Source organism: Bacillus sp. GW821-FHT11D08 (assembly GCF_058808515.1).
Genome location: NZ_JBXARS010000009.1, coordinates 1 through 57,064, shown reverse-complemented (window position 1 = coordinate 57,064; position 57,064 = coordinate 1). Strand labels below are relative to the sequence as shown.

Sequence of the window (57,064 nt, the reverse complement as noted above, 5' to 3'; positions counted from 1 at the left end):
TACAGGGCCATCGCCGTTCCCGGAATGCCGAGTCCGCCCTGTCGTTCACGCTCAGCAAGGCGCTGTGCGGTTTTTTGGGCATTATGAACCAATCCTTCTTGCTCCAGCATGTCAAACATACGGTTCAAAAACAGTTCATACGCCGTGTTTGAATCAATGGATTTGACCGAAAAGTTCCGCAGCACGCTTTGGATAACCGCCGCGTAATGCGCCATACGGCCGGCCGCTTCCAGCATATCAGGCGTCTCCGGCTGCTTCTCTTCTCTTTTACCGTTTCTTTTTTTGTCAAGAATCAGCGGAATTTTTCTTTTGATGTACTGCTTGACCTGATCAGCGTCTTCTTCGTTTAAAAGCGGACTGACCATGACGTAATCAATGTTTTCATACGGGATCGGAACGGTGGATACGATCATGTCATACGCGGTGATGTCTCGATCCTTCAGTTCGATGAGGGAAGACATATCAAAGGAACGGATTTCCGGAAGCTCTTTTTTCAGCCTGGATGCGAGCATTTTGGACGACCCGATGCCGCTTGAACAGACGATCAGCGCTTTGATCTTCGCTTCTTCCCGTTTGATTTCCAAAGCGGAGCCGAAGTGAAGAACGATGAAAGCGATCTCATTATCAGAGAAAAGAAGCCCCGGAAAGAATTTTTCCATTCCTTCTTCTACGGCCATGTACAGCAGAAAGTAGTCGCGTTTAATTTGCTCGGTCATCGGGTTGTACATGTCGATATTTTCTTTTACCCGGTTGATCGCAGGCTCTAGATGGGCGATTAAACCGTCGTATAAAGAACCGTTTTCCGTCAGATCAATTTTAATTTTTTCAGAAATGAAGCCGATCAGCTGCTTCGTTTGCAAGGCCGTTTCAACCTCTATGTCTTCCGGTTTGAATTCCGTTTTGTATTTGCGGTTGGCGCTCCGCAAATGAATGGTGATATATCCGATCTCAGCTTCCGGAATTGAAACGCCGAACGCTTTTTCAAGCTCTTTTGCCATTTCCAGCGCAGAGCCGTACTCCTTCGTCTGCTGCAGCGCTTTTAGTTCCGAAGCCCCCATCGTGATGGTTTCTCCGAGCCTGATCCGGTCCATCGCAAAGGTTAAATGAACCGCAAGCGCCATGTATGAGCTGTCAGATAAGGCGATCGCGATTTTTTCCTTGAGCTGAATTAAGAGCCGGTCCATTTTCAAAAGTTCCGCTTTATTTACGACGCCGAACATTTTTTCAGCATCGTTCGGTTTTCCTTTAATATTCAATTCAACCGCTTCCAAAAAGCTTTGAATATCAAGGCGGTTGACGATGAGATTGCCGACGATTTTCCGTTTCGCATTTTCCGGCCCCGTCAGCTGAATGCCGAAGCCCCTTTTTCGGATCAGCGTCAAGCCGAAGGGCGCAATCCAAGTCTCCAGCTCATCCAGGTCATAGCTGATCGTCGCGTTTGTTACTTGCAGTTTGTTCGCCAGACTGTAGAGCTTGATCGGCTCTTGAGACTCTAATAGTGAACATAGAATTAAAAGTTTCCGCTCCTCAGCGCTGTATTCATGCTGTTCATAGGACAGGTCTGACAGGAGTTTTTGTTTGTCCTCCGGGTTTCCTACCGCTTTCAGTCCTTTGCCAGGCTGTTTATCAAGTGCCAGACCGAATGATTCCATCATCGGTTTGATTGTTTTCAACTCGCGGTGAACGGTTCTTGTGCTGACTTGTAAAGCTTCCGCCAGTTCATGCACTGTCTCGTACCGGTTCTGCAGTAATAGATGTTTCATTAATTTTTGTTCTCTCGCTGTCATATACATGAAACGCGCCTCCAGATTTTCTAGTTGTGAGAAGTATGGCATATGGGGAGTGCTGCCGGGGAAAGTGGTGTAAGTTATAATATAAAACGCTTTCAATGATTATTCAACCATTTTCAAATGGCAATTTGGCACTGGGCCGTGTGACAGTATTGAAAAAGAAAAATGTGTCAGATAATATGCCATGACGCTTGTTACTCTTGATCCGCACGGCTATACTTCAAAGTGACCTTACTTGTTTTTAGACATTGCACACCACATAAACAAACGCCCGGAAGATAGCTTCCGGGCGTTTGTTCTGTTTATGGAATATCGCAGCCTTGGACACCGGTATAAATCCGGAACCACTGATCATGGCTGAGTTTGTACGCGGATGCACGCACCGCGGCGGAAATGCGGTTCTCTTTTCCGCTGCCGACAATCGGCATGATGTCTGCCGGGTGGGTGAACAGCCATGCGTACATGACTTCGTCAATGGAAGCGGCGCCGATTTCTTCCTGTACGGAACGAAGCGCGGCACGGATACGGACGTCCTTATCTGATTGTCCGGTAAAGACGCTCCCGCCCGCAAGCGGTGACCACGCCATCGGCGGAATGCGTTTTTCCTGACAGAAATCCAGCGTGCCGTCATGAATATTTTCCAGCTCGTACGCCGAGATTTCAATTTGGTTTGTGATGAGCGGATCATCCAAATAGGATTCGAGCATTCTGTACTGGTGCGCTTTAAAGTTCGACACCCCGAAATATCTGACCTTTCCCGAGCTTTTCAGCGCATGAAACGCTTCAGCCACCGCCTCCGGGTCCATAAGCGGGTCCGGTCTGTGAATGAGCAGCACATCCAGATAATCCGTATTCAGATTCAAGAGCGACTCCTCCGCCGACGCTAAAATGTGAGACTTCGACGTATTATAATGATGCGACTTGTTTCCGGGCCGTTCCGGTGATTCAATGACAATCCCGCATTTTGTGACGATTTCGATTCGCTCCCTTATTGAAGGCGAAAGGGACAAAGCGCCGCCGAAGAGCTTTTCACACGTATAACCGCCGTATATATCGGCATGGTCGAAGGTGGTGATGCCTTGGCTGATACACCATTCAATCAAATTCAGCAGCTCTCCGTCTGAAACATTCCATTCGTTCAGACGCCAAAGCCCGTGTATCACTCTTGAAAATTCCAGGTCTTCAGCCAATTGAATGCGCTGCATGTGAGATCCCCCTTTTTCTTAGAGCCTCTTGTATCTCTGTTTTCAGGAATTGCCCATGCTGTTTCATTCTGCTTCGGCGGCCGATTTTCCTTTCAGCCCGCAAAAATCGTCATTTAATGATTCTGAAACTGCTTTTTCGCTTTTTCAACGACGTAATGGCTTCCGCCGCGTTTTTTGACGTCTTGAATCATCATCGCGATCAAGAGGTCTTTCTTTTTATAATCGTAACCGACAAACCAGCCGTTTTCTTTGCCGTCTTTATCTTCTTTAGACGTTTTCAGCTCGGCTGTACCGGTTTTCCCGGCTACGGTAATGCCGCTTACGGCCGGCTGATATGCAGAGCCGCGCGGATCTTCAACGACGCCTCTCAGCCCTTTTGTGATTTCTTCGGCATTGGCTTTCGATACCACTTGCTTATGCCAGATTTGCGGTGTTTTTTCTCCGTCTTTGATCAATGTCGGTTTGACGAGATTTCCGTCTGTTACAAATGCGGTATAGTCAGCCGCTAAGTGCAGCGGAGACATCAGCATCTGCCCCTGGCCGTAGCCCGTATCTCCGAGAAGGATCTCGGAATCAAGCTTGCCGTTAGCGATTGAAGACTTTTCAATCGGAAATTGGTACGGAATCTCTTCATCAAAGCCAAATGTTTTTAATCCTTTTGTAAACGCGTCCGCTCCGGCATCTATGGCATTTTGCGCAAAGTAGATGTTGTCTGATGTGATCAGCGCGTTTTCGAGATCCACTTCATTCAGGCGCTCTGATACGCGTGTGACATGGTAACCGCCCCAGCTCGAATCTTTCTGCCACTCTTTTCCGGTGATTTTTTTCTTTTCTGACGCTTTCAATGTGCCGTTTGTCAGGCCGACTGCCGCGGCAATCGGTTTAATCGTTGATCCCGGCGCATAAAGTTTGTTGAATTTCGCTGAAAACGGATTGTTTTTATCTTCATTCAGCTTTTTCCACTCTTTTCCGCTCCAGCCGAAAAGAAAGCCATTCGGGTCATAAGACGGTGCGCTGACGAGCGCGAGTGTCTCTCCCGTTTGCGGTTCGAGGGCGACTGCCGCTCCGCTGTCATCTTTCATAGAATCATACAGCTTCGTCTGCGTTTTCATGTCAATCGTTACATGAATATCCTGCCCGCTTTCGGCTTTCTTTTCAGCAATGACCTCACCTGTTTGCGGGACGTAAATTTTCCAGCCGGTCGTGCCGCGCAGCTTGTCTTCATATACATTCTCAAGGCCGGCGATGCCGATTTTGGAAGTATCGCTGTATTGGCCGTCTTTCGCTTTTTTCAGCTGCTCCGCTGTGATGGTTTTAATATAACCGGTCAGATGGGCCGCTTTTTCGCCGTACGGATAGTAGCGGGAGCTGACTTTCGTTTTCGTCACGCCGTCTAATGCGAGCAGGCTTTTGACCTTGCTTTCATCATCCGGTCTGATTTTTTGAAGCGGGACATAGGAGTCGTCTTTTACCCAGCCCTGGTTCAGTTTGCTTTTGATATCGTCTTCAGAAAGGTCCAGTTTTTCAGACAGTTTTTTGATCACGCTGTCTTTATCCTTGCCGAGTTTTCCAGGGATAATGCCGATTTCCGGCACCTCGGTATTCACGGCGAGACCTTTTCCGTCTTTGTCGTAAATTTGTCCGCGCTTCGGTTCTTCATTTGCGATCTGCACGGTTTTGTCATCGGAAAGCTGTTTGAAAATAAAAGAAGGATTCCAGTCGATGTTCCATGATTCTCCATCGTCTGTTTTTTCTTTTTTCAGGACGGCCGTGTTTTCAAAAGCGACCTTCCCTGCTTTTGTATCCATGCTGACTTTATAATCGATGTGCTGGAGGTCATCTTTTTTCTTGTCGTCTTCGTCCTGTTTTTCGGCAGTGACTTTCAGATTTTTGACCCCTGCTTGTTCATAAACGGTTTCATATCGCTTTACAAAATCCTTTTTGGATCGTTTTTTCTTTTCATCCTGGGTGAGGCTTTGGTACATCTTATCGTAATGACCGCCGTTCCAGTCTTTTACGAAATCTTTCATTCTGTCTTCGGCCGATTCCGTTTTCGAGCAGCCGATCAAACCTATGATTCCTGCGAGTAAAAGTAATAGGTATAACCCTTTTTTCACTGTCTATTCCCCTGCCTTCCAACTGTTATTTTCTCCTAAACCAAATCAGGCTGGCAAGGATTTTTTTCTCATATTGTTTAAAATTTTTTTGTTTTTCCTGCCGTCACGGGCCATATTCTTATACAATGTATCTATTAAAAAAAGGGGGAATTTCAGATGATCAGAGAAGCAGCCATGCTGTATGTAAAAGAAGGTCTTGAGGGGGAATTCGAAGAGGCATTCCGCCGGGCGGAGCCGATTATCGCGGGCATGAAAGGTTATCTGTCCCATTCCTTGTCCAAATGTATGGAAAAGACGCATAAATATTTGCTGCTTGTGGAATGGGAGACATTGGAAGATCATACAAAAGGCTTTCGCGGATCGCCGGAATATCAGGAATGGAAAGCCTTACTGCACCGTTTTTATTCACCATTTCCCGTTGTGGAGCATTTTCAGGATCTATCAGCCTCAGATCGCGTGAAGCGTAAAACCGATTAAGGAGATCGACCATACAAAAACGGCGGTATAGATATTGAATTTCCCGGAGCCGTCGTTTTCTTTCCGTTTTTCCTCCAGCCCCTGAATGAACATGACCGCACCGAGAAACACGAGCATAACCGGCTGTATGACAGAGGTATGTTCCGCATACGTAAATGCGGCGGCCGCAAGTATAATAATCAGCATCGCGAGTGACAGTTTTAAGGCGCGCAGCAAAGCAATCCATCCTTTCTGTTATCATTTTTTGAACACAATTCTATTTCTGTCTTTATCCCCCATTATTCTAGCGTATTTTTTGCGCGGATAGAACGAAAGTCGGACAATTTTAAGTTTGTTTTAAGGAGCACGAAAAGCGCGCTCCCGATAAAAAGGAGCGCGCGGTTATGAGCGGGCGAGGGTTCCGTATCCGAGCCCCCGCAGGACGCATGCCATGACTTCATACCCCTTGCTGTTGGGGTGTACGCGGTCATGAGAGAGATATTCATTCATTTTTCCTTTGAAAGCGCTGTGGACGTCCGCAATTTTGACGTGCGGCGCCGATGCGAGTGTGCTGAGGTGCGCATTATAAGAGGATATCCATTTTTCTGCAATGGAGATGCCCGGGAAAGGATTGTATAAATTGAAGACGCGGATCTCATAAGGAGACGGGTGCGGCCCTTTTAAGGCAGCGATCTTGGCAATCATCTTTTCAAAGTTCTCATGGCAGTGACTGGACACGCTGGTGAACACCGAAGCGTCCGATGTTTGCTGATATGCCTGAACCGAATCGATCAAATCGTTGCCGCAGCCTGTAATCGTAATCATATCAGCAGCCTGAATCCGCCTCTGAATGTACGGCAAGGACATAAGCCCGAGAATTTCTCCCGTCTCAAGGCCTGATTTGGCAAAGATGGATACGTCAGTTCTTGTCTGTAAATCTTCTGCCATCATACGCCCAAACCGCTGGACAAAACCGGCGGAAAACGGCCCGGATCCCCTCCCCGTCGTCAAAGAATCCCCCAGCGCCGTATAAACAAGTCCCATTTACTTTCCTCCACTCGTTACTATCGATATTGTAATGTACGCGAGTGAAGAAAAATTGGCTCGGTCAATAACCCAATTTCTCAGAAATATGCTGTGCGGCGGTTTTGACCTTTTCGGTTAAATACGGCAGCCTATCCTCTGAAAACCGGGCTTCGAAGCCGGCGATGCTGATTCCGGCAGCCACCTTACCTTCGTGATTGAAAATCGGCGCCCCGATCGCCGCCGTGTAATCTTCTAATTCCGAATAGCTGATCGTATAACCTGATTGTAAGGACCTTTCAATGGATTGAAGCAGTTCAGCCCGATCCGTCATCGTGCCTGAGGCGATTGCGGCAAGCTTTGTCTTCTGAATGTATGTGTCAATCTCCTCTTTTGGCAGAAACGATAGAATGCTTCTGGCGCACGCTCCCGCGTACAGCGGCGACCGGCGGCCGATTGCCGTATACAGGCGGACGGTTTGAGTGCCTTCAATTTTTTCGACGTAAATGGCTTCATCTCCGTCCCTCATGATCAGCTGAACGGCCTCATCCACTTCGCCGCACAGCTCTTCCATAATCGGTTTGGCTATTTTCCTGATGTCCAGACGTTCAGAGACGAGCTGGCCGAATTGTAAAAAGATCAGACCAAGCTGATAACGGCCGTCCGCTGCCCGGGTGAGAAATCCCGTTTCCTCCAGCGAGCTTGCCATCCGGTGAACCGAGGTCTTCGGCATTTCCGATAGAGAAACCAGCTCATTTAAGCTCAGGCTCGGTTCAGTCAGAAATAAATGAAGCAGTTCCATTGATTTGATGACGGTTTTGTTTTTGTTTTCCATGGTCTTTAGCCCCTTTGTCAGATCAGCCATTCCATTTTGAGCCTTGCTTTCAGCTCCTTCAGCTGCTGTTCCTTCTCTAAAAGCAGCATTTCCGCTTCCTCCAGCGAAACGGCCCGGAACGTGATATGTTCCCCCGGCATCGTTTGGGCGACGAGAGGAAGATCAGCGGATATGATATGCGCCATCCGCGGATAGCCCCCCGTCGTCTGTCTGTCAGCCAGCAGAATAATCGGATTGCCGTCCGGCGGCACCTGCACCGTTCCGAACGTCACGGCCTCAGATACCATCTCCAGCGGCTCCCGCAATTCAAGCGGAGCGCCCTTCAGCCGGTAGCCCATTCGGTCGGATTGAGGCGTGACCGTATATGACTCTTGATAAAAACGCAATTTTGCTTCTTCTGTAAAAGCGTGAAATTGAGCGCCTTCAAGCACTCGTATGACCGGATTTTTTTTCAGCGGCAGAAATCCTCTGCTGCTGACAGACCAATCAGGCGCTGAGAAACCATGCTGTCCGAAAGAATCGCTCAGACGGTACGCGATTGATTCCGAACATGGCGTCATACGGCCGAGCGGCAGCTCATCATCTTTTTGCAGCGCTCTTCCGCAAAAACCGCCGATCCCCGCTCTGACATATGTGCTTTTGCTTTCCATGACGGCGGGCACGTCAAATCCCCCCGCGACGGCGAGATAAGCGCGGCTCCCCATCTTGCACGGCCCGAATGAGACGACGCTGTTTTCCTTTATCAAAACCGGTTTCCACAGAGGGGCGGGCTCCCCATTAATATGAAGGGCGAAATCAGCTCCCGTGACGGCAATAACCGCAGGTTCTGAAAATTCAAAGGAAGGCCCGGGCCCCATGAGCGTAATTTCCAGTCCCGCCTCTTTTTCTTGATTTCCGGCAAGAAGATTGGCGATGCGCAGTGAGATCGTATCCATTGCGCCGCTTCCCAGCACACCGTATTTCTGATATCCCGTCCGCCCCTTGTCCTGAACCGTCGTCAAGAGACCGGGCTTTACCACTTTCATACTCATTCGGCTCCCTCCTTGATGCGGCTGTACTCCTCTGCCGTGATCCGGACGAATTTCACCGTATCGCCCGCTCTCAAAAGACTCGGCGGATGTTCTTCCGGCCTGAAAAGACGGAGCGGGGTGCTGCCGATCAGCTGCCAGCCGCCGGGAGTGGATATCGGATACACACCGGTCTGCATTCCCGCGATTCCTACTGAACCGGCCGGGATGGACGGCCTTGGCGACGCCTTTCTCGGCGCTCTGATCCGCTCAGACATTCCTCCTAAAAACGGAAATCCCGGCGCAAATCCGAGCATATAAACGAGATATTCGCCTTCAGTATGAATGCGGATGACGTCTTCCAGGGTCAGATCGTTCATCTCAGCGACCTCTTCTAAATCGGGACCGAAATCACCGCCGTAGCAAACGGGGATTTCCATCACCCGGCGCTCTTCTTTGCGGCCGGTCATTATATGGCTGAGACGTTCTGTCACTTCTTTCTTGACCAGGGCAAAAGGAGAGACGCCTTTTTTTATGTTTGAGACGGCATACACATCATAAAAGATCGTTAAGCTTGTGAATGCCGGAATACATTCAACGAAGCCCGGAAACGGCCGTTCTTCCATACAGGCTGCCGCCGCATGCACCCGGCTGTTGACCTCTTCGCTGATGTGCCCGCCAAAGCGGATGATAACGGCGGAATCACCGTACGGCTGTATATCAAGCGCTGTATTTCCGCTATACTGCATCATTGTCATCACCTCGTTGTATTCTTTCTCACTTACAGGACAGCAAGCGATTCATTTCGTATATCGGTGATCAGCATGTGCCCCGGTGAATGTGTTATTACGATGTCAGGCTTTGCTTCCATGATCACCGCCTGGGGCGTAACGCCGCAAGCCCAGAATACGGGAACTTCACCTTCCCGCACCGTTACGGCATCTCCGAAATCCGGCTGATGCAAATCGCTGATACCGATGCTTTGCGGATTTCCGATGCGGACGGGGGCGCCGTGCACGGCGGGAAAACGTGACGTGACCTGCGCCGCGCGGACTGCAAGCCTTTCCGGAATCGGTCTCATGCTGACGACCATCTTTCCAGAAAACGGGCCGGCGGGAACACAGTCAATGTCTGTTTTATACATGGGGACATTCACACCCTCATCGATGTGCCTGATTGGAATGTGCTGATTAATAAGGGCTTGCTCGAATGAAAAACTGCAGCCGATTAAAAACCCGACATAATCATCCTTCCAATACGGCGTAATATCCGTTACCTCTTCAGTAAGCACGCCATGCCGATAAATCCTGTATTTCGGAAAGTCCGTCCGGATATCAGCTCCCGGCGCAGCTATTGCCGGAACGGGTGAACCCGCATCCGTCACATCAAGCACCGGACAAGGCTTTTGATTGCGCTGGCAGAATAAGAGAAAATCAAAGGCAAGATCCTTTTGCAAAACGACGAGATTGGCTTGAGCGTAAGAAGCGGCCATCCCCGCCGTCGGCCCGGTCATCTGCCCCTTCCTGATCAGCTGTCTGACTTCTTCGGGGCTCATGTCACTCATATGGTTTTTCATATCATCAGCTCCATAGCTGCGGCATCTGCGTGAATAATGTATAGATGCCCATAACCGCCATGACAACCACTACGATCGCCCCTGCAATCGTGAGCCAGATCGGATGCTTGTAATCGCCGACGATTTTTTTCTTATAAGCGCCCAACAGTATCATCGCTAATGCAAGCGGCAGAATTAAGCCGTTAAGCGAACCGACCGCGACCAGAATTTTGGCAGGCTGGCCGATCGTAACAAAAATAAGAGTGGATACGATGATAAAACCGATAATGACGCCATGTGAGTGCTTTTCGATTTTTGTTGAAAATGATTTGAAAAATGATACCGATGTATAGGCGGCGCCGATGACAGACGTGATAGCGGCAGACCACATGATGACGCCGAAAATTTTATAGCCTACATTTCCCGCCGCAAGCCGGAATACAGAAGCCGCCGGATTATCAGGATCAATGCTCAGGCCCTTTGAGACGACGCCGAGCACGGCGAGAAACAGGGCAATCCGCATAATCGATGTAATCAGAACGCCTGTGATGGAGCTTTTCGTAACCTGAGGGAGGACTTCCTTCCCTTGGATGCCTGAATCAAGCAAACGGTGGCCGCCGGCAAATGTAATGTATCCGCCGACCGTGCCGCCGACAAGCGTCACGATCGCCAGCACACTGATATGATCAGGCATAAAAGTTTTCACAACGGCGTGTCCGACCGGCGGAGCCGTCGTTACGGCAACATACACAGTCAATACGATCATGACGATGCCGGCGATCTGCATAAAACGGTCCATGACTTTTCCGGCTTCCTTTATGACAAAAATCAGCACCGCGACCGCTGCGCTGATTAAAGCGCCGATCTCCGGTTTGATCCCGAATAATACTTGAAGACCGAGACCCGCGCCGCCGATGTTTCCGATATTAAACGCAAGTCCGCCGAGCACGACCAGAAAAGCAATGGCATAACCGGCGCCCGGAAGCACCATATTGGCAATCTCTTGGCCGCGCTTTCCGGAAACCGCGATAATCCGCCATACATTGGTTTGCGCGAAAATGTCCAAAATAATAGAAATTAAAATGATAAAGCCGAAGCTTGCCGCCAATGTATTGGTAAACGTGGCCGTTTGCGTCAGAAAGCCGGGCCCGATTGATGATGTCGCCATCAAAAATGTCGCGCCTAAAAGAAGCGACCATTTGCCGGAAGCCTTTCCGGCTGTTTTTTTCTTTTGCTCCATGCTGTCTTCCTCCCTCTGCTGCTCAGTCTTTTGAAAGTGCGCTGATTTGAATGTTTGCCGCTTTTAATTCTTTTTTGATTGTTTTTGCGAATGTGAGGGCGTGGGCTCCGTCTCCGTGAATGCAGACCGTGTCCGCTTTCAGGCTTACAGCTTGTCCCTTACGTGATGTCACCGTGCTGTCTTTCACCATTTGAATCACTTGACCGACCGCTTTTTTGTCATCCTGAATCAGCGCATCCGGCTCTGAACGCGGCGTCAGCGTGCCGTCTTCCTGATAGGTGCGGTCCGCAAACACTTCGCTTGCCGTCCTCAGTCCGATTCGATCTCCCGCTTTAATCAGCTCGCTTCCGGAAAGCCCGAAAAGAATAAGCCCGGGATCAAAATGACAGACCGCCTGAGCGATGGCTTCTGACAGGCCGGGATTGACGGCGGCCATATTATATAAAGCGCCGTGCGGCTTCACATGCTGCATCTCGACACCTTCTGCTTTTAAAAACCCTGACAGCGCGCCGATTTGGTACAGCGTCAGATCATACGCTTCCTCGGGTGTAATCGCGATCTGCCGCCGCCCGAATCCCTGCAGATCGAACAGCCCGGGATGAGCGCCGATTTTCACGCCTTTTTCCGCCGCAAGCGCAACCGTTTTGCGCATCACGCTGGGATCACCCGCATGAAAGCCGCAGGCGATGTTTGCAGATGTCACATAATCCAAAATCTCTTCATCCAGCCCGATTTTATAAGCACCGAAACTCTCTCCTAAATCACAATTGATGTCAATCTGAAACATAAGATCCCTCCTGTATTGTAAACGTTTTATATGATTATCATTCCGCTATTCGGAATGACTATTCCGAATTGTTGGATTTCTCTTCATTATATTTATTTCTGACAGGTTTGAACATCCTTTTGTCAGAAAACCTACCATGGACCTAGTCACAAATCTGACAAAACAAAAAAAGAGAGCCTCATACTGAGACTCTCTCTTTTTTCTATTATAACACCCAGTGGCGGATCGCTTTGGCGACCCCGTTTTCCGTGTTGACATCAGTCACCCAGTCAGCTGTTTCTTTCACAATGTCCTGCGCATTCCCCATGGCGACGCCGACACCCGCTTTTTCAATCATGGCAATGTCATTCAGACTGTCACCCATGGCCATCACATTTTCCATCGTGAAGCCGAGTTTTTCCGATACCTTCGCCAGCGCAGCCGCTTTGTTGATACCGAGGGCATTGACTTCGATGTTGATCGGACTGGAGTTTGTGATCTCGAGCTCCTTGTATTCCTTGAGCTCTTTCAGCACCTCATTCCGCACTTCGTCATCCTCGATTTCGAATCCGAACTTGAGCCACTGATGATCCGTAATCGTTTCCGGGAATTCCCCTCTCCACACTCTATCGACGGTAGAGGCCCAGAAATTCGTGTTGTGCTTATTCCTCAGATCCCATAATTTTTGAATATGATCGGTATGAAGAAGCTTGCGCTCAACCAGCTCAAAGTCGGAATCCCAGATTTCGCTGCCGTTTGCCGTGATTAAAAAGGATGACAGCTCGAGAGACTCAGCCAGTTCGCGGCAGGTCATCAGCGTGCGTCCTGTGCTGATGACGACGTGAATTCCTTTCGCCTCCGCCTCCTTGATCGCCCGCCGGTTTTCTTCCGGGATGAGCTGCTCGTCATTGAGCAGGGTTCCGTCCATATCAATCGCGATCAGTTTAATATCTGCGTCTTCTCTTTGTATCGGCATATATGTACCTCACTTTTTATAATGTAGTCGTCTCTATTTTAATACATATGACCCACAGGAACAAAAAACCGCTTTCTGCGTTTGGCGGGGGGAACGTTGAGGAAAAGAAATATTGAGGTGATGGAGGATGAAAGAAAGAAAACAAAAGAACAAACCGAATGAAAATCCTGAACATCATGATTTAACCGATCCGATTCCGCTGGAAGAGCTGAAGGAAAACGCCAATGACGAAAAACACAAACATGACCAAAGGGACAATTCACAAAGTGAAAGAGATTATGATACAAAATAACAGACTTGTACGAAAGCCGCCGCTGGAGGCGGCTTTTTTTACGATGGCTGGATAAATATGCTGAGCTCAGCTTCCGCCACAGGCTTCCCGGCAACGGACGCTTTCGCCCGGCCGAACACAAAACCGCGTCTGATTCGCGTGACCTCAAAAAAAAGATCCAGACGGTCTCCCGGCAAAGCGGCACCTAACCTTTCCGCTTTCTTCACCGCGGATAAGAGACCGAGGCCGTCACCGCCGGTAATTCCCGCGCAAGCCGCCGTTTGGGCCATTGCTTCAACGACGAGCGAAAATGGCATCTCTCTTTGGGATTCAGTTATAAACCAGTCATTTTCACTGATGTTTTTGTAAGCAGCCGCCCATTTTCCGGCTTCACTGTTCGTCGTGCCGTCCATCAAAAGAAACGGAAAACGATGGGGCAATAGCTTCTGATTCATCACGCAGCCTCCCTTCTCTCTCATTATAACGCAAGAAAAAACCCGCGTCCCCCGACGCGGGTTCATTTTTATTGATTGAGCTTTTTGAGCACGATGCCGTGCAGCGGCTCATGCGGCTGAATACCGCAAATGTCTTGAAGAACGCCGCTCGTGCCTTTTTCCGCGATAAGCTTTTGCAGCTCAACCGCTTCCGGATCATCCTGATAGTCAAAACGCAAGGCGGCGGCGATGCCTTCTGCCAGCGCGTTCGGTTCTTTTATTTTTTTGGCCGGCCCTACTAATCTGTCATTCGCTCCGAGTTTTCTGAGCGGTGATCTGGCGACCCTCGTCACATCATCCGTGATGTATTCATTTTCAAAGCGGCCGATGATTTTCTTCATGTACTGCTCGTGTTCGGCTTGCTTAAAGCCGTACGCTTTCACTAAGTACTCGCCCGTTTCTGAAAGTGCATCGTACACGACACGCCGGATTTCCGGATGGCCGATGGCCTCTTTGACGGTTTTTAATCCGCGCTGATAGCCGACGTACGCCGTAACGGCATGACCGGTATTGACGGTAAACAGCTTTCTCTCGATGAAAGGTGTAAGATCATCCGTAAACAACGCGCCTTCCAGTACCGGCTGGCCGCCGGCAAAGCCGGTTCTGTCTATGACCCATTCAAAAAACGGTTCTACAGATACTTTCAGCGGATCTTCATGGTGCTGAATCGGCACGATCCGATCCACCGCAGAATCCGGGAAGCCGACCGTCCGGTTCACGAGTTCCCGCTCCGCTTCCGTCAAATGTCCGAAAACTGCTTTTTTCAGAAAACTGCTGCCGCCGATCATATTTTCACAGGCAATGATATTGAGAGGCTCAGAGGACGTTCTGCGCTTCAGCCCTTCCGCGATGGACGGGGCGATGAGTCTGAGAACGTTCGGGCCCACCGCCGTCGTAATGATCGCCGCTTCATTGATCAGCCTGTACAGCTCTTGTTCTTGCACCGCGCTGTTGATGGCTGAAACGGGGCCGATGATTTCTGTCTGCCGGCCGCCGTCGGCAAGCTCCACGGTATATTCCTTCTTTTCATTGAGAAGGCTGACCATCGTTTCATTCACATCAGCGAAAACTACGTCATAGCCGGAATGATGGAGCAGGGCGCCGATAAAGCCCCGCCCGATGTTTCCCGCTCCGAAATGAAGGGCAATCATGTCAGTTCACCTCGCTGAAAATAGCGGCCAGTTCTTCTTCCGTCTTTGCACTGATCAGCCGTTCGATGTTTTCTTCCTCTGAGCAGATGATGGCGATGTTTGACAGGATGTCTAAGTGTTCATTGTTTTTTCCGGCGATACCGAAAACGACCTTTGCCGTATTGCCTTCACCGTATTCCACACCGTCCGGAATCTGGATGACGGAAATGCCTGAATGAAGCACCTCATCCTTCGCATCTTCCGTGCCGTGCGGGATCGCGATGAAATTCCCCATAAACGTGGATGATGTTTCTTCACGTTCGAACATTTTTTCCACATAGCCGTTCTTCACGTAGCCGTTATCAATCAATGTCTGTCCCGCGAGGCGGATGGCATCCTCCTTTGAGTTCACTGTCTGGTTCAGTTTGATGTTCGCTTTAGCCAATACTTCCATGATGAAAATCCCTCTTTCTGTTTGATTAGTTTTTAAGCTTTTCAATCAGTTCATCGTATTTCGGGCTGTTCAAGAAATTATCAACCGAAATGTGCACCGCCTGCGGCAGCTTCGCTTTCGCGCGGTCAGTCAGGTCCTTATGCGTAATGACGATATCCGCGTCATTCGGCAGATTATTGATCGACGTATTTGTCACATCAATATCCAGGTCTGCTTTTTTCACTTTATTTCTTAAAATGGAGGCGCCCATTGCGCTCGATCCCATACCCGCGTCACACGCGAAGATAATGCGGCTGACTTGGTCGGCGGAAATATCAGCGGCGCTGTTTTCCGGCTCTTCCTCTTTGTCCGCCAACGCGGCCGCCGCTTCACTTTTCCTGCCTTTCATTTCCTGCATTTTTTCCGCCGCGGCTGTCAAATCTTCTTCGCCCGCTTTAGACGATTTCAGAATAAGCGCCGAAACGATAAACGATACGGCCGCGGCAACGATGACGCCCGCCAGCACGCCGAGGTAGCTTCCTTTCGGCGTCAGCGCTAAAATGGCGATGATGCTTCCCGGAGATGATGCGGCGACAAGACCCGCGTTAAAGATCGAGAATGTAAGCAGTCCGCTCGCTCCCCCGGCGATCGCCGCGAGGATCAGCATCGGTTTCATTAAAATGTAAGGGAAATAGATTTCATGAATCCCCCCGAAGAAATGAATGATCGCCGCTCCCGGGGCCGTCGATCTTGAAGAGCCTTTCCCAAAGAACATATATGCCAGTAAAATACCGAGTCCCGGCCCGGGGTTCGCTTCCACTAAGAACAGAATGGATTTACCCGCTTTGGCGGCCTGCTCGATTCCGATCGGACTTAAAATGCCGTGGTTGATCGCGTTATTCAGGAACAGGACTTTCGCCGGTTCTACGAAAACGCTTGCAATCGGCAGCAAATTCGCGTGGACAATGACTTCCACACCCGCCGCCAGCAATTTGTTAAGAGACAGGACGACCGGGCCGATCGCATAAAACGCGATAATCGTGAGCACAGCTCCGATAATTCCCGCCGTGAAGTTGTTGATCAGCATTTCAAACCCCTGTCTGACTTTATCTTTAAACACACGGTCTAATTGTTTAATGAGATAACCGCCCAAAGGCCCCATAATCATTGCCCCTAAGAACATCGGAATGTCCGCTCCGACAATGACTCCGATGGCCGCCGTCGCTCCGACGACTCCCCCGCGGTGATCGTAAATCATTTTTCCGCCCGTATATGCGATTAAAAGCGGCAGAAGATACGTAATCATCGGGGTTACCAATGTATTCAGCTGCGGATTCGGAAACCATCCCGCTGGAATAAACAGCGCGGTGATAATTCCCCATGCGATAAATGCGCCGATATTCGGCATGATCATACCGCTTAAATAACTGCCGAACCGCTGTATCTTCACTTTCATGCCAGCTTGCTGTTCTTGCTGCATGTTCATTCCCTCCCTGTTTGCTTGCCTTCAGATGAAAATAAATAAGACACGGGGTTTCTCTCTCCCCTGTGTCTTCATCATAAAACGCTTACAATCCCCATTCAATGAAAAGTAAAGAGGAGTTTGGCACAGAGACTGTGACAACTCCTTAACAAAAAAAAGACACCTCATCAAAGGTGTCTTACCGCTTTCTGTATATAATGTGTCCTTTTGTGACGACGAGTTTGGCAATGAGCCGCTCACTGACAATAAACACCGGATACGCACATACGAGCGCGAAAATGGCGGCCGGCACATACCGCGCTGCCGGAAACATCGGCATGACGGCGGTTCTGGCCATCTGCACAAGATAAATCAAAAGCACCGTGATCGCAATGGCCGCAGCCATAATCGGAGCTGATACTTTATATTCACGCAATTTCACATGGCAATGCCCGCACTGAAACTGGCACGGGATCATGGATGATCTGACCATGTCGCCTGTAATCGGCTTGCCGCAGTTCGGGCAGGTCGTTTCTTTCATGTTTATTCCTCCATTCAACTCTTCTATTATAACAGAGTCTGACTACGTCTTTTACATTTGTGATTGTTCAACATTTTTTCACATATTTTATCATCAGGCTCTTGTGTGCATTTGTGAAAACATCTACTCTTAGAGGGAGGTTCATCACTCATTCACATCATAAAAAGGAGGATGCAGAATTGCTTCCGATTCACAGACAGCAAACCTTGCTTGAATGGCTGAAAGAAGAGGGCGCGCTGAAAATCTCTGACATAAGCGAGAGATTCGGCGTCTCCGAGATGACCGTGTACAGAGACGTCAATCAGCTGGCGGATGCAAACCGGATTATCCGGACACCCGGCGGCATTACGCTCCCTCCCGTTTCAGAACGAAGCGCCAATCAATGCGGCTATTGCCTGCGGCCGATTCAGCATTCGTATTCTGTTCAGCTTATTACCGTTTCAAAAGCCGTTGAGCAGATGTGCTGCATTCATTGCGCGATTTTGCGGTATGAGGATAAAAAGGAAGAAGTGTCCCACGTCATTTGTAAAGATTTTCTTCTCCAGACGACGCTGACGGCCGCTTCCGCATACTTTTTAGTCCATGCCGATATTGACCTTCACTGCTGCCGACCTCAGGCGATTCCCTTCTCAACGCTTGATTACGCAGAACGGTTTCAAAAAGGATTCGGCGGGATCATTTGCACCTTTGACGAGGCGGCGGACATCATCTTACACGACAGGCAGAAGGGATGCACCTGCAGCAAGACATAACAACAACCAACCGGAAGGCGGTGTCATCATCCATGAGACAGAACAAACGCTGGCTCATCTTTTTGCTGTTCCTTGTTTTGATTCCGAAAACAAGCTTCGCCCACGCCTACATCACAAACTCAAATCCGGGTGAGAACAGTGAATTAAAACAAGCGCCGAAGCAGATTGAAATTGAGTTTAATGAACAGATTGAAGAAGGCTTCCACTCCATTAAGGTCTATAATTCATCCGGCGAACGGGTCGACGCGGGCAAAACAGTGATTCAAAAAAAGGATGCCCGCATCATGACCGCGGCATTGAAAAAAAATCTGCCGCATGATATTTACAGAGCGGAATGGAACGCGGTATCGGCCGACGGACATCCGGTATCCGGCGTCATCCCTTTCAGTATCGGAAAAGCCGGCGGAGAACTTCAGGAGCAGACATCATCGCAAGCGGCGCTTCATCCCGAAGCGGCCATCGACCGCGGTATTTTGTACACCGCTCTCTCCCTGTTTATCGGCACGGCTTTTTTCCATCTGTTTTGGTACAGAAATAATAAAGATTCATCAAAAGCAAAACGAACTGTAAAGCTGCTCGTGATTTCTTTATGTGTAACGGGGCTCGCGCTTATCTGCCAGCTCCCGATCCAGACGAAAGAAAACGCGGGCGGCGCTTGGAGCGCCGCGTTCCAGCCGGACTATGTAAAAGAAACGCTTCTGAAAACGGCAGGCGGGTACGTCTGGATGATCCAGATCAGCTTATTTATCCTGCTCGCCCTGTCCATGATCCCGCTGTTGAAGAAGAAAGCATTCCGGTCATTTGCGTACTGGACGGCGCCGCTGTTGTTCTTCTTCGCTTCGCTTTTGGCAAAAGCATTCGCAGGGCATGCGGCGGTTATCGACGAAAAAGCGGTCGGCATCGCGATGGACTTTCTCCATTTATCGGCCGCGTCTGTATGGATGGGCGGTATCGCCGCGCTTGTGCTGTTTCTTTCATCAGAGTGGAGAAAACCCGATAAAACCATCGCTTGGGAAACGGTCAGACGGTTTTCTCCTTGGGCGTTCGCCTCTGTCGGTGTGCTGTTATTTTCAGGTGTGCTGAACGGATTTTTCATTATCCGCACGTTTGATTCACTCTTTCACACCGCTTACGGTAAGACGCTCCTTTTGAAAATCGGACTGTTTGTTATCATGCTTGTGCTCGGCGCCGTTCACGTATGGATGACGAAGTTCAGCAGAAAAAGGAGCATCAGCGCAACGATAAAGGCCGAATGGGCACTAGGCATCGCGGTATTATTTACAACCGCCGTCTTCACAAGCCTGCCCAGCCCGCCGCCGCCTGCGCCATTGCCTTTTAACGGCTCAGAAACGATCGGAAACGGGGAAACCCTGTCCTTGCACATTACGCCGAACCAGCCGGGTAAAAATGAATTTCAAGTCATTGTCACCGATCACAACGGCAGCTTGGTAAAAGACATTCAGCAATTTACGGTCACTGTTTACCAGACGGGCTTCAGCGGCAAACAGCATGAAAGCACCTTTGATTTGAAGAAGACGAAGGAAGGCACATTCGAAGCCGCCAACCTGTCCATCACCGAAAAGGGAAACTGGAAGATCAAAGTCCACGGGCTGACAAACGATTTTAATGAAATCAACCAAATATTCTCAACGACAAACTAAGGAGTGTATCTCATGTTGAAAAAAAAGGCTTTATTATTCATATCCGCCGTGACCCTGTCACTCGTCGGTTTTACGGCGACAGCAAGCGCCCACGTCTCAGTCAAACCCGCGGAATCCGCGGCCGGTTCCTGGGAAACCTACACGATGAAAGTGCCTGTGGAAAAGAATGAGCCGACAACGAAAGTCGTGCTGAAAATGCCCGCCGGCGTTGAATTTCAGCAGTATCAGCCGATTCCGGGCTGGAAAACATCCGTATCCAAACATGATGACAAAGCGGTCTCCGTCACTTGGGAAGCAAAGGACGGCGGCATTCAGCCCAGCCAATTCCAGCAGTTCACGTTCGTTGCGAAAAATCCTGAAAAGAGCGGAGATGCCGCTTGGGACGCTTACCAATATTACAAAGACGGCAGCATTGTAGAATGGACGGGTGATGAGAAAGCCGACACGCCTCACTCGATTACGAAAATCACGAAATCGGCCAGCGTGACGGATGCGCACGGAGCTGAACAGTCAAACGAAGAAAGCAAATCCGGCGTATCAGCGCTTGATATTGCAGCCATCGTTCTGTCAGCTGCGGCGATTATCCTTTCCATCGCGGCGCTTGTAAAGAAAAAACGCGCGTAAGCAAAAAGCGATCCGGCTCTAAAGAGCCTGCGATCGCTTTTTTTCTTATCCGCGGCCTGCCTGGAATGACGGATATTTGGTCATTCCCCCGTCAGCAAACAGCGTAATGCCGGTTACGTAGCTTGATTCCTTTGAAGCAAGCCAGACGGCGACAGCCGCGATTTCTTCCGGCTCACCGATATATCCCATCGGAATCATGCTTTCCACATCTTTTTTCTGAACGGGATCCGCAAATTTTTCCGCGTTGATCGGCGTATTGATGGCTCCCGGCCCGATGTTGTTGACACGGATGCGCTTCGGCGCGTACTCCAGCGCCAGCGTTTCCGTCATCAATTTGATGCCGCCTTTACTCGCCGCGTAGTGAACAAACAGAGGCCATGGAATCATTTCATGTACGCTTGACATGTTAATGACGTTTCCTTGAATATCATTCTCTACGTAATATTTAATGGCTTCGCGGCTTCCTAAGAAAGCGCCGGTCAGATTGGTATTAATGACTTTGTTCCAGTCTTTGAGCGGCATTTCATGCGACTGAACCGGATTTTCCATACCGGCGTTATTGATCATGACATCCAATGTGCCGAATTCCTTCACCGCGGTCTGCACGATGTTTTTGACATCTTCTTCTTTTGTGACGTCGCCTTGAATGATGACCGCTTCGCCTCCCGCTTTTTGAATCTCTTCTTTAACGGTTTGGGCGTCTTTTTCATTACTATAGTAGTTAACCACGACTTTCGCCTGCTCCTGTCCGAAGCGGATCGCCATCGCTTTTCCTAATCCTGATGAAGCTCCCGTAATGGCAACGACTTTTCCTTTTAAATCCGTGTACATGTTCAAACCTCCTGCATTTGTTATGAATTTGATTTCGCAACGCCTAAGAATACCGCGGCCACAATGATCAGGATAATCCCGATGGCAATGGCGACCAGCTGACGCTTCGTTTTGCTCTCACGGAGAATGAAGATTCCGCCGAGCGTGCTGATGACGATCCCCATTTGAGAGAGGGAAAAACTTGTCGCAACTCCGACGCGCGGCTGTGAGATGAACAGAAACATATTCCCGAGCGCCCAGATGATTCCCGGCAGAATGTTCTTGAGGGCGTACTTATTAAACGGTTTATGCTTGTACGTCAGGAGCAGTCCGCCGATGACCATCCCGATCGCCTGCGGCAGGAGCGCTGACCATCCGGATACGCCGAACAGCCGGGCCACAACGACATAGACCAAATAACCGAGCGTGGAGATCAGCAGGATGACAATGCCTTTTTTTAAGTTTCCCGGTTCTCCGTCCGCCCGCCCCTTTTTATCTTCTAAAGATGTGAGCACAATCCCGATGATGATAAAAATAAGGGCGAGAATACCCAGCGTAATCGCGATCGGGGTTGACCATTCTTTGAATACGATCACACCGAACAAAGAAGTCGAGACGAGCTGCATTCCCGTTGATATCGGCATCGTTTTTGAAACGCCCATCAGCTGTATGCTTTTAAGCTGATTGCTTTGGCCGAGCGACCAAAACAGCCCCGAGATGATGCCGACAATAAAAATGCGCCCGGACAGCACCGGGTGGACAAACAGATACAGCACAAACGAAACGATGAGCGCCCCGATTGTCGTTCCCAGCGTCTGGCTGTAAGGCCCGCCGCCTAATTTGACGTTAAATAACACGATGCTCCCCCAAAATAAAGCCGGGAGAAGAGCCAATAATATATCCATGATGGCGACCTTCTTTCAATCGTATTTGCTGTTATTTTGTCTGGAATCGAACCGATTATTCCCGCAAGATCAAAAAAGCCTGCCGGCGATATTCACCGGCAGACTGCTCAATAAAAACAGCCCCGCTTAGAAGCGGGGCTTTCTTTTCGGCTCATTAAAGTCCGATAGACATGTATTTGGTTTCCAGGTACGGCTCAATGCCTTCCGTACCGCCTTCACGGCCGATGCCGCTTTCTTTCATTCCTCCGAACGGCGCTTGAACCGCGGACGGACCGCCGTCATTCCAGCCGATGATGCCGTATTCAAGCTGTTCAGAAATATAGATGCCGCGGCGGTAGTTTTCTGTGAAGAAATAAGCCGCAAGCCCGAACGGCGTATCGTTCGCAAGCTTGATCGCTTCATCAATATCTGAGAACGTAACGATCGGCGCAACCGGGCCGAATGTTTCTTCATGCATGATGTTCATGGATGTATCTACATTTGACAGCACGGTCGGTGTCACGAAATAGCAGCCTTTTTCATCGTTTTGGTCATACGTTCCGCCCGTCAGCACTTTTGCGCCTTTTTCCACGGCGTCATTAATTTGGCCGACGATTTTATCGAAGCCTTTTTTGTTGATGACAGGGCCGACGTTTACGCCTTTTTCAAGACCGTTTCCGACTTTGAGTTTCGCAGCTTCTTCACTCAGTTTTTTCGCAAACTCGTCTTTTACGGATTCGTGTACGATCAGCCGGTTCGCACAGACGCAGGTTTGGCCGGCATTTCTGAATTTAGAGGCCATTGTTTGGGCTACCGCCAGATCAAGATCAGCGTCTTCATCCACGATCAGCGGCGCATGTCCGCCAAGCTCCATTGACATATGTTTTACGGTGTCGGCGCTGTTTTTCATCAGGATTTTGCCGACAGGCGTTGAGCCGGTAAAGGTAATTTTGCGGATTTTCGGGCTGCTGGTAAAGACGTTTCCGATTTCGGCTCCGTCACCGATCACCACTTGCAGCACGTCCTTCGGAATTCCCGCTTTATATGCGAGACGCGCAAGGGCGTAAGCGGAAAGCGGCGTATCCTCCGCCGGTTTGATGATGAACGTACAGCCTGCCGCCAAAGCGGGCGCGGCTTTTCTTGTAATCATCGCATTCGGGAAATTCCACGGCGTGATCGCGGCTACCGGGCCGACCGCCTGACGGGTGACGACAATCCGTTTGCCCGTTGTCGGCGCAGGTACTGTTCTGCCGTAAATCCGTTTTGCTTCTTCGGCGAACCATTCAATATAACCGGCGCCGTATAAAACTTCTCCGACCGCTTCTTCGTACGGTTTGCCGTTTTCTTTCGTAATTAATTCCGCAAGTTCTTCTTTATTTTCAACAATCAGCTCATACCATTTTCTCAAAAGTGAGGCACGTTCTCCCGCTGATGTTTTGGACCATGATTGAAACGCTTGATGTGAACGTTCAATCGCTTTTTCAACATCTTCGGCCGTCTGCTGGGGGATGCTTTCGATCGCCTCTCCCGTTGCCGGGTTGTACACTGTTAATTGTTCTGGCATATTGAACATTCCTTTCTCTGCTATAGTAAAGCCATTGAATGCTAGTTGATGTATCTCACACTTTCATGATAGCAGACACATCCGCCGGCATTCCAATAATTGAACTCACAGAGCTGCTTCGATAATGGAAAGGCCTTCTTTGAGCTGCTCATCCGTCACGACAAGCGGCGTCAGGAATCTGATAATGTTGCCGTTAATGCCGGCCGTCAGCAGCAGCAGTCCGTTCTCGTTCGCCGTTTTGGCGATCGCCGCGGCTTTTGCTTTGTCCGGTTCCCGCGTGTCCGGATCTTTGACAATTTCGATGGCCGCCATCGCGCCGAGTCTGCGCACTTCTCCGATGCAGGCATGCTCTTTTTTCCACTCGAGCGCTTGATGCTCGATGATCCGGCCGATCTCCTCGGAACGCTGATTCAGCCCTTCTTCTTCAATAATATCCAAGACCGCGAGCGCAGCCGCACAGCCGAGCGGGCTTCCCGCATATGTGCCCCCGAGTTCACCCGGCGCGGCGGCATCAAGCATTTCCGCCCGGCCGATGACGCCGCTCAGAGGCAATCCGGCCGCAAGTGATTTGGAAACGGTGATCAAATCAGGAACGGCCCCGAAATGTTCAATCGCAAAATACGTTCCCGTTCTGGCAAAACCGGTCTGAATCTCATCCGCCACAAAAACGATGCCGTGTTTTTTACAAAAAGCGGCGACGTGCTGGACGAAACGTTTTGACGGAATGATGAAGCCGCCTTCTCCCTGAACCGGCTCCATGACGACACAGGCGACGGTTTCCGGTGCAACTGCGGCGATAAAGAAATCCTCAAAAGCGCTGATGATAAAGTCGTCATACTGCTCGTCGCTCATGCCGGCCGGCTTTTGATAATAGTAAGGAAACGGCGCCTGATACACCTCTGAGGCAAACGGGCCGAAACCAAATTTATAAGGCTTCACCTTGCTCGTCATGCTCATCGTCATGTTCGTGCGGCCGTGGAACCCTCTTGTAAATGACACGACAGCCTGGCGCTTCGTATATTTTCTGGCGATTTTCACGGCGTTTTCCACCGCTTCCGCCCCCGAATTGAGAAAAATCGCTTTTTTCGCATGATCTCCCGGCGCAAGGGCGCAAAGTTTTTCGGCCAGCTCAATATAAGACGGATACATCATGACGTTAAATCCCGGGTGAATCAGATCCTCCGCCTGTTTCTTCACGGCCTCCACCACTTTCGGATGGGAATGGCCGACATTCAGCGTTCCGATCGCTCCGGCAAAATCAATGAATCGACTGCCGTCCAAATCGTACAAAAGCGCCCCTTCCCCTTTTACCGCCATGCTGCGGTTTCCGTTGCCGACCCCCTTGGAAACGAATTGATCCCGTTTTTGCTGCCACTGGGCAGTTGTCACTTCCGATGATGCTGTTCGACTCATAGATTCCATCCCCCTGCATTGTTTTCTTATCATTCTGACTTCTTTTTGGTATGATGAAAAGTACCAAAATCAATTTATCCATGGTATCAGAAAGGGGCAGGGTCTGGATGCTGACGATTTCCATTGATCATTCGGAAACGGCGGATTATATCTATCAGCAGATCTATCAGCACATAAAAGCGGCCGTTTTAAAGCGCAGCCTGATGCCTCATACAAAGGTGCCGTCTAAACGGGAGCTTGCCGAGACGCTGAAGGTCAGCGTAAATTCAGTGAATTCAGCTTATCAGCAGCTGCTTTCGGAAGGTTATTTATATGCAGTCGAAAGAAAAGGTTTTTTCGTGGAGGAAATTGATACGGTTTATCATGAAGAAGCGCCTTCGCTCCTATTGCCTGATGATTTGAAAGAGCGGGAGACGGATAAGAGCGGCTTGATTTCATTTTCACATATGAGCGTGGATACGGCGCATTTCCCCCTGAAAAGCTGGTTCCGCTGTGAGCAGAAAGCAGCCGCCCATTCATTTCATACGCTCGGTGAACTCGTCCATCCGCAAGGCTTATATGAAGTGAGGGCAACAATTTCGCGGCTTATTTCTCTGACAAGGGGCGTTACATGCCGCCCGGAACAAATCGTGCTCGGGGCGGGCACGCAAATGCTAGTGCAGCTGCTGACGGAACTGATGCCAAAAGACGCGCTGTACGCCATGGAGAATCCGGGATATATGAGAATGTACCGGCTGCTGCAAAACCTCGGGAAAAAGGTTGCGACGATCAGCCTTGATGAAAAAGGCATGTCCATGAACGAAATCGAAAAACGCCGGCCCTCTGTATTGATCACCACGCCTTCCCATCAATTCCCCTCAGGCGTGATCATGCCGGCTTCCCGGCGGATTCAGCTTTTAAACTGGGCCGCCGAACAGAACGGCCGCTTCATCATTGAAGATGATTATGACAGTGAATTTAAATATGACGCCGATACGATACCGGCGCTTCAAAGCCTTGACCGGTTTCAAAATGTCATCTACATGGGGACCTTTTCAAAATCCCTTTTCCCAGGTCTGCGCATCAGCTATATGGTTCTGCCGCCCGGGCTTTTGCGGACGTTCAAAGAGAGAGCGTATGACCTGCATACGTGCAGCACGCTTGCCCAGCTCGCGCTGAAAGAATTTATCGAATCAGGTGAATATCAGAAACATATTAAAAAGATGAAGCAGCATTATAAGAACATGCGGGAACGCCTCATTTCGGCTTTGGAAGAAACATTCGGAGAAAGAATCAGTGTAAAGGGCGCCAATGCGGGGCTTCATTTTGTCACTGAGTTTGACTGCGCCCGTTCAGAAAAAGAGATATTGGCACGGGCGGATGCAGAACAGCTCGACCTGTTTGCGATGAGCCGGTTCCGTCTGAAAGCAGGAGGCGATTCAAACAAACCGCAGCTTATCCTGGGGTTCGCCCGCCTGAAGGAGAGCGATATTCAAGAAGGCGTCCACAGGCTTTACCGGGCAGTTTTCGGTGCATAAAAAAACCCCCGGAATTCGGGGACTTATTTACCAGCGGTCCGGCTCTGTCTGCAAAATCGCCTCCAGCAGGCCGGGAAACGCCGCTTGTAAATCATCTTTGCGCAGGGAATAATAACGGTGCTTCCCGTCTATACGTACTTGGGCGACCCCCGCTTCCCGCAGCACTTTGAAGTGATGGGACAGCGTTGATTTAGCGACCCGGACATCAGCGCAGGTTCCGCACGTTTTTTCTGTTGTTTCCGCCAATTGTTTGACCAGCTCTAAGCGGAGCGGATCACTCAGAGCATGAAGAACCTTTGTCAGCTGTAAGCGTTCGGTTTCAGGATGGTTTGGAATGTTCATGAGTCAAATGTAACACAGATCATCGGCGGGTGACAATTTAGGCGGTGAGGGTTTTTCCTTTACCATTCGCAGCGAAACATGTTACAGTTAGTTCGATAATATTCGAACTATAACAAATTAACCCAATCAGGAGGAATAACCATGATCGTCTTACAGGCTTACATGAAAGTAAAAGCGGATAAACGCGAGGAATTTTTAGGAGAAGCACAATCACTTGTTCAGCATTCACGCGCGGAAGAAGGAAATGTGCAATACGATCTTTTCGAAAAAGTCGGTGAGGAAAATACATTCGTTATGCTTGAGCAATGGAAAGATGAAGAAGCGATGAAATTCCACAACGCAACTGACCATTTCCAAGGATTCGTGGCAAAAGCAAAAGAAGTGCTGAGTGCGCCGCTTGACGTCGTCCGCACAGAACTGTCAGAGTAACGAAAGGATGAATAACATGAACGAAGTCCTTCAAATATTAACAGACCACCGTTCCATCCGCAGCTACACAGATGAACCCGTATCGGATGAGCAGCTGGACCTTATCATCCAAGCAACTCAGGCAGCGCCGACTTCCATTAACGGCCAGCAATTTACCGTTATTGCGGTGAAAGATAAGGAACGGAAGAAAAAAATATCCGAATTGGCGGGTGGCCAGCCGTGGATTGACCAAGCGCCGGTTTTCCTTTTATTCTGCGCTGATTTTAACCGCGCCAAAATTGCGCTTGAAGAATATAATGATACACCGCTTGAGATCACGAACGGTTTAGAGTCCGTTCTAGTCGGAGCCGTAGATGTCGGGATTGCGCTGGGTACGGCAACGGCTGCGGCTGAATCAATGGGACTCGGCACTGTGCCGATCGGCGCCGTGCGCGGCAAGCCGGACGAACTCATTGAATTGCTGAAACTTCCGAAATACGTTTTCCCGGTTTCCGGTCTCGTCATCGGCCATCCGGCAGACCGCTCCGCGAAAAAACCGCGTCTGCCGCAAGCAGCCGTTCTGCATCATGAAACGTATCAAGAAGAAGATTTAAGAACCCATATCGAGGCCTATGACAAGCAGATGTCCGAATACATGAAAAAACGCACCGACGGACAGGAAACAAGAAACTGGTCACAAGGCATCACTTCCTACTATAAGCAGGTTTATTATCCTCACATTCGTGAAATGCTTGAAAAACAAGGATTTAAGACGGATAAATAAACGTATCAGCCTGCCGGAACACTCCGGCAGGTTTTTTCTATTTCTCAAACAAAAGCGTTGACACTATGTAAAAATTTTTGTTAATATTTTCATCATATACTCATTGGTTTTCTGTGAACCGATGGGTTTTCTATTGTGACGAAAGAAGGAATCTGGGCTTATGAATGATAAGAAAACGGATATTCTGCTGGCGGCAAGAAAGCTTTTTTCCGGGAAAAGCTTTTCGTCCGTTTCGATGCAGGCGATCGCAGAGGAGTGCAAAGTCTCCAAAGCGTCTTTATATAAGCTGTTTGAATCAAAGGAAGACCTGCTCCTGGAGCTGCTCGATTTTAACCAGAAACAGATGGTAGCCGCGGCTTCATTATTGAATGAAGAAACAAGCCTCTCCCCTGAGGAACGGTTTGCCAAAAAACTGATGGCTGAGCTTGAAGGCTTCAGGCGCAATCAGCAATTTTTTAATATGCTGATGTACGGAAGCCCCTCTTCCATTAATGAGCGGGTAAAACGGCATATTCACAGGGCCCGCTCCACCTTTATCTGCTGGCATCGCGATTCACTGATTCAGACGTACGGCGAAGACATTATTCCTTATGTATGGGAGCTGGTGATCGTCCTGCAGGGGCTCCTGAGAGAATGCATCACGCTGATTAAGCTGGAAAAAGAACCGCTCGCCCTGGAGCCGCTCACGGAGTTTATCATCCGCCATCTCAATCTCATCGTCGAAAACAGGACAACCGAAACCGCTTTGCCTCAGGAGATGATTGACCTTTATATCGTCTCCGCTTCCTCATTTGAGCCGAAAGACAAAACCGTATTGCTGGCTGAAAGCCTGAAGGAACTGAAAGAAGCCGTCTCATCCCTTCCGGAGGAAAAATATGACGCCGCAGGACTCGCTTCCGCTGCGGCTATGCTGGAGAAAGAATCAGTGGACAAACAGCCGCGGGATTTTCTCATCAAAGCGCTCATCGGTTATTTGGAGCAGGCCGGACCGCTGCACCAGCCGCTTGCAGCCGTTAAAACATTGCTCAAACTATAAAGAAAGAAGGAATCAGCTTGAATAAGAGTATTAAAACTGCACCATACAACCGCTCTGTCATTGTCGGGATTCTTTTGGCGGGTGCGTTCGTCGCCATTTTGAACCAGACACTGCTTATTACGGCGCTGCCGCACATTATGAATGACTTCAATATAGACGCCAACAAAGCGCAATGGCTGACAACATCGTTTATGCTGACGAACGGGATTTTGATTCCGATTACCGCGTTTTTAATAGAGAAATTCACAAGCCGCACCCTCTTGATTTCCGCCATGAGTATTTTCACGGCGGGCACCATTGTCGGCGCATTCGCCCCGAACTTTCCGGTGCTCTTAACGGCCCGGATTATTCAGGCGGCCGGCGCCGGAATTATGCTGCCGCTCATGCAGACGGTATTTCTCACGATTTTCCCGATGGAAAAGCGCGGCCGCGCCATGGGTATGGTCGGCTTGGTTATTTCGTTCGCGCCGGCGATCGGCCCGACGCTTTCCGGATGGGCGGTCGAAGCATTCTCTTGGCGGTCTTTGTTTTATATTATCTTCCCGATCGCAGTCATCGATTTGCTTTTAGCGATTATTCTGATGAAAAACGTCACGACATTACGAGAAACACAGATTGATATTTTATCTGTGATCTTATCGACCCTCGGATTCGGCGGTCTGCTTTACGGCTTCTCAAGCGCCGGTTCATCAGGGTGGACCAGTGCTGAAGTGCTGACTTCGCTGCTTGTCGGAGCGGTCGCGCTGATTTTCTTTATCGCAAGACAGATGAAGCTCAAAAAACCGATGCTGGAATTCCGTGTGTTTTCTTTCGGGATTTTCAGCCTGACCACCCTGCTCGGAACGCTTGTTTTCGCGCTGCTGATCGGAACGGAAACCATTCTCCCGCTTTACACACAAAAAGTCCGGGGCGTATCCGCGTTTGATACCGGATTAATGCTTTTGCCGGGCGCGATTGTGATGGGGATGATGTCTCCGTTTATCGGCCGGGTGTTTGACAAAATCGGCGGAAAGGGCCTTGCGATGACCGGATTCTTCATCATCCTGCTCACGTCCCTGCCGTTTATGAATCTGACGGACTCGACGTCTCTCATTTGGATTGTCGTCGTTTATACCGCGCGGCTTTTGGGAACAGCCATGATTATGATGCCGGTGACGACAGCGGGTATCAACGCCCTGCCGCGCCACTTAATTCCGCACGGCACAGCCATGAACAATACCGTCCGACAAGTCGGCGGTTCTATCGGTACGGCGCTGCTAGTTTCCGTGATGAGCAGCCAGGCCGCGCACGCAAATGCGACAACTCCGGCAAACGCCGCCCTGCACGGCATGAATGCGGCATTTGTCGTAGCCGCCTGCATCGCGCTGGCCGGCTTCCTCCTATCTTTTATATTGAAGAAAAAACCGCGTCAGCCCGAGCAGCAGCAGGCCGTTACGCGGTAAACCAAAAAGAACCCGATCACGTATGTGACCGGGTTCTTTTTTTACTTCTCGATTCCGTCTTTAACTTCTTTCACCATTTGCGCCATGGATTCCAGGCCGCCTCCTGATAAATACCATGTAGCTGAATCAAGGTAGACAACATGGTTGTTTTTCACCGCTTTCACCGATTTTACATAATCATTTTCAACCACTTGTTTTGTTGAAGATTTTGTGCCGATCGCTGTTCCGCGGTCAACGACAAACATATAATCAGGGTTTGTTTTGGCGATATATTCATAAGAAATGCTTTGTCCGTGCAATGAGGCTTCGATGTTTTTGTCAGCCGGTTTGACGCCGAACACATCATGAATGAAGCCGTATCTTGATTTAGATCCGAACGCGCTGATTTTGCCGTCGTTCGCCATCACCACTAACCCGTTTTTATCCGTGCTGCTTGTCTTTTTCTTCAGATCCGCAATGGATTTGTCAATTTTCGCAAGCTTATCTTTCACTTCATTTTCTTTGTTAAAGATTTTGCCGATCACTTCGGTGTTGTGCTTGAATCTGTCAACGTAGTTTGTATAGTCATCATCAAGGTAAATCGTCGGCGCGATTTTTGAGAACTCTTTATAAGAATCAGATTGTCTGTGAGCGATAATGATTAAATCCGGGTCAATATCCGCGACTTTTTCAAAATCCGGTTCTTTTAAACCGCCTGTATTGGTGTATTTATCACTTTTATATGAAGATAAGTATTTTGGAATGTTTTGTTTCGGAAGCCCCGCCACATGATCCTGTAAACCCAGTTCATCCATCGTGTCCAGCATTCCGAAGTTGAATACGACGACTTTTTTCGGATTCTTCGGCACTTTGACGCCTTCTTTGTTCAGGTCATCTTTGATTGTGATTGTTTCTTTTGATTTGCCTGATGTTTTGTCCCCGTTTCCGCATGCAGAAACAACAAAAATCGTAACGAGCGCAATGAATAGCAATGCGAATTTTTTCATGATTTTCACCTCATCTGGTTTTTAAGAAAAGTACACACCGATCCGCTGACTGTCAATCTCTTGAATCGGGATGGTCATATCATAAATATCTTCAAGCACGGAGGTTTCAATGATCTCCTCCGCCGGCCCTTCTTTGACGATCCGGCCGTTTTTCAGTGCAACGATATGGTCTGAATATACGGATGCGAAGTTGATATCGTGAATCACTACGACGACCGTTTTTCCGAAGTCTTCCACAAGCCGCTTCAACAGCTTCATCATTTCAACGGAATGCTTCATATCTAAATTGTTCAGCGGCTCATCGAGAAAAATATAGTCCGTATCCTGAGCGATGATCATCGCGATAAACGCCCTCTGGCACTGGCCCCCGCTGAGCTGATCGAGATATTTATCCTTTAAGTCATCCAGCTTCATATAACTGAGTGCCTGGTTGATATGCACCCAATCTTCATCCGTCAGTTTCCCCTGGGAATACGGAAATCTGCCGAAGCTGACCAGGTCTTTAATCGTCAGCCTGATATTGATTTGGTTCGTCTGCTTCAGGATGCTGATTTTTTTTGCCAGATCGTTGCTTTTACAGGCCCCGATCTCTTGCCCGTCGACCGTGATTTCCCCGGAATCCGTCTTAATCAGCCGGCTCATGATAGACAGCAGCGTGCTTTTTCCCGCGCCGTTCGGACCGATAAATGAGGTGAGCCTGCCCTTTTGAATGGATAGAGACGTTTTCTCAAGGACGGTTTTCCCTCCGTATTGTTTGCTTACATTTTTGACCTCTACCATGATTTATTCTCCTTTAACAGCAGATAGATAAAATAAATCCCGCCGGCAAAATTAATGATGACGCTCAGCGTCGTGGAAAACGTGAACACTTTCTCCACGACGAACTGGCCCCCGACGAGCGCGACGATGCTGATCAGGACAGAACCCGCGATTAAATACGTGTGCCTGTAGGTTTTTAAAAACTCTCTCGCCAGATTGACGACAAGCAGTCCTAAAAACATAATCGGCCCGACAAGAGCCGTAGAGACAGACACAAGAATGGCGACGACAATGAGCATCTGTTTCACAAGCTTATCGTAATCAATCCCCAGGTTGACGGCGTGCTCCCTGCCGAGCGACAGCACGTCAAAAAACCGCGTGAACCGCCAGACATAAATGCCCGTCAGAAGAAAGACAGCACCGGCAAACCATAAAAGATCGGTGTTGATATTGTTAAAGCTGGCAAACATTTTGTCCTGAACAACCTGGAACTCATTCGGATCAATCAGCATCTGCATAAAGGATGACAGACTGTTGAACAGCGTGCCGAACACGACGCCGACAAGCAGAAGGAAAAACACGTTCCGCCCCTCGCCTTTAAACATGAGCTGATACAAAACGAGGGACAAGAGCACCATCAGCCCGACGGAGATGACGAAATTAAGATTTTTGTTCATCATGACGATATTCATTGAACCGAACAGGAACACGATGACGGTCTGAATGAGCATATACAGGGAATCGAGGCCTAAAATGCCCGGTGTCAGTATGCGGTTATTTGTAATCGTCTGGAAGATGACCGTTGAAAACGCGATCGCTCCTCCGGTGAGCATCATGGCAAGCACTTTGAAGCATCGTCTCGGCAGGGAGTATTCCCAATTGCCCAGTCCGTAGAACAGGAAGAATCCGATACATATCATGGCGAGCGCCGCCAGCAGCGTAATTTTTTTATTATGACTCATATGCTTTTCTCCTTAACAGCATATACAGGAAGATGCCGCTGCCGATAACACCGACCATCAGGCCGATGGAAATTTCGTACGGGAAGATGATCACCCTTCCCAAAATGTCGCAAAACAGCACAAAAACAGCGCCCAGCAGAGCGGTGTGAGGCAGGCTGCTCCTCAGGTTGTCCCCTTTGTAAATCGACACCATATTGGGAATGATCAAACCGAGAAACGGCAGCATCCCGACGGTCAGGATCACCAGTGAAGCGATGAGCGACACGATAATCAGACCGATATTAACGACGCGTTTGTATTTCAGGCCGAGATTGACGGAAAAGCTCTCTCCCATTCCCGCCACCGTAAATTTATCTGCATACACATAAGCGATGATCACCAGCGGGATACTCAGATATAAAAGCTCATACCGGCCTTTGACGACCAGTGAGAAATCTCCCTGCAGCCATGATGACAGGTTTTGGATCAGATCGTATTTATATGCGATAAACGTGGCGATTGAGCTGACAATATTCCCAAGCATTAAACCGACGAGAGGAATAAAAATCGCATCATTGAACTTGATTCTCTCGAGGATTTTCATGAAAAGGAAATTCCCCGCCAACGCGAAAACGAAAGCGATAGACATTTTCACAAGCGGACTCGCTGACGTAAAAAGCATTAATGAAATCAAGATTCCGAGCCTTGCCCAGTCCATCGTCCCCGCAGTCGTCGGCGATACAAATTTATTCCGGCTGATCTGCTGCATGATTAATCCGCAGATGCTCAGGCTCATGCCGGCGATGATAATGCTCACCAAACGCGGCAGCCGGCTGTCAAACAATGTACCTGCCTGTTCTTTATTTAAATGAAAAATATCCAGCGGCGACAAATCTTCTACACCGATAAATATAGAAGTACACGCCAAAACCGCCAGTAGCAAAAGTAAGTAACGTAGCTTCATGCTGCCTCCCTGCACCCATCACAAACGGTATGACTGATTGCCAAACAACTCCCATATATCCCACTCGTAATGATTATCATTATCAACGACAATTATAATCTTATCATCTTTCCAAGCGCAGTCAATACAGTTTTGCTTTCAAAAGCGGTCATCCGCGGGCCGTACACTAAATTATCTTACAATCAGTCTATCAAGAATTTGCAGGATTTTCTATAACCTTCATTTGGCTGCTTATCATTTTTTGCACATGATGACACGCTTGAGGGAAACAAATCTGACAAACAGCGGCAAAATTCCTCCATGAAAATACAAATGTTCTCCCCACGTAGAAAAAATCCTTGATTTACATGTTTGAAAGAGAGATAATAAAAATTAAATTTGTGAGAAAATTTAAATATTAGGGGATGTAAATCATGAAAGTTGTAAAATTCGGAGGCAGCTCTCTTGCGTCAGGAGCCCAGCTTGAGAAAGTGTTTCAAATCGTGACGGCTGATCCCGCGCGGAAAGCCGTCGTCGTATCGGCACCGGGAAAACGCTTCTCGGACGATACAAAGGTGACGGATCTGTTAATCCGCTGTGCGGAGCATTATTTGCAAAAAGGTGCAGCGCCCGAGCTTGCCGAAACGGTCATTGAACGGTACGCCGCCATCGCGCGTGAGCTGAACCTGGATTTCTCTATTATAGAAAGAATCCGCAGTGACCTATTCGCTCTTTTAAACAGCTGTAAAACCAATCCCGAACAATATATGGATGCGGTGAAGGCGAGCGGCGAGGACAACAACGCGAAGCTGATCGCAGCCTACTTCCGACGGCAGGGCGTGAAAGCGGAATACGTAAGTCCGAAAGAAGCGGGGCTGTTTGTGACGAATGAACCCGGAAGCGCGCAGGTGCTCCCTGAGTCTTATGATCATTTGTACCGTCTGAGAAACCGTGAAGGCTTGATCATTTTTCCGGGATTCTTCGGTTACACGAAGGAGCATGAGATTGTGACGTTTTCCAGGAGCGGTTCTGATATTACCGGCTCCATTCTCGCCAGCGGCTTAAAAGCCGACCTGTACGAAAACTTTACTGATGTGGACGCCGTCTATTCCGTCAACCCGTCAATCGTGCGGCATCCGAAAGAAATTAACGAACTGACGTATCGGGAAATGCGTGAGCTCTCCTATGCCGGATTTTCCGTTTTTCATGATGAAGCGCTGATTCCCGCATTTCGGGCCGGCATCCCCGTTCAGATTAAAAATACGAATAATCCGGATGCGAAAGGAACGCGGGTCGTCAGCAGCCGTGACAATACGAACGGGCCAGTCATCGGCATCGCAAGCGACACGGGCTTTTGCAGCATTTACATAAGCAAATATTTAATGAACCGGGAAATCGGTTTCGGCCGCAAAGCCCTTCACATTTTGGAGGAAGAAGGATTGACGTATGAACACGTTCCATCCGGCATTGACGACATCACGATCATCCTTCGGCACAATCAGATGGACTCAGAACTGGAACACAGGCTCGTCACCCGCCTGAAGCAGGAACTTCAAGCAGATGAAGTCACAGTCAGGCACAATCTGGCGCTGATTATGGTCGTCGGGGAAGCGATGCGCCATAATGTCGGCACAACCGCCAGGGCATCCAAAGCCCTGTCGGAAGCCGGTGTCAACATCGAGATGATCAATCAAGGGTCATCGGAAGTCAGCATGATGTTCGGAGTGAAAGAAGAACAGGAAAAACACGCGGTGCGTGCGCTGTATGACGAATTTTTCGCCGGAGTCTTACTCTCATAGGACACCGCCTCTTTTTTCTCTTGTCCACTAATATCCCTTACAAAGCAGCTTCTTTTACATATTGTATGGTATAGACAATATGGAGGTGAAGCTCATGTCAGGATATTCTGGAGTCAGCTCTTTCGCTTTGATCGTTGTTTTATTTATCCTGTTGATTATTGTAGGTACTGCCTTCGTTGGCGGTTTCTAAACATCACTCCGTCTATATGAGGACGCTGCGGGTTTTGACCTGCGGCGTTTTCTTTTGTTTTCCGCCGCTGTCCAAGTCCGGCCGCGCAAAAAAGACTGCCGAGAACATTCTCGGGCAGTCTTTTCCTTTGTTCAGGTTATTTTCTTCTCACGTCATTCCTCTTTCAGCTACATGGAATTCAGCCTGATCTGTCTGGCCTGCACCTGTCACTGTAAAAATCGCGGCGGCTGCTAAACAAATAACAAACCATTTAGATTTCAATTTCATACAAACCCTCACTCCTTTGTATTTGTTTCCTTGCCTCTTCGACTTTCAGAAAATAGTCAGAAGAAATTTTAAAGCAATTTTGTTCATAGTAATATTTAGCTGCTTCTAGTGCTAAATCCTCTATATCGGCGTATAAATTTTTATCTTCCAGGTAACGGAAACACGCGCTGATTGTTTCCTCATCCGGTTTCGCCTGATACAGAGCCTGCAGCCATTCGAATTTTACCGTATAAACGGGATCGTCTGTTTCTTTAGCATATTCATATCCCCGCTTGTGATATTCCGACGCTTTTTCTTTTTTTCCGAGTTTAAAGTAAATGAGTGTGATTAGAAAATATGCTTGAGGAAGAGAATTGACGATTCTTTGTGATTCAAATGTATCGACCGCCCGTTCAAAGTACGGAATCGCTTCGCCGATGCGGTCCTGATTGTAGTAGCACAGTCCGAGGTTATACAGCGCCCTCCCGACAAGCTGCGCTTTTTGTTCTTTTTCGGCCATTTGCAGAGCGTGCTGAAAATGTTTGGCCGCCTGTTCAAAGCGCCTTTCATCCATTAAATTGACGCCGAATACAAAATGGCATTGAATGATCCGGACGTTATATGTGTCCTGCTCTACGTAAATTTCATAAGCGTTTTTTATATGTATCAAAGAAAAATACGTTTGTTTCATATGATAATAAGCTTCGGCCACTTTAAAATAAAACTCCGCCCGTTCCACGTGGTCCGATACGAAGGCCAGTTTTTTCTCAGCTTGTTTATAATATGTAATCGCTGAGATAAATTCTCTTTTATCAAATTCAAACATGCCTTTGAAAAAGTTGACGTAATAATCGAGAAGTCCTTTGAGGCCGGCCTGGCTGTTATCAATGTTATCAAGAATTTCCGACAGGGTCGGCTGGTCTTCTATCTTCAGTTTTTCCAACGGCTCCAAGTAGTCCAGCATCAGCTGATGGCGAAATTCCATGAGGGAATAATAAAGCACTAAGTTCGAATCAGGCTCCATATGGTCAAGCTCTTGTTTGATCTCGGCCTTCAAGATCTCCGCATCCGGCACGCTGAATGTTCTGATGTATCGATACCACTCGTTAATTTTCTGCCCGACTGCTGAAGAAGGAATTAACCCGCTCTTCATTCCTTCACCCTCCCCATCCAAGACCTGTTTACCAGTTATTTTATCACGTTTCCGTCTCTTTCCATCCCGAAAAACACGCAAACTTTGTTTCGGCAGAGCGCAATTTTCCGAGTGGAGATAAAACAGACGGCGGCCAGACGGGGCCGCCGGTTTCAAGATGATTCATTTTTCGTATTCAGCGGAAGGCGGATTGTAAAGGTCGTGCCTTTTCCTTTTTCGCTGTCAATATCTATCGTGCCCTTGTGCATTTCGACGAGCTGCCTGACGATGGAAAGGCCGAGTCCGTATTCGCCGTATGCCGTATTCGTCCGGGACACATCCGCCTTATAAAACCGCTCCCATATATGCTCAATTTCCTCTTTGGAGATGCCGATCCCGGTGTCTTCGATTTCAATCACCGTTTCTTTATAGCCTTCATACCCGCGCAGCGTGATGTCTCCCTTTTGCGTAAATTGAATGCTGTTTTTCGTGATGTTGACGAGAATCTGGATCAGCCTGTCATAATCGGCGAATACTTTGACGCCGTCCTCCACTTGAATCCGCAGCTGATTTTGCTTTTCCTCCGCCTGCTGATTGAGATGCTCTTTAATAATTTCAAACACCTCGATGAGCGGCAGACTGAGCTTGTCCAGTTTGATTTGCTGGGATCTGATTTTTTCATAATCCAGGTTTTCTTTCACGAGCCTGAGCATCCGCTTCGTTTCTTCGCTGATCAGCGAGAAGCATTTCTCTTTATCTTTTTCCGGGATGGTGTTGCTGTTAAGCCCCTCCACAAGTCCGTTAATGGTCGTCAAAGGCGTTCTCAGCTCATGGGAGACATCGGCGATAAATTGGCGCCTCCGTTTTTCAAGGCGGTCAATCTGCTCTCTCGATTGCTTCAGATTTTTGGCCATGATGTTGAAATCGGACGCCAGCATGCCGATTTCATCGCCGCCGCTGTTTTTAAGAGAAATATCATAATCACCGGATGCCACTTTTCCGGTCGCATCCCGCAATGTCTGAATCCGCTTGACGTGAAATTTAGATAAAAGCCAGCTCAGCAGAATCGTGATGATAAGGGTGCTGATGATCGCGTAAAACATATAGCGGTTGACCTGGCTGATCATCTGCTCGACCCCTCTGACGGGAGACACGAGCAGCACCGCGCCTTTAAATTGATCGTTGATAAAAAGCGGCTTTGCGACAAGCGATACTTCTAAACCTTCTGTATTAAAACGGTTCATCTCCGCTCTGATCTGAACGGTTTTCCCTTGCTTCAGCATGTGCCACTCTTTACTTTTCAGCTTCTCGCGCGGCGGCATATCGTCAGGAAAAAAGTAAGGCCGCTGATGTTCATCGAAAATAATAAACCTGGTCTCGCGCGTTTTTAACATGTCCTGATACGGATACAGGCGGCGCAGATCAAGATCGCGGCCGTTCAGCTCACTTGTGATCTGCTGGGCGTAAGATGACAGCTCATCCACTTTATTTTGATACGCAAAATCTTTCACAAAGTGCGAAAACAGGGAAATGATGATGAAAAAGGCCAAAATCAAAATGCTGACATGACTTAACAGCAGCTGATATAAGTATTTAATCCTCATCAAATTTGTATCCTACCCCCCACACCGTGTATAAAAACGGTTTTTCCTCACTGGACAGTTTTTTGCGCAGCCGTTTAATATGAACATCAACCGTACGTTCATCGCCGTAAAATTGATAGCCCCACACCTGCTCAAGCAGCTGCTCTCTCGAAAAGACCTGGCGCGGGTTTTGTGCGAGATAAAAGAGCAGATCGAATTCCTTCGGCGTCAGATTCTCGACAGGTTTTCCGTGCAGAAACACTTCCCGCGTCTTCTTATTGATTGAAAAACACGCCGTTTCGATCAAGTCGTCGCTTTTTACGGCCTGCCCCGTCGCCCGGTATCTTCTGATCACCGCTTTAATCCGCGCTACTAGCGTCAGCGGGCTGAACGGCTTGGTGACATAGTCGTCCGCCCCCATTTCAAACCCGATCACCTGATCAGACTCCGTGTCCTTTGCGGTCAGCATAATAATCGGCACACTGCTCGTCTCTCTTATTTTCCGGCAGATCGTCACTCCGTCCATTGATGGAAGCATAATGTCCAGAATGACCAAATCCCAGTCCTCTTCCGTGAAACGCTGATAGCCTTCCACTCCGTCATGGACAAATTCGGCTTCAAATCCTTCTTTAAAAAAGAACATTTCCGTCATGGTGCATACGCTTATATTGTCTTCTATCATTAATATCTTCATTGGTTCCTCCGCTTATCTTCACGCTTTTTCTTATAATAGCACCATTTTACCCGGGTGTTTTCGGGTTTCACAATTGTTAGTTTTTATTTCATCACCCGGAAATAGTTTGTTCATATTTTTTTCATACATTTCTCCTACTATATACATATCGGATGGCCGGTGCTAAAGAAGGCCGGTTTTACAAGATCTGACACCCACACGGAGGAACAGACATGAACTTTATAAAAAGAGCCTTTTGGAGCATGAAGGCAAAAAAGGGAAAAACATTTTTGCAGCTGGTTGTGTTTTCAGTGATTTGCATTTTTGTCCTGTCCGGTCTTACGATCCAGTCAGCGGCAAAGAAATCAAGCGAACTGGCAAGGCAGCAGCTCGGCGGGAGCGTCACACTCCAGGCTGACCGCCAAAAGCAAATGGCGCAGCAGCAAAAAGACGGTGAAAAGAGGACGTTTGAATCAACGCCGATTTCCGTCTCAGATGCCAAGAAGCTTACATCTTTACAGCATGTTAAAAATTACAACTTCCTCACGACAGCGTCAGCAAATGCAGAAAGCTTTGATGCGATAAAAAGCTCAGGCGAATCAGCCGATAACAGTTCCGGCGACGGCCGTTTTCAAGGCGGCGGAAGACAGATAATTTCAGCGGATATTTCGATCGAAGGCGTGCTCTCTACGGCATTGCTTGATGATTTCACAGGCGGGAGCTCAAAAATCACTGACGGACGCGCCATCACAAAAACAGATGCGGACGCAAAAGTCGCCGTGATTAATGAAACGCTGGCAGATCAAAACAAGCTGAAGGTCGGCGGCTCCATTACCGTTTCCTCAGCAGCGGATGATTCTGTGAAAACGAAGCTTAAAATTGTGGGAATCTATAAAACAACATCATCAGGAGACGATCAGGCACAGCATTTTTCATTCTTAAATCCTGACAATAAAATCTATACGCCTTACACCGCCGCGGCGGCGTTAAAAGGGTCTGATAACAAAAACAAAATCAGCTCAGCTGTTTATTATATGGATGATGCCAAATATATTGACTCATTCGTTGCGGCTGCGAAAAAAACATCTATAGATGATAAAACCTACGCGCTGACGACAAATGATCAGGTGTATCAGCAAATGGCCGGCCCGATTGAAAATGTCGCGTCATTTTCTAAAAACGTGGTATACCTTGTATCCATCGCGGGCGCGGTCATTCTCGGGTTGATCGTGATGATGTCGATCAGGGAACGCAAGTATGAAATGGGTGTCTTGATGGCGATCGGCGAAAAGCGCTGGAAGCTCATCGGACAATTCTTAACGGAAATTCTGGTTGTCGCCGTTATTGCCATCGGGATCGCATCCGTCACGGGCAGCCTTGTGGCGAATCAGCTCGGAAATCAGCTTCTTTCCCAGCAGGTCAGCTCAGCCGATGATTCACAGCAGCAAACAAGCGGCTGGGGCGGCATGTTCGGTCAGCATTCATCCGGCGCGGATGTCATCAGTACAATGCAGGTAAACGTCTCGCTGAATGACCTTCTGATTCTTGGCGGGATCGGCGTCGCAATTGCCGTCATCGCCACATTACTGCCGTCTGTATCAGTCATGCGGCTTCACCCTAAAACGATCCTGACCAAGCAGGAATAAGAGGAGGCAGCATAATGAGCCTATTAACCTTTCAACAGACCGGCTACTGGTACCAAGATAAATCACAGCCGCTGTTTCAGGATATAACGATCAGCTTTGAAAAAGGGAAGTTTTATACAATTGTCGGCGCCTCCGGAACGGGAAAAACAACGTTTCTGTCTCTGGCGGGCGGCCTTGACACACCTAAAGAGGGAAGCATCCTTTATAACGGAGAAGACATCTCCAAAATCGGATTAACCAAATTCAGAAATCAATATGTCTCTATCGTCTTTCAATCTTATCATCTGATCCCGTATATGACGGCGCTCCAGAATGCCACAACGGCGATGGAGATTACCGGCTCTAAGGAGAACAACAAAGATGCGTTCGCGCTCAGCATGCTGAAAAAAGTCGGCATCACCGAACAGCAGGCCCGTCAGCGGGTGCTGACATTAAGCGGCGGACAGCAGCAGCGCGTTTCAATTGCGCGGGCTTTCAGCTGTGACACGGATTTGATTTGCGCGGACGAGCCGACGGGAAATCTCGACGAGGATACGTCAAAGGAAATCGTCCGGCTCTTTCAGGATCTGGCGCATAAAGACGGCAAATGCGTCATCATGGTTACGCACGACGAACAAATTGCCAAAGTGTCTGATATCAACATCCGCTTATCAAGAGGAAGTTTCACGGTTAAAGAAAACGGCACGGCCGTTTCCTGATACCGCGCCCCTGCCAGCGCAGACAGGGGCGCACCCTATATCCGCCTATTCAATAGAAGTGAACGTAAAAAGAGCGAGGGCTGCATCCCCTCGCTCTTTTTATTTATATCAGCTGTAAATAACGGCCAATATTTGATTGTCCGGCGGCTTTGATCAATTCTTCCGCCTTTTCCTCTTCCCCAGGCAAAGCGAGCCGGAGTTTGTCTTCAATGTCTTTTTCAGAAAGACCGTTTCCCGGCGCTCCCTTCGGACAGTCGATACGTGTTTCATAGACATGACCGCCGGAAGCCGTGACCCGTACAATTGTAAAACGGCCCTTCGGAACGGCGTTGTCAGCCGGCTGAATTTGGTCATCGCAGCTGCGGTGAATCCGCTCAAATCCTTTTTGAAGGGATTCCGGAATCGGCTCGGATGTGAAATGTTCAACTGAAAAATCCTTACCGTGCAAAGCTAAGGTGATCACATATTCCACGCTGAACCGCCCCGCTTCGCCTGTTTTCGGACGCCGTTCTGTCAATGCGGCGTCCCCGCCCGGCGGATAAATCACGTCGATCCGTTCCGTTTGGCCGAAAGTGAGACCATGTTCGGCCTTCAGCTTGAGAATGGCGTCCGCCGCATGATGAGCCGCCGAGCAAAACGGATAAACCTTAAACCAAAGTCCCGGGCTCACAATCCGCCAAGGTTTTCCCCACCCGTTTACAAGCAGGGTTTCTGCCCGTTCAAGATCGCCGTACAGTCCGAAAAAACCTTTCTCCCCGTCAAGCGCATGAGCTGAGCCGCCGAAACCGGCCTTTGCAAGCTTTACGGCGAACAACCCGGCTTGAGCGGCCAGTCCGGCGTGGAGCGGCTTCATTTCTGTCCCGAATTGCACTCTCATGCCTCCGGAGCGGGCAGCCGCAAACCCGATCGCCGTCTGCAATTGGGTTTGATTCAGATTCTCCGAGAATCCGACGGCGCATGCGGCCGCAATGGCACCTAACGTTCCTGTATTATGCCAGCCTTTCTCGTAATGATGCCTTCCAGCTGACTCGCCGAGCCGCGCCATCACTTCGATTCCCGTCACATAAGCACCGAGAAAACGGCTTTTGTCTATACGGCCGGCTGATGCGGCTGCAATCAAAGCCGGAAGGATGACTGCGCTCGGATGTCCTCTTACATCAGAATGAACATCGTCAAAATCAAGCGCATGTGCGATGAATCCGTTAATGAGCGCGGATTGGGACGGCGTGGTTTTTTGATTTCTGCCGATAAGCGGCGCTATCGGCACCCCGCCTTCTTCTTCGGCCAGTTTTACCAGCTTTTCAACTCCTTTATCCCGTCTCCCCGCAAAAGCTGCCGCTGTAAAATCAAGCAGTCCTTTGCGCGCTTCTTTCATCGCTTCAGCGGATGTTTCCGGCACAGACGACATGACGGCCTGAGCAAGCCCGGCCGTCAGATTTTCCGTATTCATTTCGTCTGCTCCAATACATTGACGGCAAGCCGGGCGAAAAACTCAGCCGCTGCCGGGAGCGCTTTTTCGTCGAGTGTGAAGGCGGGATGGTGCCATTCTTCCGTTCCGTTTGTTCCCATCCAGACGAAGAAGCCGGGGATTTTTTCTTGATATAATGCGAAGTCTTCCCCGCCGGGCGACTGTTCTGCCCGAACGGTCTGAAGCCCGAGGCTTTCAGCCGTTTGTTCCGCCGCCTGTATGAAACGGGCGTCGTTCATCACTGACGGAAGGTAAGGATACCAGCGGAAATCAGCCTCTGCCCCGAATCCGGCTGCGATTCCTTCGGCAACCCGCTTCATATGTTTCGGAACAGCGTCACGCGCTTCCTTTTGAAACGTCCGGACGGTGCCTTCCATTTCAACATGGTCCGGGATGACATTCCAAGAGCTGCCGCCTTGAACTCTTGTGATGCTGACGACAGCATTATAAAGCGAGCTGATATTTCTGCTGACAACTGATTGCAGGCCGCCGATGATCTGTCCTGCCGCCTGAATCGGATCAATGCTGTTATCAGGGATTCCGGCGTGGCCGCCTTTTCCTTTAACAGTGATTTCAAAGCGGTCGACACTCGCCATCAGCGGGCCTTCTTTCAGACCGACCGTGCCGACGGGGAGGTCAGGTTTGTTATGCATGCCGAATATCGCCGATACACCGTCAAGCGCGCCGGCTTCAATGACCTGTCTTGCTCCGGCGGCGATTTCTTCCGCGGGCTGAAAAATAAACCGCACCGTTCCTTTCAGCTCATGCTTTCTCTCATTTAATAAAAAAGCCGTGCCGAGGATAGATGCCGTATGGAAATCATGGCCGCAGGCGTGCATCACGCCGCTGTTGCGCGAAGCAAACGGAAGGTTTGTTTTCTCTTCGATCGGCAGTGCGTCGATGTCCGCTCTGACGGCGATGACGGGGCCGCTTTTGTCTCCTTTGATTTCAGCGATCACTCCGGTTTGAAGTTTCGGCATATCAAGAACCGTGATTCCTTCTTCCTCCAGCCAGCGGCGGATTTTATTCGTCGTTTCGTATTCCTCGCCTGACAGCTCAGGGTGTTCATGAAGGTCGCGGCGGATATTGATTAAACGTTTGTTTAATGATTCATACGTTTCATTTGCCATTTCTTCTTCTTCCCTTCTTAGACAAGTTCGGCGGGCTCTCCCACTTGCTTAATGAATTTTTTCGTCCGTTCGTTCTGCGGATTGTCAAACAGCTCTTCCGGCGTTCCCTGTTCGATGATGCGTCCGTCCGCCATAAAAATAACTTTGTCGGCCACTTCACGAGCAAAAGCCATCTCATGCGTGACGATGATCATGGTTGTCTGTTTTTCGGCAATTGATTTGATGACTTGGAGCACCCCGGCTACAAGCTCAGGGTCAAGGGCCGAAGTCGGTTCATCCAGTAAAATCGCGTGAGGATCAACGGCCAAGGCGCGCGCAATCCCGATCCGCTGCTGCTGTCCGCCTGACATCGTAATCGGGTAGCTGTCCGCTTTGTGTTCTAAACCGACTTGCCGCAACAGATCCATACCGATCTGTTCCGCTTCTTTTTTCGGTTTCTTTTGCGCGGTGATCAGCGCCTCTGTCACATTTTGCAGGGCGGTTTTGTTTTTGAACAGGTTGTAATTCTGAAACACCATCGCCGTCTGCTGGCGAAGCTTATGAACGTCTTTGCGCGAATAGGACGCTGCATTCAGCTTTGCATCACCGATTTCAATGATGCCGTCATCCGGGCGCTCCAGCAGATTCAAACAACGGAGGAGCGTTGATTTTCCCGAGCCTGACGGGCCGATGATGGCCGTGACTTCGCCGCTTTTGATCTCAAGGTCGATCCCGTCAAGTACGGTAAGGTCTTTAAATGCTTTTCGAATATGTCTGACTTGTATCATCCTGAGCCTCCTCCTATGTGCGATAAGGCTTGCTGATCGCCCGTTCGAGCAGATCCTGCAGCACACTGTAAATAATCGTAAGAATCCAGTACATGACCGCGACGGCTAAATACGTCTCAAAATATTTGAGGTTGCCTGATGCGTACATTTTTCCTTGGGCGAACATTTCCATCACTCCTAATGTAAAGGCGAGCGATGTTTCTTTTAACAGGCCGATAAACGTATTTCCCGTCGCGGGAAGCGCGTTTCTGACGGCTTGCGGGAAAATGATTCGTCTGTACGCCTGGGATTTTGTCATTCCGACAGACAGACAGGCTTCAAGCTGCCCCTCATCGACTGAATTGAGCGCCGCGCGGAAGATTTCAGCCAAGTAGGCGGCATTCTTCAGGCTTAACCCGATAATCGCCGCAGTTAACGCCGTCATCTTGCTCATTCCGGGAAACAGCTGAGGCAGGCCGTAATAAATTAAGAAAAGCTGGACGAGCGTCGGCACGCCCCGGAAAAATGAAATATACACCTTTGACAGCTGGTGAAGCACAGGAACACGATTTTTTGTGATAAGCGCTAATATAAGGCCGCCGATCACGGCAAATACCATGGCCGCGACGGCCATTAGTAATGTGATCGGCAAGGCTTCGATTAACGCGGGAAAAGCTGAAAACATAAATCCCCAATCAATGCTGTTCATTCTCGATTTTCACCGCCGTTTCTTAATGCTTTGCTTCTGTTGTGATATCTTCTTTAAAGTACTTTTCAGACAGCTTTTTCAGCGTGCCGTCTTTTCGCAGGTCTTCAATGGCTTTGTTTACTTTTTTGCGGATTTTATCGTGAGCCGCATCTTTCGCAAACGGGAAAGCGACTTTTTCATAGACAATCGGGTCTCCTGCTAATTTCAGAGGCAGACCGGTCTTTTTGATCTGGGCGATCAGGACGCTGCGGCTGTTTACATAAGCGTCAACCCGTCCGTAAGCCACGTCTTTCAGCGTGCCTTCTTGTGTTTCATACGTTTTCATATTGATTTTTTTATCCGGGTCCTTGCTCTCAAGGTTTTTCGCGTGGTTTGAGCCCAGAACGGCCGCCACTGTTTTTCCTTTTAGATCGTTGACTGATTTGATGTCTTTGTTATCGTTTTTGACGACGATTTGAGTGCCCGCATACGAATACGGTTCTGTGAAGTTATACGTTTTCTTGCGTTCGTCCGTGACAGCGACCTGGTTAGAGATGGTGTCGAGTTTGCCGGTCTGGAGCTCTCCCATCAGACCGCTGAATTCAAGCAGCTTCCAGTCCAGCTTCATGTTGATTTTTTTCGCGACGGCTTCCATGACATCCACGTCAAAGCCGGTCAGCTTGCCGTTTTCTTTATATGCGAACGGATAGCTTTGTCCCGTGGCGCCGACATGCAGTACGTTATCGCCGCCTTCGCTTTCTTTTCCGTTTCCGCATGCTGATAAGACCGCCAAAAGCGCGGCAGACAGCAGCAAAGCCCATGTTTTCTTCTTCATTAAAATCCCGCCTTTTCCTATTAATATGTTAATCCTGCAATTGTTTTTTTAAATAAATGGTGATGTGCCCTTTTCCTAGATCCTTTTCGCCTGCACGGACGTAGCCTTTTCGCTCATACATGCCGATCAGCCACGGATGCTTATCCGCTGTGCCCAGTGACACGAAAGGCGCTTTTAATGTATCGCGGAGCACTGTATTCTCCAGCCACTCCAGCATGTCTGAGCCCGTCCCTTTTTTTCCGGTTTCAGGATCGACGGCAAACCACCAAATATGAGGAACACCGTACGGCCCGGGATTAGGCCCCCACGGCATCCGCAGAGAAATCGTCGCCAGAATCCGGCCGTCTTCCTCCAAAACGTAACAGGCGTTTTTTTGTATGTTATTCAAAACGAGTTCTTTATCCGCCGTGGCAGCGGCAAAGTTGATGCCGAGCTTGCGGATCGGTTCATACGCCCGCAGTGTCAGTGAAAGCAGCTCATCAGCGTCTGCCTCCGTTGCGAGCCGGTATTGTCTTGACATGATGAGCCCTCCTTTAGTCGGCATATCGGTTTGCCGGTTTTTCCAGTCCGAAATGTTCTCTGAGCGTCGTTCCTTCATACTCTTTTCTGAACACGCCCCGTTCTTGTAAAATCGGAATCACTTTGTCTACAAAAAGAGTGAGACCTTCAGGCAAAAGCGGCGGCATGATGTTGAAGCCGTCACAAGCTTGTTTTCCGACCCATTCTTCCATCTTATCGGCAAGCTGTTCTGGCGTTCCGACAAAGATATGATGGCCTCTTGAACCCGCCACATATTTGTACAGCTCGCGGATGGTCATGTTATCGCGTTTGGCCATCTCCTGAACGAGCTTGAAGCGGCTTTTAACGGCATTCGACGCATCCGCATCCAATTCAGGCAGCGGGCCGTCAAGCGGGCAGGCGGAAAGGTCGACGCCGCCCAGATAGTTTTGCAGAATGTTCAGTCCGACAGACGGAATGATGAGGTCTTGGAGCTCTTCATATTTTGCCTGCGCTTCTTCTTCGGTATCGGCGATAACGGGAAAAATTCCCGGCATGATCGCGATTTTTTCAGGATCACGGCCGAAAGAAGCCGCTTGTTCTTTAATAGATTGATAGAATTCCTGCGCGGACTCCAAATGATTTTGCGCGGTAAAAATGACCTCCGCCGTTTTGGCGGCCAGCGCTTTTCCGTCTCCTGATGATCCGGCCTGAATAATGACCGGGCGCCCTTGAGGTGTGCGGGCAACATTTAACGGCCCTCTCACGGAGAAATATGTTCCTTTATGGTTCAATTCATGCATTTTGTCTTTATCGAAAAATGCTCCTGATTCTTTGTCACGGATAAAGGCGTCTTCCTCCCACGAATCCCATAATCCTTTGACGACTTCAACGAATTCTTCCGCGCGCTGATATCTGAGATGGTGCTCAAGATGCTTTTCGCCGCTGAAATTAAGCGCGGTCGATTCAATCGAAGATGTGACGACATTCCAGCCCGCGCGGCCGTTGGAAAGATGATCAAGCGATGCAAATTGTCTCGCGATATGGAACGGTTCGCTGTATGTGGTAGACGCGGTCGCCGTCAGACCGATGCGGGATGTGACCTGAGCGAGCGCCGACAGAAGCGTAAACGGCTCAAAGCGCGTCAGCACATTCGGATGTGATTTGCCGTCTATTGATAAACTGTCCGCCAAGAACAGCATGTCCAATTTTCCCCGCTCCGCTGTTTTCGCCAGTTCTTTGAAATAATCCAAATTCATGCTCGCGTCCGCCGGTGCCTGAGGATGTCTCCAAGAAGCGACATGATGGCCGGTGCCCGCGAGAAACACACCGAGTTTGATTTCTTTTTTCTTTGTCATGATGGATCTCCTTCTATTCTGAAATACGGTTCGGAACATATTAACACCACTAAACCTATATTTCCTAGTAATTTTATAAGAATAAATCAAAATGTACAATTGTCAGGCAAGTTTGTCAATGCATTAAGACAAAAATCATGATTTTAAAAAAACCCGGCCCACCGGCCGGGTTATTTCTTCGAAACTGTATAGACGGTCCCTTTGACCTTTTTCTTAATAACGGCAATGATAAGCAGCAAAACGGGGAACAGCACTTGAAACGGAAGATGAATATAGATCGGCACAATGTTTAAGCCTTCATTCATATGTTCCGAAAAATTGCTTGCGATGCTGATGGAGAGAATCAGCACCCCCAATCCGACCGGGAAGGCCAGCTGGGACGGATTTTTTTCTTTAAACAGCGTGGACACGCCCACGACAACCGCATATGTAAAAAGGCTGACTTTGAAAAAACCGCCGATGACGAGCACGAGCATGAAAAAGACATCCAGCCGGTCTAAAAACTCTTCCACTTTAATTGTCTGTATGGTGCTCAGCAGCGGAAATTGAGAGCGGAGCATTAAGTTGACGTCCAGCACACAAATATTAATCGCCACTGACATCGCCAAAAACAGGCCGCTGATGATAATCGCCAGAAATCCGGTTTTCTTCACCTTTTTCCGATCTTTTAAATAAGGGAAAATCATGACAAACACGATTAATTCACCGAACGGGATGAACATCGTCTGTTTAAACACGGAAGAAATGACCGTTCCTGCACCCTCCGCTAAAACGGGCTGGAGAAATCTGAGGTTTATCGTGCCTGAGCTGATAATGAGGATCAGCCCGACGGCTGTCAGGAAATACATAATGCCAAACAGCAGCTCGCCGGCTCTCGCTATCACTTCAATTCCCTTTCTGACCGCAAATATCGCGGCGATCATCAGCATGGCATTCACAATTAAAAGCGGCGTGTCCTGGTAGGCGAAGGTGACAAGCATTTCGCCAAAATCCCGCAATACGCGGGCGGCGATATAAGCAAAATAGAGAATATAAAGAAGGGAGACCGCCCAGCTCAGATGTCTGCCGATCAGTTCGTTCATGTAATCTCTCGGAGAAGACTCAGGAAAAAATTGATACAGCGCCTGATAAACGTAGAAAAGTCCGAGACCGATAACGCACCCGAGAAGCACGGACAGCCACGCATCCCGCCCGGCCATCGTGCCCGGCGGGATCAATAACGAACTGCCCAATTCAAACAAAATGATCATAATAAACAGCTGACGCGTGCCGATTTTCGCATTTTCCATACGCTTCGCTCCTTTCTCCTCAAATCAATCATGCTCAAGCTTGTCTGAGAGAGGATTATTCCGCAAGCCCGTTCTTCTGATAATGACTTCCGTTTTGACATCTACGGGGAGATTGGGGAAATATTCTTCATCCCACTTCCCTTTGAACTTTTTCCATTTGTCCGGGTGCTTCCGATAGATCAGGTCTCCGAAGCCGACGAAGTCATTCTTATGGGCTTTTATATCTTCAATCGATTTGGTGATATCTTTCTCAAGCTGCACGCTGAGCGCCTTTTGTATCGTCATCAGCACTTGCGGATCAGACAGATGGAAAGGGTATCTGACAGCGTCCACCAGCCCCTCGACCTGAGCATGCACGTGAATATGCGGTTTTCCGTTCGGAAAAGTGGCCGTCACTTTTGTATTCTGGCGGGTGACCTGCAGACTGATTGCATGCTTCACGTTCTTCCAATCCGCATTGATGAACGTATGCTTGATCCTATTGAGCAGCCATACAGCCCCCACACTGTCGTTATCCTCAATCCAGTAATCCAGCCTCCCATCCTTTTTGAACACCGCCAGTCCGTCCGCTGACAGCACTGCTTTCGGTTCAGTTGTCTGCGTATTTTCCATCGTAGGACCGGCTTTATCGTCTCCGTGCATTTCATAACCCGGAATAAACGGCGACCCGGCCGGAGAAGCGAGATCAATCAGAACGTCCTGAAGGTTGGTTTTAATGACTCTGCCGTATTGTTCCTGCGTGAAGCTGAGCGTCTTGTTCACTTTATTGGAAGGGATTTTATCAATCGGCGTCAGCACTTTAATAATGTCTTCAGCCTTGCAATTATGCGCGATCACAACGGTTGCGGTCGTCCTGAATTCGGTGTCGCGGTCAAGATTGTCCAGAATAAAACTGAGCCCTTCCTCTTTCGCCAGTTTTTCACTGAACACCACGAGATTCGTATGCGCAAAATAGAGCCTTCTGGACACTTTCATCGAGCCTTTTCTCAAAGCTTCCGTCATATTGTCTCCGGACACCGAATAGACGGAAACCGGAGGCCGGTCTCCCGCTCCGCCGCCCTGCAGACCGCCGGCCACGTTTCCCGGATTGATAATTTGCAAGTGAAGGACGTATTTTCCCGTTTCGGTCCGGTCAATACCGATGGCGGAGATCACCGCTAAATCGGTCAGCTCCCTTTTATCCCAGCATCCGGATACAAACATAAGGGAAACCATCGTACAAAGGATAAGCATCCATTTACGTCTTTTCATTACCGTCGCCCTCTTCTACATCTTTATTAACCATTCCTCTGGATGTCTCCGGTTTCGGTCTTTGATGTTCCCCTTGGCGCCTGTTGTTTTCCTGCACGAGCAGTCCCGGCCTTTTTTCATCCGCCCATAACGGAGCTCGGAGAAGGGAATCCTTCAGCCCGCCCGGGGTTAAAGGAGCGAGCGGGGACATATACGGAAATCCGAATGAACGCAGGCCGCACAGATGGACAAACATCATGATAATGCCCAGAATCAGCCCGTAAAATCCCATGACCGCCGCCGACAGAATAAAGAGAAACCGGATCAGCCGCGCAGATATCGCCATGTCAAAAGCCGGGGTCGCAAAGCTGGCAATCGCCGTCAGGGCGACAACGATAACCATGGCTGGGGAAACAATGCCGGCCTGTACGGCGGCCTGGCCGATGACAAGCGCTCCGACTATGGAAACGGCGGAGCCGACAACTCTCGGAAGCCGGACACCCGCCTCCCTGAGAATCTCAAAGGCCACTTCCATCGTCAGCGCTTCAATCACGGCCGGGAACGGCACCGTCTCCCGCTGAGCCGCGATGACAATCAGCAGCTGCGTCGGAATCATTTCCTGGTGAAAGGTCGTCGCCGCCACATAAATCCCCGGCGCCACCAGTGAAATGAAGAAGATCAAAACCCGCAGCACCCTGATGCTAGTGGCGATATCAAATCGTGAATAATAATCCTCAACGGATTGAAAAAATTGAATAAATAAGGCCGGCGCGATGAGAACGAACGGCGTTCCGTCCACGATAATCGCAAATCGTCCTTCCAGCAGATTCCCCGCCACAACGTCCGGCCGCTCCGTATGATATACGGTGGGAAACACAGAAAACGGCGCGTCTTCAATGAGCTGTTCAATGTAGCCGGATTCCAGAATGCTGTCGATGTCAATGTGCTTCAGCCGCTTGCGGACTTCCTTAATCAGCTTTTTATCGCAAATTCCGTTAATATACATCAGCGCGACATCCGTATTCGTTTCGTGTCCGATCTCCATTTTTTCAACCCATACATCAGGCGTTTTTACATACCTGCGGATCATGGAAATATTGGTTTGCAGAGATTCGGTGAATCCCTGCCGCGGGCCGCGGAAAGAGACCTGGGTGCTCGGCTCTTGAATGGACCGATGCTCTCCCCCTTCCGTGCTGGCAATCAGCGCCTTGTCAGCCCCGTCGACAAAAATGAGCGTGCTGCCCGCCACCAGCCCGGCATAAAGACTTTTCCATTTTTCTTCCTCTTTCACCCCGCCGATCGCAAGCGTTTTATCGTATATCAGGCAGACCGCTTGTTCCGGCTGAACGGACGGGATGTCGATTAAATCCTCCAGAAGGGATTGGCTGACGAGCTGTTCGTCTACCAAACCGGCGATATACACAATTGCGGCCGGAAGCTCTTCTTTTCCGATTTTCAGCCGGCGGATGACGACATCGGCACTGTTGCCGAACCTCCCAGACAGCTTCTTCATATTTTGCTTTAAGCTGAGGGAGATCGGCTCATCCCGCTCTTTGTCCGGCTGGCTGTCCGCTTCTTTTCTGCCTTCATTGTCACGGTCGTTTTGATCGGCTTTTTTTTGTTTCTTCTGCTTAAAAAATGGCGGCATATCGCAAAAAACCTTTCCTCGTTTTTTTCATATTCTTCCTGTACGGCAAAAGATTATGCACGGCGGAAAGTCTGTATAAGTTCTGTGTAATCGAAAAGGATAAAAAGGGAGAGTGATGCGCATGAAAATATTGGGGGTTTCATTTTTTTTGCTGGCTGCCTGTCTGATCATTTCAGTAACGATAGATATGCTGCAAGGTTTCAGTTTCTATGGAGCGGTCCAAAACAACCTGTCCGCTTTTAAATTGACCACCTTCTCAGAATGGCTGATGCTGTTTTTATTCGCCCTCTTTTTAATCAGAGAAATGATCGTTTTATATAAATCAGGTAAAAAAGATGCCTGACAGGCGCACGGCTGTATTGTGTCAAAAAAGAACACATCCCTCCTTCTTTCGGAGTTCATGTGTTCTTTTTATTTTTCCGATGCAGATTGTTTTCAGATGACGATATTTCCGCTGTCCGTATCTGTCGTGTGTTTCACAATGACGCCTTTGATAATGCGGTTGCCGATGATTTTAGTACTTGCGGAGGAATTGGTTTGGATGGCGGAAGCAGAAGCGGCGGAAAGGTTGTTGATGGTATTGCCCGACACGAGGGAATTTGAGGCTCCGTTCAGATAGATGCCGATCGGGCTGCCCGCCGTTCGGTTGATCGTGAGCGTATTGTCTATGACTTCATGCGTGCCTGAATTCAGATACACGGTAACGATAAGCGGTGATGATTCAAAGCGGTTGCTGATGACAGAGGTTCCCGAGGATGTTGAACTGAAAATGGGATAGTTTTTGTAGCTTTTGAAGAGATTTCCCTTGATGACAGCCCTGGCGTCATTTGTCACAGATACGGCATAGGACTCCGCGACGCCCTGATACGCATTCGGAATGAGCGTATTTCCTTCAATAACGGCATTTCCGCCTGTGACCCATATGCCCCGGCTGAACGATTTCAGCACATTTTGTTTCACGATGATACTGCCGGCCGACATGGTGATTCCGTCTGTCACCTGATTCAGAGTGTTATTCGTAAAGACGGCGTTTTCGGACAGCGTCGCCCGCATCCCCGTGCTTCGTCTCGTTTCGGAACGTCCGTTTTCAATGACATTGCCGTCAACGGTCACATCTTCCGCCTGATAGACGGAAATGCCCGTATTTTCAAATTGACTGATTTTGTTATGGGTGACGAGGACGCTTTTTCCCCTTACATCTACTCCGGTGGAAAAACCGGTAATCAGATTGTTGGAAATGACGGCATTGCTGCTGTCCTGTCCCTGTGACACACCTTGTCCGGCGACTGCGGTCCTTGAGCCGCCGTCTGACCGAAAGAAGATATTCCCCGAAATGACGGTATGTGCCCCATACCCGTAGCTGATTGTGTTATCGGAATGATTTCCTTCAATTAACACATTATATCCGTTAAAGTTGGTGACTGAGCTTGCGGCGTTTCCGGAAAAGAAGTTGTTGCGGACCGTAATATGAAGAGCTTCTTCATAATCAATATCGCCTTCTCCGTACGATTCAATATCGATTCCGAATTTCGGAGCCGTTCCGTTCCCTTGCCCGGCGTCTTCAATCACGCATTCTTCTACCGTAACGGTATTGCAGCCGGTGATTGAAATGTTGTTTCGCCTTGACTGCCTGATCTCACAGCGGCGGATGGTCACCTGTTCTGAAGTTTCGTAATCACTGTTTGTTTTTAACCCGAGCGGGCTGACAATAATGCCGTCTCCCGTAAAATCCGAAATCTTCACATTTTCGATCAGCACATTGCTGCTGCCTTCAATACAGATTCCAAACCCCCATTCATGGGTCGAACGCAAAGGGACATTGGTATACGTGTGTTCATCCCGTTCGCCGATGATCCGGCCGCCGGTGATGGTGACATTTTCCCGCCTGCCTATATAGAAAGCCGAGTAGCCCCAGGAGCTGTTCGGCGCCACTTTAATCGTGCATTCCGGATCTAAAACGATGGTGAGATGGCTCGGCACGTTAATCCCGGCGTTCCGAAACGGCTGGCTGCTGTCCCCGCCAAGCGTGCCGTTGATTTTATACGTTCCCGGCGGAAAAAACACCGTATGACAGCCTTCGCTGACGGCCTTGGCCAAGCATTGGTTGATGGCGCCCGTCACATCGGTTTTTCCGTCTGCCGCCACACCGCAATCCGTAATATCCAATATACGATTCGGCAAGTGATAATCTCCTCCTTCCTCTCTTATTGTCATCTTATTCCGCCATATCCCGCTCCGCCTGTACATACTTTAAATTTTATTAAAAAAGTTTATAAAGATAGTTTAGTCAGATAATATAACAAAATAAGTCATTGGAATTAGGAAAATTCGTCTATATTCAACGTTTTAATATCTTTTCATTCTGGAATTTTTTGAATTCAGTATAAATTATATTGACACAAGTATTATATAAGAATATGATTTTTGTAATACACTTTTTTAAGAAAGGGTTGGCTCAGGTGGCATCTATTGATAAGGACTCTATAACAGAAACTGTGCCGCAACGAGGCTTTTTCGGTCATCCCCGCGGCTTGTTTACACTGTTTTTCACCGAATTTTGGGAGCGTTTCTCCTACTATGGTATGAGAGCCATATTGCTTTACTATTTATACACGGAAGTCGCTCATGGCGGTCTCGGCTTTGATAAAACGACCGCAGTTGCCATCATGTCCATATACGGATCTCTCGTATACATGTCGAGCGTCATCGGCGGATGGCTGGCCGACCGGGTATTCGGCACGGCAAACACCGTATTTTACGGCGGAATTTTAATTATGTTCGGGCACATCGCTCTTGCCTTCCCTGGCAGCACGGCAGCGTTTTTTACCAGCATGGCTCTGATCATTATCGGAACCGGCCTGCTTAAACCAAACGTATCCAGCGTTGTCGGAGATTTATATACGAAGGAAGACGAGCGCCGCGACTCAGGTTTCAGCATCTTTTACATGGGGATCAACCTCGGCGGATTGCTTGCGCCGCTAATTGTCGGAACACTCGGACAGAAGTACAACTACCACTTAGGCTTCGGATGCGCCGCGGCCGGTATGTTCCTCGGACTGATTGTTTTCGCTCTTACGAGAAAGAAATACCTCGGCAAAGCAGGCTCCAATGTACCGAATCCGATTTCTAAATCATCAGTGATCGGCACGGGAATCGGAGTGGTCATCGCAGCAGCCGTTATTATCGTTCTGATTCAAACCGGCTGGCTGACGATCCAGCGTGTGATTGACACCGTCAGTATCCTCGGCATTGTCATTCCGGTTATTTACTTTATCGTGATGTTCACGAGCAAAAAAGCGACGAAAACGGAAAAATCACGGCTTGCGGCTTATGTTCCGCTGTTTATTGCAGCGGCAATGTTCTGGGCGATTCAGGAGCAGGGCGCGACGATTCTTGCTTTATATGCGGATCAGCGCACGAGACTTTCCTTTGCAGGCATGCATCTTGAGTCTTCATGGTTCCAGTCTCTGAACCCATTATTCATCGTTATTTTCGCGCCGGTGTTCGCCTGGATCTGGATGAAGCTCGGCAAACGCCAGCCTTCAACACCGATTAAATTCGCGATCGGCATTATCCTTGCCGGATTATCATTTTTAGTCATGGTGCTTCCGGTTATGGGCGGAAGCGGCGAGCTTGTGAGCCCGCTTTGGCTTGTGCTCAGCTTCCTTTTGGTTGTGCTTGGTGAGCTTTGCCTTTCACCGGTCGGTTTATCCGTCACAACGAAACTTGCGCCTGCCGCTTTCTCAGCGCAGACGATGAGTATGTGGTTTTTAACAAACGCCTGCGGTCAAGCCCTGAACGCAAAAGTAGTCGGTTTGTTTGATAAGATTTCTGAAGCGGCCTACTTCGGCTCAATCGGTCTTGTTTCGATCATTCTCGGTATTATTTTGATTCTTCTGTCTCCCGTCATTAAACGGGCGATGAAAGGCGTTCAATAACAGATAAAGAAAAGCCTGCGGAATCGGGACTGACCCCATAAGATGAGACAAATAAAAACACCTTCAAGTTTGAATACGGATGATTGTTATCCGAAATTAGAC

General features: G+C 49.0%; 57 protein-coding genes (1 of these 57 cut by a window edge). 16 read left to right on the top strand and 41 right to left on the bottom strand.

What is annotated here, in order from left to right; all coding sequences use genetic code 11:
* The 3 genes from AC1RRX_RS16775 to AC1RRX_RS16765 form a co-directional block, all read right to left on the bottom strand.
* On the bottom strand, window positions 1-1,793 hold the 5' portion of the coding sequence (locus AC1RRX_RS16775; protein ID WP_144464910.1) for a BglG family transcription antiterminator. The gene continues 292 nt to the left of window position 1, outside the view; the window shows 1,793 of its 2,085 coding nt (coding positions 1-1,793); it begins with the start codon at window positions 1,791-1,793; its stop codon lies beyond the left edge, outside the window.
* 299 nt (window positions 1,794-2,092) lie between these two features.
* On the bottom strand, window positions 2,093-2,995 hold the full coding sequence (locus AC1RRX_RS16770) for an aldo/keto reductase (protein WP_100001214.1): 903 nt from the start codon (window positions 2,993-2,995) through the stop codon (window positions 2,093-2,095).
* Between the two features lie 113 nt (window positions 2,996-3,108).
* Complete coding sequence (locus AC1RRX_RS16765) at window positions 3,109-5,112, bottom strand: penicillin-binding transpeptidase domain-containing protein (protein ID WP_007410302.1); 2,004 nt, start codon at window positions 5,110-5,112, stop codon at window positions 3,109-3,111.
* A gap of 156 nt (window positions 5,113-5,268) precedes the next feature.
* Between AC1RRX_RS16765 and AC1RRX_RS16760 the strand changes: the two genes are divergently transcribed.
* Window positions 5,269-5,589: an antibiotic biosynthesis monooxygenase family protein gene (locus AC1RRX_RS16760; RefSeq protein ID WP_007410301.1), complete on the top strand. Its 321-nt coding sequence runs from the start codon at window positions 5,269-5,271 to the stop codon at window positions 5,587-5,589.
* On the opposite strand, the gene AC1RRX_RS16755 is transcribed toward AC1RRX_RS16760, so the two are convergent.
* The 9 genes from AC1RRX_RS16755 to AC1RRX_RS16715 form a co-directional block, all read right to left on the bottom strand.
* A complete protein-coding gene (locus AC1RRX_RS16755) occupies window positions 5,560-5,775 on the bottom strand; it encodes a YczI family protein (RefSeq protein ID WP_369719110.1) in 216 nt (71 codons plus the stop codon). The genes AC1RRX_RS16760 and AC1RRX_RS16755 overlap by 30 nt on opposite strands.
* 195 nt (window positions 5,776-5,970) lie before the next feature.
* Window positions 5,971-6,612 (bottom strand): spore germination lipase LipC, encoded by a 642-nt coding sequence (lipC, locus tag AC1RRX_RS16750; RefSeq protein ID WP_007410300.1) that lies wholly within the window; start codon window positions 6,610-6,612, stop codon window positions 5,971-5,973.
* A 64-nt stretch (window positions 6,613-6,676) separates the two neighbouring features.
* A complete protein-coding gene (locus tag AC1RRX_RS16745) occupies window positions 6,677-7,426 on the bottom strand; it encodes an IclR family transcriptional regulator (protein ID WP_007410299.1) in 750 nt (249 codons plus the stop codon).
* Between the two features lie 17 nt (window positions 7,427-7,443).
* The gene (locus AC1RRX_RS16740; protein WP_095532175.1) at window positions 7,444-8,451 is read right to left on the bottom strand and encodes a 5-oxoprolinase subunit C family protein; all 1,008 of its coding nucleotides are present in this window, start codon (window positions 8,449-8,451) and stop codon (window positions 7,444-7,446) included.
* Between the two features lie 2 nt (window positions 8,452-8,453).
* Entirely contained in the window at window positions 8,454-9,185 is a 732-nt protein-coding gene (gene pxpB, locus AC1RRX_RS16735; protein WP_015239164.1) for a 5-oxoprolinase subunit PxpB, read from the bottom strand.
* Window positions 9,186-9,214: 29 nt separating this feature from the next.
* Complete coding sequence (locus AC1RRX_RS16730; protein WP_007410296.1) at window positions 9,215-10,009, bottom strand: putative hydro-lyase; 795 nt, start codon at window positions 10,007-10,009, stop codon at window positions 9,215-9,217.
* 4 nt (window positions 10,010-10,013) lie between these two features.
* A complete protein-coding gene (locus tag AC1RRX_RS16725; protein WP_007410295.1) occupies window positions 10,014-11,228 on the bottom strand; it encodes an NRAMP family divalent metal transporter in 1,215 nt (404 codons plus the stop codon).
* A gap of 22 nt (window positions 11,229-11,250) precedes the next feature.
* Window positions 11,251-12,015: a 5-oxoprolinase subunit PxpA gene (locus AC1RRX_RS16720; RefSeq protein WP_106080101.1), complete on the bottom strand. Its 765-nt coding sequence runs from the start codon at window positions 12,013-12,015 to the stop codon at window positions 11,251-11,253.
* Between the two features lie 205 nt (window positions 12,016-12,220).
* The gene (locus tag AC1RRX_RS16715) at window positions 12,221-12,970 is read right to left on the bottom strand and encodes a Cof-type HAD-IIB family hydrolase (protein WP_007410293.1); all 750 of its coding nucleotides are present in this window, start codon (window positions 12,968-12,970) and stop codon (window positions 12,221-12,223) included.
* A 127-nt stretch (window positions 12,971-13,097) separates the two neighbouring features.
* Between AC1RRX_RS16715 and AC1RRX_RS16710 the strand changes: the two genes are divergently transcribed.
* Window positions 13,098-13,262 carry a YczO family protein gene (locus AC1RRX_RS16710; protein WP_003156294.1) on the top strand — a complete coding sequence of 55 codons (165 nt, stop codon included), beginning with the start codon at window positions 13,098-13,100 and terminating at the stop codon, window positions 13,260-13,262.
* 38 nt (window positions 13,263-13,300) lie between these two features.
* On the opposite strand, the gene AC1RRX_RS16705 is transcribed toward AC1RRX_RS16710, so the two are convergent.
* The 5 genes from AC1RRX_RS16705 to AC1RRX_RS16685 all read right to left on the bottom strand — a co-directional run bounded on the left by AC1RRX_RS16705 (window position 13,301) and on the right by AC1RRX_RS16685 (window position 17,301).
* Entirely contained in the window at window positions 13,301-13,696 is a 396-nt protein-coding gene (locus AC1RRX_RS16705; RefSeq protein ID WP_032866926.1) for a 3-hydroxyacyl-ACP dehydratase FabZ family protein, read from the bottom strand.
* 68 nt (window positions 13,697-13,764) lie between these two features.
* Window positions 13,765-14,886: a mannitol-1-phosphate 5-dehydrogenase gene (locus AC1RRX_RS16700; RefSeq protein WP_144464908.1), complete on the bottom strand. Its 1,122-nt coding sequence runs from the start codon at window positions 14,884-14,886 to the stop codon at window positions 13,765-13,767.
* Window position 14,887: 1 nt separating this feature from the next.
* Window positions 14,888-15,319: a PTS mannitol transporter subunit IIA gene (locus AC1RRX_RS16695; RefSeq protein ID WP_012116817.1), complete on the bottom strand. Its 432-nt coding sequence runs from the start codon at window positions 15,317-15,319 to the stop codon at window positions 14,888-14,890.
* 25 nt (window positions 15,320-15,344) lie between these two features.
* The gene (locus tag AC1RRX_RS16690) at window positions 15,345-16,784 is read right to left on the bottom strand and encodes a PTS mannitol transporter subunit IIBC (RefSeq protein ID WP_095352399.1); all 1,440 of its coding nucleotides are present in this window, start codon (window positions 16,782-16,784) and stop codon (window positions 15,345-15,347) included.
* A gap of 175 nt (window positions 16,785-16,959) precedes the next feature.
* Window positions 16,960-17,301, bottom strand: coding sequence for a hypothetical protein (locus AC1RRX_RS16685; RefSeq protein ID WP_003156306.1), 342 nt, complete (start codon window positions 17,299-17,301; stop codon window positions 16,960-16,962).
* Window positions 17,302-17,480: 179 nt separating this feature from the next.
* On the opposite strand from AC1RRX_RS16685, the gene AC1RRX_RS16680 reads away from it, so the two are divergent.
* From AC1RRX_RS16680 to AC1RRX_RS16670, 3 genes are read left to right on the top strand one after another with little or no spacing between them, the layout of a single operon-like run.
* Window positions 17,481-18,053: a DeoR family transcriptional regulator gene (locus AC1RRX_RS16680; protein ID WP_043021408.1), complete on the top strand. Its 573-nt coding sequence runs from the start codon at window positions 17,481-17,483 to the stop codon at window positions 18,051-18,053.
* Between the two features lie 32 nt (window positions 18,054-18,085).
* Window positions 18,086-19,714, top strand: a complete 1,629-nt coding sequence (locus AC1RRX_RS16675; protein WP_144464905.1) for a copper resistance CopC/CopD family protein — start codon at window positions 18,086-18,088, stop codon at window positions 19,712-19,714.
* A 12-nt stretch (window positions 19,715-19,726) separates the two neighbouring features.
* Window positions 19,727-20,338, top strand: coding sequence for a YcnI family copper-binding membrane protein (locus AC1RRX_RS16670; protein ID WP_144464903.1), 612 nt, complete (start codon window positions 19,727-19,729; stop codon window positions 20,336-20,338).
* Between the two features lie 45 nt (window positions 20,339-20,383).
* Here the strand turns inward: AC1RRX_RS16670 and gdh are convergent, their stop codons facing one another.
* From gdh to gabT, 4 genes are all read right to left on the bottom strand, one after another.
* Window positions 20,384-21,169 (bottom strand): glucose 1-dehydrogenase, encoded by a 786-nt coding sequence (gene gdh / locus AC1RRX_RS16665; protein ID WP_007410286.1) that lies wholly within the window; start codon window positions 21,167-21,169, stop codon window positions 20,384-20,386.
* Window positions 21,170-21,189: 20 nt separating this feature from the next.
* A complete protein-coding gene (locus AC1RRX_RS16660) occupies window positions 21,190-22,053 on the bottom strand; it encodes a RhaT/GlcU family sugar-proton symporter (protein WP_003156317.1) in 864 nt (287 codons plus the stop codon).
* 154 nt (window positions 22,054-22,207) lie between these two features.
* The gene (gabD, locus tag AC1RRX_RS16655; protein ID WP_144464901.1) at window positions 22,208-23,596 is read right to left on the bottom strand and encodes a succinate-semialdehyde dehydrogenase; all 1,389 of its coding nucleotides are present in this window, start codon (window positions 23,594-23,596) and stop codon (window positions 22,208-22,210) included.
* 105 nt (window positions 23,597-23,701) lie between these two features.
* Entirely contained in the window at window positions 23,702-25,009 is a 1,308-nt protein-coding gene (gene gabT / locus AC1RRX_RS16650; RefSeq protein WP_015239160.1) for a 4-aminobutyrate--2-oxoglutarate transaminase, read from the bottom strand.
* A 107-nt stretch (window positions 25,010-25,116) separates the two neighbouring features.
* On the opposite strand from gabT, the gene gabR reads away from it, so the two are divergent.
* Entirely contained in the window at window positions 25,117-26,526 is a 1,410-nt protein-coding gene (gene gabR / locus AC1RRX_RS16645) for a MocR-like transcriptional regulator GabR (protein WP_144464899.1), read from the top strand.
* 27 nt (window positions 26,527-26,553) lie between these two features.
* Here the strand turns inward: gabR and AC1RRX_RS16640 are convergent, their stop codons facing one another.
* On the bottom strand, window positions 26,554-26,868 hold the full coding sequence (locus tag AC1RRX_RS16640; protein WP_032866940.1) for an ArsR/SmtB family transcription factor: 315 nt from the start codon (window positions 26,866-26,868) through the stop codon (window positions 26,554-26,556).
* Between the two features lie 141 nt (window positions 26,869-27,009).
* Here AC1RRX_RS16640 and AC1RRX_RS16635 point away from each other — a divergent pair, with 141 nt between their 5' ends.
* The 4 genes from AC1RRX_RS16635 (at window position 27,010) to AC1RRX_RS16620 (ending at window position 30,538) form a co-directional block, all read left to right on the top strand.
* The gene (locus tag AC1RRX_RS16635) at window positions 27,010-27,297 is read left to right on the top strand and encodes a putative quinol monooxygenase (protein WP_003156323.1); all 288 of its coding nucleotides are present in this window, start codon (window positions 27,010-27,012) and stop codon (window positions 27,295-27,297) included.
* Window positions 27,298-27,313: 16 nt separating this feature from the next.
* Window positions 27,314-28,060 (top strand): oxygen-insensitive NADPH nitroreductase, encoded by a 747-nt coding sequence (gene nfsA, locus AC1RRX_RS16630; RefSeq protein ID WP_016937252.1) that lies wholly within the window; start codon window positions 27,314-27,316, stop codon window positions 28,058-28,060.
* 160 nt (window positions 28,061-28,220) lie between these two features.
* Complete coding sequence (locus AC1RRX_RS16625; RefSeq protein ID WP_144464897.1) at window positions 28,221-29,096, top strand: TetR/AcrR family transcriptional regulator; 876 nt, start codon at window positions 28,221-28,223, stop codon at window positions 29,094-29,096.
* 17 nt (window positions 29,097-29,113) lie between these two features.
* Complete coding sequence (locus AC1RRX_RS16620) at window positions 29,114-30,538, top strand: MDR family MFS transporter (protein ID WP_032866944.1); 1,425 nt, start codon at window positions 29,114-29,116, stop codon at window positions 30,536-30,538.
* A gap of 41 nt (window positions 30,539-30,579) precedes the next feature.
* Here the strand turns inward: AC1RRX_RS16620 and AC1RRX_RS16615 are convergent, their stop codons facing one another.
* Genes AC1RRX_RS16615 through AC1RRX_RS16600 form a run of 4 tightly spaced genes read right to left on the bottom strand, consistent with a single transcriptional unit; the run spans window position 30,580 to window position 34,188 of the window.
* Window positions 30,580-31,524, bottom strand: coding sequence for a siderophore ABC transporter substrate-binding protein (locus AC1RRX_RS16615; protein ID WP_007410275.1), 945 nt, complete (start codon window positions 31,522-31,524; stop codon window positions 30,580-30,582).
* Window positions 31,525-31,545: 21 nt separating this feature from the next.
* Window positions 31,546-32,304 carry an iron ABC transporter ATP-binding protein gene (locus tag AC1RRX_RS16610; RefSeq protein ID WP_003156330.1) on the bottom strand — a complete coding sequence of 253 codons (759 nt, stop codon included), beginning with the start codon at window positions 32,302-32,304 and terminating at the stop codon, window positions 31,546-31,548.
* Window positions 32,298-33,245, bottom strand: a complete 948-nt coding sequence (locus AC1RRX_RS16605) for an iron chelate uptake ABC transporter family permease subunit (protein ID WP_014416905.1) — start codon at window positions 33,243-33,245, stop codon at window positions 32,298-32,300. Before AC1RRX_RS16605 ends, AC1RRX_RS16610 begins: the two co-directional genes overlap by 7 nt.
* A complete protein-coding gene (locus tag AC1RRX_RS16600) occupies window positions 33,235-34,188 on the bottom strand; it encodes an ABC transporter permease (protein ID WP_015239156.1) in 954 nt (317 codons plus the stop codon). The genes AC1RRX_RS16605 and AC1RRX_RS16600 overlap by 11 nt, the downstream gene beginning before the upstream one ends.
* A gap of 413 nt (window positions 34,189-34,601) precedes the next feature.
* Between AC1RRX_RS16600 and AC1RRX_RS16595 the strand changes: the two genes are divergently transcribed.
* Together AC1RRX_RS16595 and AC1RRX_RS16590 are read left to right on the top strand one after the other, a co-directional pair.
* Entirely contained in the window at window positions 34,602-35,966 is a 1,365-nt protein-coding gene (locus AC1RRX_RS16595; RefSeq protein ID WP_042634827.1) for an aspartate kinase, read from the top strand.
* A gap of 79 nt (window positions 35,967-36,045) precedes the next feature.
* Window positions 36,046-36,156 carry a YjcZ family sporulation protein gene (locus AC1RRX_RS16590; RefSeq protein ID WP_369878517.1) on the top strand — a complete coding sequence of 37 codons (111 nt, stop codon included), beginning with the start codon at window positions 36,046-36,048 and terminating at the stop codon, window positions 36,154-36,156.
* Window positions 36,157-36,303: 147 nt separating this feature from the next.
* Here AC1RRX_RS16590 and phrC read toward each other — a convergent pair whose 3' ends face one another.
* From phrC to yclJ, 4 genes are all read right to left on the bottom strand, one after another.
* Window positions 36,304-36,423 carry a phosphatase RapC inhibitor PhrC gene (gene phrC / locus AC1RRX_RS16585; RefSeq protein ID WP_003156334.1) on the bottom strand — a complete coding sequence of 40 codons (120 nt, stop codon included), beginning with the start codon at window positions 36,421-36,423 and terminating at the stop codon, window positions 36,304-36,306.
* Complete coding sequence (locus tag AC1RRX_RS16580; protein WP_007410270.1) at window positions 36,407-37,555, bottom strand: Rap family tetratricopeptide repeat protein; 1,149 nt, start codon at window positions 37,553-37,555, stop codon at window positions 36,407-36,409. Before AC1RRX_RS16580 ends, phrC begins: the two co-directional genes overlap by 17 nt.
* Window positions 37,556-37,707: 152 nt before the next feature.
* Window positions 37,708-39,141, bottom strand: coding sequence for a two-component system sensor histidine kinase YclK (gene yclK / locus AC1RRX_RS16575; protein ID WP_162183162.1), 1,434 nt, complete (start codon window positions 39,139-39,141; stop codon window positions 37,708-37,710).
* A complete protein-coding gene (yclJ, locus tag AC1RRX_RS16570) occupies window positions 39,128-39,811 on the bottom strand; it encodes a two-component system response regulator YclJ (protein WP_007410267.1) in 684 nt (227 codons plus the stop codon). The genes yclK and yclJ overlap by 14 nt, the downstream gene beginning before the upstream one ends.
* Before the next feature lie 212 nt (window positions 39,812-40,023).
* Between yclJ and AC1RRX_RS16565 the strand changes: the two genes are divergently transcribed.
* Together AC1RRX_RS16565 and AC1RRX_RS16560 are read left to right on the top strand one after the other, a co-directional pair.
* On the top strand, window positions 40,024-41,436 hold the full coding sequence (locus tag AC1RRX_RS16565) for an ABC transporter permease (protein WP_020955321.1): 1,413 nt from the start codon (window positions 40,024-40,026) through the stop codon (window positions 41,434-41,436).
* A 14-nt stretch (window positions 41,437-41,450) separates the two neighbouring features.
* Window positions 41,451-42,134, top strand: coding sequence for an ABC transporter ATP-binding protein (locus tag AC1RRX_RS16560; protein ID WP_032866951.1), 684 nt, complete (start codon window positions 41,451-41,453; stop codon window positions 42,132-42,134).
* Window positions 42,135-42,237: 103 nt separating this feature from the next.
* On the opposite strand, the gene AC1RRX_RS16555 is transcribed toward AC1RRX_RS16560, so the two are convergent.
* From AC1RRX_RS16555 to gerKA, 10 genes are all read right to left on the bottom strand, one after another.
* Window positions 42,238-43,584, bottom strand: a complete 1,347-nt coding sequence (locus tag AC1RRX_RS16555) for an MmgE/PrpD family protein (protein ID WP_144464895.1) — start codon at window positions 43,582-43,584, stop codon at window positions 42,238-42,240.
* A complete protein-coding gene (locus AC1RRX_RS16550; protein WP_053104588.1) occupies window positions 43,581-44,732 on the bottom strand; it encodes a M20 peptidase aminoacylase family protein in 1,152 nt (383 codons plus the stop codon). Before AC1RRX_RS16550 ends, AC1RRX_RS16555 begins: the two co-directional genes overlap by 4 nt.
* 17 nt (window positions 44,733-44,749) lie before the next feature.
* Window positions 44,750-45,499 (bottom strand): amino acid ABC transporter ATP-binding protein, encoded by a 750-nt coding sequence (locus AC1RRX_RS16545; RefSeq protein ID WP_003156349.1) that lies wholly within the window; start codon window positions 45,497-45,499, stop codon window positions 44,750-44,752.
* Window positions 45,500-45,512: 13 nt separating this feature from the next.
* The gene (locus tag AC1RRX_RS16540; RefSeq protein WP_007410261.1) at window positions 45,513-46,187 is read right to left on the bottom strand and encodes an amino acid ABC transporter permease; all 675 of its coding nucleotides are present in this window, start codon (window positions 46,185-46,187) and stop codon (window positions 45,513-45,515) included.
* A gap of 22 nt (window positions 46,188-46,209) precedes the next feature.
* Window positions 46,210-47,001, bottom strand: a complete 792-nt coding sequence (locus tag AC1RRX_RS16535; protein WP_012116791.1) for an amino acid ABC transporter substrate-binding protein — start codon at window positions 46,999-47,001, stop codon at window positions 46,210-46,212.
* A 28-nt stretch (window positions 47,002-47,029) separates the two neighbouring features.
* Window positions 47,030-47,521 carry a GNAT family N-acetyltransferase gene (locus AC1RRX_RS16530; RefSeq protein WP_003156352.1) on the bottom strand — a complete coding sequence of 164 codons (492 nt, stop codon included), beginning with the start codon at window positions 47,519-47,521 and terminating at the stop codon, window positions 47,030-47,032.
* A gap of 13 nt (window positions 47,522-47,534) precedes the next feature.
* Entirely contained in the window at window positions 47,535-48,860 is a 1,326-nt protein-coding gene (locus tag AC1RRX_RS16525) for an LLM class flavin-dependent oxidoreductase (RefSeq protein ID WP_029326230.1), read from the bottom strand.
* 167 nt (window positions 48,861-49,027) lie between these two features.
* A complete protein-coding gene (gerKB, locus tag AC1RRX_RS16520) occupies window positions 49,028-50,146 on the bottom strand; it encodes an endospore germination permease GerKB (protein ID WP_032866961.1) in 1,119 nt (372 codons plus the stop codon).
* Window positions 50,147-50,170: 24 nt separating this feature from the next.
* Complete coding sequence (locus AC1RRX_RS16515) at window positions 50,171-51,397, bottom strand: Ger(x)C family spore germination protein (protein ID WP_144464893.1); 1,227 nt, start codon at window positions 51,395-51,397, stop codon at window positions 50,171-50,173.
* Complete coding sequence (gene gerKA / locus AC1RRX_RS16510) at window positions 51,384-53,024, bottom strand: spore germination protein GerKA (protein WP_007410255.1); 1,641 nt, start codon at window positions 53,022-53,024, stop codon at window positions 51,384-51,386. Before gerKA ends, AC1RRX_RS16515 begins: the two co-directional genes overlap by 14 nt.
* 121 nt (window positions 53,025-53,145) lie before the next feature.
* Here gerKA and AC1RRX_RS16505 point away from each other — a divergent pair, with 121 nt between their 5' ends.
* Window positions 53,146-53,367: a YczF family membrane protein gene (locus tag AC1RRX_RS16505; RefSeq protein ID WP_007410254.1), complete on the top strand. Its 222-nt coding sequence runs from the start codon at window positions 53,146-53,148 to the stop codon at window positions 53,365-53,367.
* 92 nt (window positions 53,368-53,459) lie between these two features.
* Here AC1RRX_RS16505 and AC1RRX_RS16500 read toward each other — a convergent pair whose 3' ends face one another.
* Window positions 53,460-55,205: a right-handed parallel beta-helix repeat-containing protein gene (locus AC1RRX_RS16500; protein ID WP_108725168.1), complete on the bottom strand. Its 1,746-nt coding sequence runs from the start codon at window positions 55,203-55,205 to the stop codon at window positions 53,460-53,462.
* 278 nt (window positions 55,206-55,483) lie between these two features.
* Here AC1RRX_RS16500 and AC1RRX_RS16495 point away from each other — a divergent pair, with 278 nt between their 5' ends.
* The gene (locus AC1RRX_RS16495; protein WP_007410252.1) at window positions 55,484-56,962 is read left to right on the top strand and encodes a peptide MFS transporter; all 1,479 of its coding nucleotides are present in this window, start codon (window positions 55,484-55,486) and stop codon (window positions 56,960-56,962) included.
* The last annotated feature ends 102 nt before the right edge of the window (window positions 56,963-57,064 follow it).

Coding starts and splice junctions, on each gene's coding strand:
- AC1RRX_RS16770 (WP_100001214.1), bottom strand. CDS start 2,995: ATGCAGCGCATTCAATTGGCTGAAGACCTGGAATTTTCAAGAGTGATA.
- AC1RRX_RS16760 (WP_007410301.1), top strand. CDS start 5,269: ATGATCAGAGAAGCAGCCATGCTGTATGTAAAAGAAGGTCTTGAGGGG.
- AC1RRX_RS16755 (WP_369719110.1), bottom strand. CDS start 5,775: ATGCTGATTATTATACTTGCGGCCGCCGCATTTACGTATGCGGAACAT.
- lipC (WP_007410300.1), bottom strand. CDS start 6,612: ATGGGACTTGTTTATACGGCGCTGGGGGATTCTTTGACGACGGGGAGG.
- AC1RRX_RS16745 (WP_007410299.1), bottom strand. CDS start 7,426: ATGGAAAACAAAAACAAAACCGTCATCAAATCAATGGAACTGCTTCAT.
- AC1RRX_RS16740 (WP_095532175.1), bottom strand. CDS start 8,451: ATGAAAGTGGTAAAGCCCGGTCTCTTGACGACGGTTCAGGACAAGGGG.
- pxpB (WP_015239164.1), bottom strand. CDS start 9,185: ATGATGCAGTATAGCGGAAATACAGCGCTTGATATACAGCCGTACGGT.
- AC1RRX_RS16730 (WP_007410296.1), bottom strand. CDS start 10,009: ATGAAAAACCATATGAGTGACATGAGCCCCGAAGAAGTCAGACAGCTG.
- AC1RRX_RS16725 (WP_007410295.1), bottom strand. CDS start 11,228: ATGGAGCAAAAGAAAAAAACAGCCGGAAAGGCTTCCGGCAAATGGTCG.
- AC1RRX_RS16720 (WP_106080101.1), bottom strand. CDS start 12,015: ATGTTTCAGATTGACATCAATTGTGATTTAGGAGAGAGTTTCGGTGCT.
- AC1RRX_RS16715 (WP_007410293.1), bottom strand. CDS start 12,970: ATGCCGATACAAAGAGAAGACGCAGATATTAAACTGATCGCGATTGAT.
- AC1RRX_RS16710 (WP_003156294.1), top strand. CDS start 13,098: ATGAAAGAAAGAAAACAAAAGAACAAACCGAATGAAAATCCTGAACAT.
- AC1RRX_RS16705 (WP_032866926.1), bottom strand. CDS start 13,696: ATGAATCAGAAGCTATTGCCCCATCGTTTTCCGTTTCTTTTGATGGAC.
- AC1RRX_RS16700 (WP_144464908.1), bottom strand. CDS start 14,886: ATGATTGCCCTTCATTTCGGAGCGGGAAACATCGGGCGGGGCTTTATC.
- AC1RRX_RS16695 (WP_012116817.1), bottom strand. CDS start 15,319: ATGGAAGTATTGGCTAAAGCGAACATCAAACTGAACCAGACAGTGAAC.
- AC1RRX_RS16690 (WP_095352399.1), bottom strand. CDS start 16,784: ATGAACATGCAGCAAGAACAGCAAGCTGGCATGAAAGTGAAGATACAG.
- AC1RRX_RS16685 (WP_003156306.1), bottom strand. CDS start 17,301: ATGAAAGAAACGACCTGCCCGAACTGCGGCAAGCCGATTACAGGCGAC.
- AC1RRX_RS16675 (WP_144464905.1), top strand. CDS start 18,086: ATGAGACAGAACAAACGCTGGCTCATCTTTTTGCTGTTCCTTGTTTTG.
- AC1RRX_RS16670 (WP_144464903.1), top strand. CDS start 19,727: ATGTTGAAAAAAAAGGCTTTATTATTCATATCCGCCGTGACCCTGTCA.
- gdh (WP_007410286.1), bottom strand. CDS start 21,169: ATGTACACGGATTTAAAAGGAAAAGTCGTTGCCATTACGGGAGCTTCA.
- AC1RRX_RS16660 (WP_003156317.1), bottom strand. CDS start 22,053: ATGGATATATTATTGGCTCTTCTCCCGGCTTTATTTTGGGGGAGCATC.
- gabD (WP_144464901.1), bottom strand. CDS start 23,596: ATGCCAGAACAATTAACAGTGTACAACCCGGCAACGGGAGAGGCGATC.
- gabT (WP_015239160.1), bottom strand. CDS start 25,009: ATGAGTCGAACAGCATCATCGGAAGTGACAACTGCCCAGTGGCAGCAA.
- gabR (WP_144464899.1), top strand. CDS start 25,117: ATGCTGACGATTTCCATTGATCATTCGGAAACGGCGGATTATATCTAT.
- AC1RRX_RS16640 (WP_032866940.1), bottom strand. CDS start 26,868: ATGAACATTCCAAACCATCCTGAAACCGAACGCTTACAGCTGACAAAG.
- AC1RRX_RS16635 (WP_003156323.1), top strand. CDS start 27,010: ATGATCGTCTTACAGGCTTACATGAAAGTAAAAGCGGATAAACGCGAG.
- nfsA (WP_016937252.1), top strand. CDS start 27,314: ATGAACGAAGTCCTTCAAATATTAACAGACCACCGTTCCATCCGCAGC.
- AC1RRX_RS16625 (WP_144464897.1), top strand. CDS start 28,221: ATGAATGATAAGAAAACGGATATTCTGCTGGCGGCAAGAAAGCTTTTT.
- AC1RRX_RS16615 (WP_007410275.1), bottom strand. CDS start 31,524: ATGAAAAAATTCGCATTGCTATTCATTGCGCTCGTTACGATTTTTGTT.
- AC1RRX_RS16610 (WP_003156330.1), bottom strand. CDS start 32,304: ATGGTAGAGGTCAAAAATGTAAGCAAACAATACGGAGGGAAAACCGTC.
- AC1RRX_RS16605 (WP_014416905.1), bottom strand. CDS start 33,245: ATGAGTCATAATAAAAAAATTACGCTGCTGGCGGCGCTCGCCATGATA.
- AC1RRX_RS16600 (WP_015239156.1), bottom strand. CDS start 34,188: ATGAAGCTACGTTACTTACTTTTGCTACTGGCGGTTTTGGCGTGTACT.
- AC1RRX_RS16595 (WP_042634827.1), top strand. CDS start 34,602: ATGAAAGTTGTAAAATTCGGAGGCAGCTCTCTTGCGTCAGGAGCCCAG.
- AC1RRX_RS16590 (WP_369878517.1), top strand. CDS start 36,046: ATGGAGGTGAAGCTCATGTCAGGATATTCTGGAGTCAGCTCTTTCGCT.
- phrC (WP_003156334.1), bottom strand. CDS start 36,423: ATGAAATTGAAATCTAAATGGTTTGTTATTTGTTTAGCAGCCGCCGCG.
- AC1RRX_RS16580 (WP_007410270.1), bottom strand. CDS start 37,555: ATGAAGAGCGGGTTAATTCCTTCTTCAGCAGTCGGGCAGAAAATTAAC.
- yclJ (WP_007410267.1), bottom strand. CDS start 39,811: ATGAAGATATTAATGATAGAAGACAATATAAGCGTATGCACCATGACG.
- AC1RRX_RS16565 (WP_020955321.1), top strand. CDS start 40,024: ATGAACTTTATAAAAAGAGCCTTTTGGAGCATGAAGGCAAAAAAGGGA.
- AC1RRX_RS16560 (WP_032866951.1), top strand. CDS start 41,451: ATGAGCCTATTAACCTTTCAACAGACCGGCTACTGGTACCAAGATAAA.
- AC1RRX_RS16555 (WP_144464895.1), bottom strand. CDS start 43,584: ATGAATACGGAAAATCTGACGGCCGGGCTTGCTCAGGCCGTCATGTCG.
- AC1RRX_RS16550 (WP_053104588.1), bottom strand. CDS start 44,732: ATGGCAAATGAAACGTATGAATCATTAAACAAACGTTTAATCAATATC.
- AC1RRX_RS16545 (WP_003156349.1), bottom strand. CDS start 45,499: ATGATACAAGTCAGACATATTCGAAAAGCATTTAAAGACCTTACCGTA.
- AC1RRX_RS16540 (WP_007410261.1), bottom strand. CDS start 46,187: ATGAACAGCATTGATTGGGGATTTATGTTTTCAGCTTTTCCCGCGTTA.
- AC1RRX_RS16535 (WP_012116791.1), bottom strand. CDS start 47,001: ATGAAGAAGAAAACATGGGCTTTGCTGCTGTCTGCCGCGCTTTTGGCG.
- AC1RRX_RS16530 (WP_003156352.1), bottom strand. CDS start 47,521: ATGTCAAGACAATACCGGCTCGCAACGGAGGCAGACGCTGATGAGCTG.
- gerKB (WP_032866961.1), bottom strand. CDS start 50,146: ATGGAAAATGCGAAAATCGGCACGCGTCAGCTGTTTATTATGATCATT.
- AC1RRX_RS16515 (WP_144464893.1), bottom strand. CDS start 51,397: ATGAAAAGACGTAAATGGATGCTTATCCTTTGTACGATGGTTTCCCTT.
- gerKA (WP_007410255.1), bottom strand. CDS start 53,024: ATGCCGCCATTTTTTAAGCAGAAGAAACAAAAAAAAGCCGATCAAAAC.
- AC1RRX_RS16505 (WP_007410254.1), top strand. CDS start 53,146: ATGAAAATATTGGGGGTTTCATTTTTTTTGCTGGCTGCCTGTCTGATC.